At 65.8% G+C, this 56310-nt stretch carries 51 protein-coding genes, 1 tRNA gene and 3 pseudogenes (2 of these 55 cut by a window edge); 14 read left to right on the top strand and 41 right to left on the bottom strand.

Translation table 11 applies throughout. The annotated features are described in order from the left end of the window. The 11 genes and pseudogenes from truB to ACMVY4_RS16255 form a co-directional block, all read right to left on the bottom strand. Positions 1 to 47, bottom strand: partial view of a tRNA pseudouridine(55) synthase TruB gene (gene truB / locus ACMVY4_RS16305; RefSeq protein WP_416897049.1) — the beginning only. It extends 859 nt beyond the left edge of the window; the window shows 47 of its 906 coding nt (coding positions 1–47); its start codon is at positions 45 to 47; the stop codon falls past the left edge of the window. Then, on the bottom strand, positions 34 to 447 hold the full coding sequence (gene rbfA, locus ACMVY4_RS16300) for a 30S ribosome-binding factor RbfA (RefSeq protein WP_416897048.1): 414 nt from the start codon (positions 445 to 447) through the stop codon (positions 34 to 36). Before rbfA ends, truB begins: the two co-directional genes overlap by 14 nt. An 18-nt stretch (positions 448 to 465) precedes the next feature. Continuing rightward, positions 466 to 3099, bottom strand: coding sequence for a translation initiation factor IF-2 (gene infB / locus ACMVY4_RS16295; RefSeq protein ID WP_416897047.1), 2634 nt, complete (start codon positions 3097 to 3099; stop codon positions 466 to 468). Continuing rightward, a complete protein-coding gene (locus ACMVY4_RS16290) occupies positions 3092 to 3715 on the bottom strand; it encodes an RNA-binding protein (protein ID WP_416897046.1) in 624 nt (207 codons plus the stop codon). The genes infB and ACMVY4_RS16290 overlap by 8 nt, the downstream gene beginning before the upstream one ends. Before the next feature lie 22 nt (positions 3716 to 3737). Next, entirely contained in the window at positions 3738 to 5321 is a 1584-nt protein-coding gene (gene nusA, locus ACMVY4_RS16285) for a transcription termination factor NusA (protein ID WP_416897045.1), read from the bottom strand. Between the two features lie 4 nt (positions 5322 to 5325). Next, positions 5326 to 5877 (bottom strand): ribosome maturation factor RimP, encoded by a 552-nt coding sequence (gene rimP, locus ACMVY4_RS16280; protein ID WP_416897044.1) that lies wholly within the window; start codon positions 5875 to 5877, stop codon positions 5326 to 5328. Between the two features lie 161 nt (positions 5878 to 6038). After that, a complete protein-coding gene (gene trmB / locus ACMVY4_RS16275) occupies positions 6039 to 6719 on the bottom strand; it encodes a tRNA (guanosine(46)-N7)-methyltransferase TrmB (protein WP_416897043.1) in 681 nt (226 codons plus the stop codon). After that, positions 6703 to 7890, bottom strand: a complete 1188-nt coding sequence (gene metK, locus ACMVY4_RS16270) for a methionine adenosyltransferase (RefSeq protein WP_416900333.1) — start codon at positions 7888 to 7890, stop codon at positions 6703 to 6705. The genes trmB and metK overlap by 17 nt, the downstream gene beginning before the upstream one ends. 115 nt (positions 7891 to 8005) lie before the next feature. Further along, the gene (locus ACMVY4_RS16265; RefSeq protein ID WP_416900332.1) at positions 8006 to 8452 is read right to left on the bottom strand and encodes a helix-turn-helix domain-containing protein; all 447 of its coding nucleotides are present in this window, start codon (positions 8450 to 8452) and stop codon (positions 8006 to 8008) included. Between the two features lie 262 nt (positions 8453 to 8714). Next, the gene (gene lnt, locus ACMVY4_RS16260) at positions 8715 to 10262 is read right to left on the bottom strand and encodes an apolipoprotein N-acyltransferase (protein WP_416897042.1); all 1548 of its coding nucleotides are present in this window, start codon (positions 10260 to 10262) and stop codon (positions 8715 to 8717) included. 70 nt (positions 10263 to 10332) lie between these two features. Continuing rightward, a pseudogene (locus tag ACMVY4_RS16255) lies at positions 10333 to 10890 on the bottom strand (CBS domain-containing protein); the annotation flags it as partial. Here ACMVY4_RS16255 and ACMVY4_RS16250 point away from each other — a divergent pair. Then, positions 10774 to 11106 (top strand): hypothetical protein, encoded by a 333-nt coding sequence (locus ACMVY4_RS16250; RefSeq protein ID WP_416897041.1) that lies wholly within the window; start codon positions 10774 to 10776, stop codon positions 11104 to 11106. The pseudogene ACMVY4_RS16255 and the gene ACMVY4_RS16250 sit on opposite strands and share 117 nt — an antisense overlap. Before the next feature lie 62 nt (positions 11107 to 11168). Here the strand turns inward: ACMVY4_RS16250 and ybeY are convergent, their stop codons facing one another. The 15 genes and pseudogenes from ybeY to ACMVY4_RS16175 all read right to left on the bottom strand — a co-directional run bounded on the left by ybeY (position 11169) and on the right by ACMVY4_RS16175 (position 25442). Continuing rightward, positions 11169 to 11690 carry an rRNA maturation RNase YbeY gene (gene ybeY / locus ACMVY4_RS16245; RefSeq protein ID WP_416897040.1) on the bottom strand — a complete coding sequence of 174 codons (522 nt, stop codon included), beginning with the start codon at positions 11688 to 11690 and terminating at the stop codon, positions 11169 to 11171. Beyond that, a complete protein-coding gene (locus tag ACMVY4_RS16240; RefSeq protein ID WP_416900331.1) occupies positions 11687 to 12637 on the bottom strand; it encodes a PhoH family protein in 951 nt (316 codons plus the stop codon). Before ACMVY4_RS16240 ends, ybeY begins: the two co-directional genes overlap by 4 nt. A 58-nt stretch (positions 12638 to 12695) precedes the next feature. Then, entirely contained in the window at positions 12696 to 14018 is a 1323-nt protein-coding gene (miaB, locus tag ACMVY4_RS16235; protein ID WP_416900330.1) for a tRNA (N6-isopentenyl adenosine(37)-C2)-methylthiotransferase MiaB, read from the bottom strand. A gap of 135 nt (positions 14019 to 14153) precedes the next feature. Then, a complete protein-coding gene (locus tag ACMVY4_RS16230) occupies positions 14154 to 14948 on the bottom strand; it encodes a lysophospholipid acyltransferase family protein (protein WP_416897039.1) in 795 nt (264 codons plus the stop codon). Between the two features lie 2 nt (positions 14949 to 14950). After that, positions 14951 to 15391, bottom strand: a complete 441-nt coding sequence (locus ACMVY4_RS16225; protein WP_416897038.1) for a Fur family transcriptional regulator — start codon at positions 15389 to 15391, stop codon at positions 14951 to 14953. A gap of 48 nt (positions 15392 to 15439) precedes the next feature. Beyond that, positions 15440 to 15877, bottom strand: coding sequence for a ribosomal protein S18-alanine N-acetyltransferase (rimI, locus tag ACMVY4_RS16220; protein WP_416897037.1), 438 nt, complete (start codon positions 15875 to 15877; stop codon positions 15440 to 15442). Next, complete coding sequence (tsaB, locus tag ACMVY4_RS16215; protein ID WP_416897036.1) at positions 15874 to 16641, bottom strand: tRNA (adenosine(37)-N6)-threonylcarbamoyltransferase complex dimerization subunit type 1 TsaB; 768 nt, start codon at positions 16639 to 16641, stop codon at positions 15874 to 15876. Before tsaB ends, rimI begins: the two co-directional genes overlap by 4 nt. Further along, complete coding sequence (locus ACMVY4_RS16210) at positions 16557 to 17147, bottom strand: malonic semialdehyde reductase (RefSeq protein WP_416897035.1); 591 nt, start codon at positions 17145 to 17147, stop codon at positions 16557 to 16559. The genes tsaB and ACMVY4_RS16210 overlap by 85 nt, the downstream gene beginning before the upstream one ends. A 100-nt stretch (positions 17148 to 17247) precedes the next feature. Continuing rightward, positions 17248 to 17733 carry a universal stress protein gene (locus tag ACMVY4_RS16205; RefSeq protein WP_416897034.1) on the bottom strand — a complete coding sequence of 162 codons (486 nt, stop codon included), beginning with the start codon at positions 17731 to 17733 and terminating at the stop codon, positions 17248 to 17250. A gap of 53 nt (positions 17734 to 17786) precedes the next feature. Then, on the bottom strand, positions 17787 to 18794 hold the full coding sequence (locus ACMVY4_RS16200; protein WP_416897033.1) for a DUF2333 family protein: 1008 nt from the start codon (positions 18792 to 18794) through the stop codon (positions 17787 to 17789). 44 nt (positions 18795 to 18838) lie between these two features. Then, positions 18839 to 19843: a tryptophan--tRNA ligase gene (trpS, locus tag ACMVY4_RS16195; protein WP_416897032.1), complete on the bottom strand. Its 1005-nt coding sequence runs from the start codon at positions 19841 to 19843 to the stop codon at positions 18839 to 18841. 64 nt (positions 19844 to 19907) lie between these two features. Then, positions 19908 to 20330, bottom strand: coding sequence for a (deoxy)nucleoside triphosphate pyrophosphohydrolase (locus tag ACMVY4_RS16190; RefSeq protein ID WP_416897031.1), 423 nt, complete (start codon positions 20328 to 20330; stop codon positions 19908 to 19910). After that, positions 20327 to 21562, bottom strand: a complete 1236-nt coding sequence (gene argJ / locus ACMVY4_RS16185) for a bifunctional glutamate N-acetyltransferase/amino-acid acetyltransferase ArgJ (RefSeq protein ID WP_416897030.1) — start codon at positions 21560 to 21562, stop codon at positions 20327 to 20329. The genes ACMVY4_RS16190 and argJ overlap by 4 nt, the downstream gene beginning before the upstream one ends. A 36-nt stretch (positions 21563 to 21598) precedes the next feature. After that, positions 21599 to 24965 (bottom strand): annotated as a pseudogene (locus tag ACMVY4_RS16180) (carboxyl transferase domain-containing protein). Positions 24966 to 25034: 69 nt separating this feature from the next. Beyond that, positions 25035 to 25442 carry a DUF2000 family protein gene (locus ACMVY4_RS16175; protein ID WP_416897029.1) on the bottom strand — a complete coding sequence of 136 codons (408 nt, stop codon included), beginning with the start codon at positions 25440 to 25442 and terminating at the stop codon, positions 25035 to 25037. 148 nt (positions 25443 to 25590) lie between these two features. Between ACMVY4_RS16175 and ACMVY4_RS16170 the strand changes: the two genes are divergently transcribed. Together ACMVY4_RS16170 and ACMVY4_RS16165 are read left to right on the top strand one after the other, a co-directional pair. After that, entirely contained in the window at positions 25591 to 26838 is a 1248-nt protein-coding gene (locus tag ACMVY4_RS16170; protein WP_416897028.1) for an MFS transporter, read from the top strand. Positions 26839 to 26886: 48 nt separating this feature from the next. After that, positions 26887 to 27390, top strand: a complete 504-nt coding sequence (locus ACMVY4_RS16165; protein WP_416897027.1) for a molybdopterin-dependent oxidoreductase — start codon at positions 26887 to 26889, stop codon at positions 27388 to 27390. Here the strand turns inward: ACMVY4_RS16165 and ACMVY4_RS16160 are convergent. Together ACMVY4_RS16160 and ACMVY4_RS16155 are read right to left on the bottom strand one after the other, a co-directional pair. Next, entirely contained in the window at positions 27304 to 28737 is a 1434-nt protein-coding gene (locus tag ACMVY4_RS16160) for an EAL domain-containing protein (RefSeq protein WP_416897026.1), read from the bottom strand. The genes ACMVY4_RS16165 and ACMVY4_RS16160 overlap by 87 nt on opposite strands. 237 nt (positions 28738 to 28974) lie before the next feature. After that, positions 28975 to 29640: an SOS response-associated peptidase gene (locus ACMVY4_RS16155; RefSeq protein ID WP_416897025.1), complete on the bottom strand. Its 666-nt coding sequence runs from the start codon at positions 29638 to 29640 to the stop codon at positions 28975 to 28977. A 50-nt stretch (positions 29641 to 29690) separates the two neighbouring features. Between ACMVY4_RS16155 and argE the strand changes: the two genes are divergently transcribed. Continuing rightward, positions 29691 to 30854: an acetylornithine deacetylase gene (gene argE / locus ACMVY4_RS16150; RefSeq protein WP_416897024.1), complete on the top strand. Its 1164-nt coding sequence runs from the start codon at positions 29691 to 29693 to the stop codon at positions 30852 to 30854. A 6-nt stretch (positions 30855 to 30860) separates the two neighbouring features. On the opposite strand, the gene ACMVY4_RS16145 is transcribed toward argE, so the two are convergent. The 5 genes from ACMVY4_RS16145 to folE all read right to left on the bottom strand — a co-directional run bounded on the left by ACMVY4_RS16145 (position 30861) and on the right by folE (position 34572). Beyond that, a complete protein-coding gene (locus ACMVY4_RS16145; protein WP_416897023.1) occupies positions 30861 to 32072 on the bottom strand; it encodes a multidrug effflux MFS transporter in 1212 nt (403 codons plus the stop codon). Positions 32073 to 32121: 49 nt separating this feature from the next. Then, positions 32122 to 32664, bottom strand: a complete 543-nt coding sequence (locus ACMVY4_RS16140) for a GNAT family N-acetyltransferase (RefSeq protein WP_416897022.1) — start codon at positions 32662 to 32664, stop codon at positions 32122 to 32124. A 7-nt stretch (positions 32665 to 32671) separates the two neighbouring features. After that, positions 32672 to 33232, bottom strand: a complete 561-nt coding sequence (locus ACMVY4_RS16135; protein ID WP_416897021.1) for a helix-turn-helix domain-containing protein — start codon at positions 33230 to 33232, stop codon at positions 32672 to 32674. Between the two features lie 53 nt (positions 33233 to 33285). Then, complete coding sequence (locus ACMVY4_RS16130; protein ID WP_416897020.1) at positions 33286 to 33789, bottom strand: hypothetical protein; 504 nt, start codon at positions 33787 to 33789, stop codon at positions 33286 to 33288. A 144-nt stretch (positions 33790 to 33933) separates the two neighbouring features. Further along, positions 33934 to 34572, bottom strand: a complete 639-nt coding sequence (gene folE, locus ACMVY4_RS16125) for a GTP cyclohydrolase I FolE (protein WP_416897019.1) — start codon at positions 34570 to 34572, stop codon at positions 33934 to 33936. Between the two features lie 227 nt (positions 34573 to 34799). On the opposite strand from folE, the gene cysS reads away from it, so the two are divergent. Next, positions 34800 to 36158 (top strand): cysteine--tRNA ligase, encoded by a 1359-nt coding sequence (gene cysS, locus ACMVY4_RS16120; protein WP_416897018.1) that lies wholly within the window; start codon positions 34800 to 34802, stop codon positions 36156 to 36158. 76 nt (positions 36159 to 36234) lie between these two features. After that, on the top strand, positions 36235 to 37974 hold the full coding sequence (locus ACMVY4_RS16115; RefSeq protein WP_416897017.1) for a flavin-containing monooxygenase: 1740 nt from the start codon (positions 36235 to 36237) through the stop codon (positions 37972 to 37974). A 12-nt stretch (positions 37975 to 37986) separates the two neighbouring features. Here the strand turns inward: ACMVY4_RS16115 and ACMVY4_RS16110 are convergent, their stop codons facing one another. Then, positions 37987 to 39267 carry an alkyl sulfatase dimerization domain-containing protein gene (locus tag ACMVY4_RS16110; protein ID WP_416897016.1) on the bottom strand — a complete coding sequence of 427 codons (1281 nt, stop codon included), beginning with the start codon at positions 39265 to 39267 and terminating at the stop codon, positions 37987 to 37989. Between the two features lie 144 nt (positions 39268 to 39411). On the opposite strand from ACMVY4_RS16110, the gene ACMVY4_RS16105 reads away from it, so the two are divergent. Next, a complete protein-coding gene (locus tag ACMVY4_RS16105) occupies positions 39412 to 40389 on the top strand; it encodes an NADPH:quinone oxidoreductase family protein (protein WP_416897015.1) in 978 nt (325 codons plus the stop codon). A gap of 70 nt (positions 40390 to 40459) precedes the next feature. Here the strand turns inward: ACMVY4_RS16105 and ACMVY4_RS16100 are convergent, their stop codons facing one another. Further along, positions 40460 to 42979, bottom strand: a complete 2520-nt coding sequence (locus ACMVY4_RS16100; protein ID WP_416897014.1) for an Rne/Rng family ribonuclease — start codon at positions 42977 to 42979, stop codon at positions 40460 to 40462. 603 nt (positions 42980 to 43582) lie between these two features. Between ACMVY4_RS16100 and ACMVY4_RS16095 the strand changes: the two genes are divergently transcribed. The 3 genes from ACMVY4_RS16095 (at position 43583) to prfB (ending at position 48700) form a co-directional block, all read left to right on the top strand. Continuing rightward, the gene (locus ACMVY4_RS16095) at positions 43583 to 44761 is read left to right on the top strand and encodes an N-acetylmuramoyl-L-alanine amidase (protein ID WP_416897013.1); all 1179 of its coding nucleotides are present in this window, start codon (positions 43583 to 43585) and stop codon (positions 44759 to 44761) included. Between the two features lie 143 nt (positions 44762 to 44904). Then, on the top strand, positions 44905 to 47466 hold the full coding sequence (locus ACMVY4_RS16090; RefSeq protein WP_416897012.1) for a penicillin-binding protein 1A: 2562 nt from the start codon (positions 44905 to 44907) through the stop codon (positions 47464 to 47466). A gap of 114 nt (positions 47467 to 47580) precedes the next feature. Next, a protein-coding gene (prfB, locus tag ACMVY4_RS16085; protein WP_416897011.1) for a peptide chain release factor 2 occupies positions 47581 to 48700 on the top strand; the annotation gives its coding sequence in 2 pieces (ribosomal slippage) (positions 47581 to 47649 and positions 47651 to 48700; 1119 coding nt in all). Between the two features lie 9 nt (positions 48701 to 48709). On the opposite strand, the gene ACMVY4_RS16080 is transcribed toward prfB, so the two are convergent. From ACMVY4_RS16080 to ACMVY4_RS16070, 3 genes are all read right to left on the bottom strand, one after another. After that, entirely contained in the window at positions 48710 to 50272 is a 1563-nt protein-coding gene (locus ACMVY4_RS16080; RefSeq protein ID WP_416897010.1) for a hypothetical protein, read from the bottom strand. Then, the gene (locus tag ACMVY4_RS16075; protein WP_416900329.1) at positions 50269 to 50484 is read right to left on the bottom strand and encodes an acetyl-CoA carboxylase biotin carboxyl carrier protein subunit; all 216 of its coding nucleotides are present in this window, start codon (positions 50482 to 50484) and stop codon (positions 50269 to 50271) included. The genes ACMVY4_RS16080 and ACMVY4_RS16075 overlap by 4 nt, the downstream gene beginning before the upstream one ends. A 111-nt stretch (positions 50485 to 50595) precedes the next feature. After that, positions 50596 to 50883, bottom strand: coding sequence for a hypothetical protein (locus ACMVY4_RS16070; protein WP_416897009.1), 288 nt, complete (start codon positions 50881 to 50883; stop codon positions 50596 to 50598). Between the two features lie 116 nt (positions 50884 to 50999). On the opposite strand from ACMVY4_RS16070, the gene ACMVY4_RS16065 reads away from it, so the two are divergent. Together ACMVY4_RS16065 and ACMVY4_RS16060 are read left to right on the top strand one after the other, a co-directional pair. Beyond that, a complete protein-coding gene (locus tag ACMVY4_RS16065) occupies positions 51000 to 51947 on the top strand; it encodes a TauD/TfdA dioxygenase family protein (protein ID WP_416897008.1) in 948 nt (315 codons plus the stop codon). Positions 51948 to 51949: 2 nt separating this feature from the next. After that, positions 51950 to 52786 (top strand): TauD/TfdA dioxygenase family protein, encoded by an 837-nt coding sequence (locus ACMVY4_RS16060; protein ID WP_416897007.1) that lies wholly within the window; start codon positions 51950 to 51952, stop codon positions 52784 to 52786. 80 nt (positions 52787 to 52866) lie between these two features. Here ACMVY4_RS16060 and ACMVY4_RS16055 read toward each other — a convergent pair whose 3' ends face one another. Further along, positions 52867 to 53277: a hypothetical protein gene (locus ACMVY4_RS16055; protein ID WP_416897006.1), complete on the bottom strand. Its 411-nt coding sequence runs from the start codon at positions 53275 to 53277 to the stop codon at positions 52867 to 52869. A gap of 204 nt (positions 53278 to 53481) precedes the next feature. Further along, a tRNA-Arg gene (locus tag ACMVY4_RS16050) sits at positions 53482 to 53558 on the bottom strand. 136 nt (positions 53559 to 53694) lie between these two features. Here ACMVY4_RS16050 and ACMVY4_RS16045 point away from each other — a divergent pair. Both ACMVY4_RS16045 and ACMVY4_RS16040 read left to right on the top strand, forming a co-directional pair. Beyond that, positions 53695 to 54216: a response regulator gene (locus ACMVY4_RS16045; protein WP_416897005.1), complete on the top strand. Its 522-nt coding sequence runs from the start codon at positions 53695 to 53697 to the stop codon at positions 54214 to 54216. Between the two features lie 10 nt (positions 54217 to 54226). After that, on the top strand, positions 54227 to 54799 hold the full coding sequence (locus tag ACMVY4_RS16040; RefSeq protein WP_416897004.1) for a hypothetical protein: 573 nt from the start codon (positions 54227 to 54229) through the stop codon (positions 54797 to 54799). Between the two features lie 15 nt (positions 54800 to 54814). Here ACMVY4_RS16040 and trpE read toward each other — a convergent pair. Then, positions 54815 to 56310: pseudogene (trpE, locus tag ACMVY4_RS16035) on the bottom strand (anthranilate synthase component I); it runs 23 nt beyond the window's last position.

Below are 56310 nucleotides of genomic sequence, written 5' to 3'. Positions count from 1 at the left end.
AGGACAAGCCAGCCGTTGATGTCCAGCCCCTTCCTACGACGCGCCATCGTCCAGATCGGGCTTGACGGCGCCGGAGCGCAGGATGCCGTCGATGTGCTGGGCGTGATCGAAGCTGTGGTCGCGGCGGAAGGCGAGGGTGGGGGCGTATTTCAGCTTCACCGACTTAGCCACACGGCCGGCGACGAAGCGCGATGACCGGTTGAGGCCGGCCAGCACCTCTTCGACGTCACGGCCGCCCAGCGGTTCTACGAAGACGGTCGCGTTGCGCAGGTCCGGCGACAGACTGACCTCGGTCACTGTGATCGAACGCCCGGCGACCGAGGGATCCTGAATCTCCTCGCGCCTCAGGATCTCGACGATGGCGTGACGCACCAGTTCGCCGACGCGCAGCTGGCGGGTGCCCGGCCCGTCGGTCTTCTTGCGGTGGTGGCGCATGGATACTCCCATGCAGCTCGTCCGGACCCGTTACAGGGTCCGGGCGATCTGCTGCACTTCGTAGACCTCGATCTGGTCGTTCTCCTGGATGTCCTGATGGTTCTGGAAGGACATGCCGCATTCGCTGCCCTGGCGCACTTCGGCAACGTCGTCCTTGAAGTGCTTCAGGGTGGCGATGACGCCCTCGTGGAGCACGATGCCGTCGCGCAGCTGGCGGTAATGGGCGCCGCGCTTGACCACGCCGTCGGTGACGAGGCAACCGGCAACCTTGCCGACCTTGGAGACGTTGAAGACGGCGCGGACATCGGCCGTGCCCAGATTGATCTCCTTGGTCTCCGGGGCCAGTTCGCCGGACATCATCTCCCGCAGCTCGTCCGTCAGTTCGTAGATGACGTTGTAGTAGCGGATATCGACGCCGTCGCGTTCGGCGGCCTCGCGGGCCTGCTTGTTCGGGCGGGCATTGAAGCCGAGGATCACCGCGCCGGCCGATTTGGCCAGCCCGACATCTGTCTCGGTGATGCCGCCGACGCCGGCGTGCAGGACGCGCGCCTTGACCTCGTCGGTCGACAGCTTCTCGGCCGCGGCCACGATGGCCTCGACGGAACCCTGCACGTCGCCCTTCACCAGGATCGGCACCTCGGCCGCCTGGCCTTCCTTGATCGCCGAGAGCATCTGCTCCAGCGTGCCGCGGCTGCCGGCGGCGGCCAGCTGGCTCTTGTCGCGGCGGGTACGGACCTCGGCAACCTCGCGGGCGCGCGCTTCGGAATCGACGACGACGAAGTCGTCACCGGCCGACGGCGCGTCCTGGTAGCCCAGAACCTCGACCGGCATCGACGGGCCGGCCTCGTCGAGACGGTTGTTCTGGTCGTCGACCAGGGCGCGGACGCGGCCCCAGGTCGAGCCGGAAACGAAGATGTCGCCGACCTTCAGCGTGCCGCCCTGCACCAGGATGGTGGCGACGGCGCCGCGGCCCTGTTCAAGCTGGGCTTCGATGACCGTGCCGTTGGCAGCCCGGTCGGCATTGGCCTTCAGTTCCAGGATTTCCGCCTGCAGGGTGATGGCCTCGATCAGCTCGTCGAGACCGTCGCCGCGGAGCGCGGAGATCTCGACGGCGATCTGCTCGCCGCCCATTTCCTCGACCACGATGTTGTGCTGCAGCAGGTCCTGCTTCACGCGGGAGGGGTTGGCCTCCGGCTTGTCCATCTTGTTGACAGCGATGATGATCGGCACTTCGGCCGCCTGGGCGTGATTGATCGCCTCGATGGTCTGCGGCATCACCGAATCGTCGGCCGCAACGACCAGGACCACGATGTCGGTCACCTTGGCGCCGCGGGCGCGCATCGACGTAAATGCCGCATGGCCCGGCGTGTCGATGAAGGTGATCTTCGCGCCGGCCTCGGTCGTGATCTGGTAGGCGCCGATATGCTGTGTGATGCCACCGGCCTCGCCGCGGACCACATCGGTCTTGCGAAGGGCGTCGAGCACGGACGTCTTGCCGTGATCGACATGGCCCATGACGGTGACCACCGGCGGCCGGGCCGAGAGGCTGTCGTCCGCATCGCTCGGCGGCACGATCGCATCTTCGACATCGGTCTCGGAGACGCGCTTGATCCGGTGACCGAACTCCTCGATCACCAGTTCCGCGGTATCCGCGTCGATGGTCTGGTTGATGGTCGCCATGACGCCCATCTTCATCATCGCCTTGACGACGTCGCCGCCACGGACGGCCATACGGTTGGCCAGTTCGCTGACCGTGATCGCCTCGGGCACCACGACTTCGCGGATGACGCGGCCGACGGCTTCCTGGCCGCCGCCGCGGGCCTCACGCTTCTCGCGGCTGGCGCGGCGGCGCATGGCGGCCAGCGACCGCTGCTTCTCGCCGCTGTCGTCCAGCGCCTGGGAAATCGTCAGCTTGCCACTGCGACGACGGGAGCCGCCGGGCTTGCCGCGGTTGGCGCCGGGCTTGTTGGCCGGCGGGGTCCCGGGGCGTCCCTTTCGGGCCCGGTCTTCGTCCTCGGCGGTCTCGCCCTCTGCGGACTGGCGCTGCTCGCTGGCCTGCTGCGCCTTTTCAAGCACGGCCTTGCGGCGGGCAGCTTCGTCGTCGGCCTTCTTCTTGGCTTCTTCCTCGGCCTTGCGTTTGGCTTCCGCCTCTTCCTCGGCCTTCCGCTGCGCTTCCTCTTCGGCCTTGCGCAGCGCCTCTTCGTCGGCCTTGCGCTTGGTTTCGGCGGCGGCCAGGCGTTCAGCGTCTGCGCGCGCCTTGGCGCGGCGGTCCGCTTCCTCCGATTTTGCCGATTTCAGCGCCTTCAGGCGGGCGGCCTTCTCGTCGTCGGTCAGGCGCGGCAGGACCACCCGGTCCTTGCGGGCTTCCAGACGGGCGCGGCCGTCGGTTCGCTCTTCGGCAGCCGGCGTATCCTTCTTCGGACGGACGATCTTGGCGACATCCGCCCGGGGCTCTTCGGCCTGATCGCCGGCAGGGCGCACTTCCGGAGTGCCATCGCGTTTGACGCCACGCTTCTTCTTCACCTCGACCTGAACATTCCGGGCGCTCCGCCCGCTGCCCTGGCGCACGGCGCCGCCGTCGGACCGCTTCTTCAACTCGAGCCGTCCGCCACGCGGGGTTACCGTCAAGGTCTTCTTGTCGCCAGATTGTTTCTGTTCAGTCATCTACGATCCGCTTCTTCGTTACCCCATTGTCGGGCGCGCCCTCGGCTCGTCTGAGCCGTTCCGCATCCCGAACAAATTTCTCCGCAAGCCGCCCCGGCGCGACCGCAGCATGTACCACATTTTCTCGGCCCAAGGCCAAACTCAAATCCTCGCGGTCGAACAGCGAGACAACCGGTGCGTCCCACGCCATTTTTACCGCTCTCGACCGGGCCGTGTCTCCGCCGTCGGCGGCGACGATCATCACCCCGACCGGTCCCCGTTCCGAGGCTTCCCGGACCTTCTCGTAGCCCGCCGTCAGCTGCCCGGCGCCGTTTGCCAGTCCCAGCTGGTCCAGACAACGCCGCCGCAGCAGGCCGGTCAGCAGGTCCGGCAACTGGTCCGGCAGCCTCGCGGCCGTCCTGAAGGCGCGGGGGAAGGGGTTCTTCGCCACCGCCTTCGACATCACGTCGCGGTCTGCAAGCAGCCACGCGCCGCGTCCGGGCAGTCTTTCCTCCAGATCCGGCGTCACGACGCCGTCCGGATCCAGAACGAAGCGTATCATGGCGGCGGTGTCGCCGCTCGCGCCGGTTACGATGCAGCGCCGTTCCGGCGCATCCCTGTCCGCACGCTTGACCATGGTTCGCTCCGCCGGCCCGGCATCAGGCCTGTGCCTCCTCTTCCACGGCTTCGTCACCACCGCCTTCGCCTTCGCCGGCGGTCACTTCCTCTTTGTCGTCGAACCAATGCGCACGGGCGGACATGATGATCTCGTTGGCGTCGTCAAGTGTGAGATCGAACTCCCGCAGCGGCGCGTCGCTGTCCGAAATCAGTTCCTCGGACGCGAAGTCGCCGAGATCGTCCAGCGTCTTGACACCGGCCTCGCCCAGCTTGACCAGCATGTGCGGCGTCAGCTTCTCGATGGCGGCGACGTCATCCTCGACGCCCAGCTCCTTGCGCTTCTCGTCATGGGCCTGCTCGATGCGGAGCAGGTGATCCTGGGCGCGGGACTGGAGCTCCTCGGCGACCTCGGCGTCGAAGCCCTCGATCTCCTCCAGTTCCTCCAGAGGCGAGAAGGCGACTTCGTCGACGCTGTCGAAACCTTCGGCCACCAGCAGCTGCGCGATCATCTCGTCGACGTCCAGCGCCTCGATGAACATGTCGGAGCGTTCCTTGAACTCCTGCTGACGGCGCTCCGATTCCTCTTCCTCGGTCAGGATGTCGATATCCCAGCCGGAAAGCTGCGAGGCGAGGCGGACGTTCTGGCCGCGGCGGCCGATGGCCAGGCTCAGCTGGTCGTCGGGCACCACCACCTCGATCCTGTTCTGGTCCTCGTCGAGGACGACCTTCATCACGTCGGCCGGCGCGAGCGCGCTGACAATGAAGCTCGCCGGATCGGAGGTGAAGGGAATGATGTCGATCTTCTCGCCCTGCAGTTCGTTCACGACGGCCTGGACGCGGCTGCCACGCATGCCGACGCAGGCGCCGACCGGATCGATCGAGCTGTCGTGGCTGATCACGGCGATCTTGGCGCGGCTGCCCGGATCGCGGGCGACAGCGCGGATCTCGATGATGCCGTCATAGACTTCCGGCACTTCCTGGGCGAACAGCATCGCCATGAAGTTCGGATGGGTGCGCGACAGGAAGATCTGGGGGCCGCGGTTCTCGCGGCGGACGTCCAGGATGTAGGCTCGGACCCGGTCGCCGGGACGGAAGGTTTCCCGCGGCAGCAGCTCGTCGCGGCGCATCACCGCCTCGGCGCGGCCGAGGTCGACGACCACGTTGCCGTGCTCGGCGCGCTTGACCAGCCCGTTGATGATCTCGCCCTTGCGGTCCTTGTATTCCTCGAACTGGCGCTCGCGTTCGGCGTCACGGACCTTCTGGAAGATGATCTGCTTGGCCGACTGGGCCGAGACGCGACCGAAGTCGATCGGGGGCAGGGGCTCGGAGATCAGATCGCCGACCTCGACGTCCGGGTTCATCTCCTGCGCCTCGCTCAGCGGGATCTGCGTGGCCGCATCCTCGATGTCCTCGACCGCCTCGCGCAGACGCCAGAGGCTGATATCGCCGGTCTTGCGGTCGATCTGGGCGCTGATCATGTGTTCGGCGCCATAGGTGGCCTTTGCTGTCCGTTGGATGGCTTCCTCCAGCGCCTCGACCACGATCTCGGGGTCGATGGACTTCTCGCGTGCCACGGCGTCCGCGACCTGCAGCAGCTCCAGCCTGTTTGCCGTTGTCACCGCCATTTCTTTACTCCGTATCCTCGGTCTGCTCGGACCTGGCCTTCTCCCGGGCCTTGCTCTCGCGCAGGCTTGCCTCGATCAGTCGGTCCGTCAGGACCAGTTTTGCTTCGGCGATCTCGCCGAGCGGAAACCGCATCGCGGCCTCCGCCTCGGACACGCCGGCCACATCCATCGCGACCGAACCGTCCGAAAATCCCTTCAGCACACCCTTGAACCGCTTGCGGCCGTCGACCGGGTGCGACAGTTCCAGCTTCGCGTCGAAGCCGGCATAACGCTCGAAGTCCTTCGGCCGGGTCAGGGGCCGGTCGACGCCTGGCGACGAGACCTCGAGATTGTAGGCATCCGAAATCGGGTCCTCGACATCCAGGATCGCCGAGACCGCGCGGCTTACGCTTTCGCAGTCATCGATGCCCATCTGACCGTCTTCGGACCGTTCCGCCATGATCTGCAGGATCGGCCGTCCGCCGCCCGTGTAGCGGACGCGCACCAGATCGAAGCCCATCGCCTCAAGCGACGGTCCGATCAGCTCCGAAATCCGCTCCGTAAGACCCTGCGACATGCCGTCCGTAGATATCCTGCCTTGCTCACCTGCCTGTCAGAGCCGGAATCGCGAGGCGTCCGCTCCGCAGAAACAAAAAAGTGGGCCAGCGGCCCACCCATCTTGACGCTCTAACAGCGTTTGCTGGTGTGTGCCGGATAATATGGATTTCGGCCCGGCAATCAAGCCCCGCGCAGAAAATCGAAAAACAGCGGCCAGTCGCCCTTCTCTTCGGCCTTCTGCTGGTAGCGCGTCGTCACGTGATCGGCCGGGGGGCAGCGCCAGTCGTCCGCACGCTCGGCGGTCCATTCGAATGCGGGGTGGGCCAGCATGCGCGGCAGGATCCAGCGTGCATAGTCCATGTGGTCGGTGGCGATGCGGAACTGCCCGCCGGGCCTGATGACCCGCGCCAGCCGGTCCAGATTCGCCGGGTTCACGAAGCGCCGCTTGTGGTGGCGCAGCTTCGGCCATGGATCGGGGAACAGCAGGAAGCATCGCTCGATCGAGGCTTCGGGCAGCGCCTCGAGGAAGGGCCGGGCATCCTCCGCGTGCAGGCGCACATTGCCCAGTTCCTGCTCCTCCACGGTCGCCAGAGTCTTGGCGACGCCCTCGAGGAAGGGTTCGCAGCCGATCAGGGTGACGTCCGGATTTTTCGCCGCCTGGGCGCACAGGTGTTCCCCGCCGCCCGCACCGATCTCCAGCCACAGGGTACCTTCCGGCAGGCGCGCCGGATCGGGCCCCAACTGCGGCAGCAGGGATTCGAGCAGCTCTTCCTGGCGCCGGCTGGGACGCTTGCCCCGCCGGCGGCCGTAGAATCGGAAGGGCGGTCCGGCGGGCCGGTCCGTGTCAGACCTTGCAGGCATCCTTGAGCGCTTCGACCAGATCGAGCCGCTCCCAGGAGAAGCCGCCGTCGTCATTGGCGGTCCGCCCGAAATGGCCATAGGCAGCCGTCCGCTCGTAGATCGGACGCATCAGGTCGAGATGCTGGCGGATGCCGCGGGGGCTCAGATCCATGACCTGGGTAAGCGCCTTTTCCAGTTTCGCTTCCTCGACCTCGCCCGTGCCGTAGAGGTCGACATAGACAGAGAGCGGCTTGGAAACGCCGATGGCGTAGGAAAGCTGGATCGTGCAGCGTTCCGCGAGGCCTGCGCCGACGACATTCTTGGCCAGGTAGCGCGCCGCGTAGGCAGCCGAGCGGTCGACCTTGGTCGGGTCCTTGCCCGAGAAGGCGCCGCCGCCATGCGGGGCCGCGCCGCCATAGGTATCGACGATGATCTTGCGGCCGGTCAGGCCGGCGTCGCCGTCCGGGCCGCCGATGACGAACTTGCCGGTCGGATTGACGTAGAACTCGTCCTCCGGACACATCCAGCCGTCGGGCAGGGCGCCCTCGACGAAGGGGCGCACCAGCTCCCGGACATCCTCCTGGCTGAGACCGTCCGCGTGCTGGGTCGACACGACGACCGACGTCGCGCCGACAGGCTTGCCGTTCTCATAGCGCAGCGTGACCTGGCTCTTGGCGTCCGGTCCGAACTCGGCGCGTTCGCCGGAGTGACGGGCCTGGGCCATGGACTGCAGGATCCGGTGCGAGAAGTAGATCGGGGCCGGCATGAGCTCGTCGGTCTCACGGCAGGCATAGCCGAACATGATGCCCTGGTCGCCGGCGCCGAGGTCCTTGTTGCCCGAAGCGTCCACGCCCTGGGCGATGTCGACCGACTGCGGGTGCAGGTAGACATGCACATTGGCGGTCTTCCAGTGGAAGCCGTTCTGCTCGTAGCCGATGTCCTTCACGGCCCGCCTCGCCGTCTCCTCGATCAGTTCCGGCGTGATGCTCGAGGGGCCGCGCGTCTCGCCCGCCAGCACGATCAGATTCGTCGTGGTCAGAGTCTCGCAGGCGACACGTGCATCCGGTTCGGCGCCGAGGAAAAGGTCAACAACCGCATCAGAGATGCGGTCGCAGACCTTGTCCGGATGACCTTCCGAAACCGACTCCGAGGTGAAGAGATAGTTCTGACGCGGCAATGCTGCCCCTCCCATGGACAGGCGGGCTCGGCGGCCCGGATCGAAATCGAGCGTGCTTTCTGACAAGCGATTCCGGCGGGGTCAAGCGCAAGAGGGCGCTGCGCGGTTCAGGCGCAGCGACAGGAGGGGTTCAGTTCTCCGACGACTGGTTGGCGATCGCCTTCACCAGTTCGAACAGACGTTTGCGCACGGTCGGTTCGGGAATCCGGTCATAGGCGCGGACCAGTTCCAGGATCTCGCGGCGGAACAGTTGTTCGGTATCGAACGGGGCCTGACCGCCTTCGGACAGCCCTGACGCGGCGCTGCCGTCGCCAATGGCTTCGTCGGCGCCTTCGAAGAAGAAGGACGGCGGAACCTCGAGAATCTGGCTCAACTCGAAAAGTCGGCTGGCGCCAATGCGGTTGGCGCCGCGCTCATATTTCTGGACCTGCTGAAAAGTCAATCCAAGAGCCTGGGCGAGTTTCTGCTGGCTCAGTCCCTTGAGGGTGCGGCACAGGCGGACACGACTGCCGACATGTATGTCCACGGGGTGCGGGTGTTCTGCCAACGAATATTCCTTTCCGTTCTTCCGGCACAACGTTTCCCCCGCAACGTCGTGCTCACGCCCTTTCGTTCCGTAAGCGCGCCCTTCTATGCTGCCGCGGGTTTCACTGGTCAAGCTTGGAATTTCGCAGCGTCAAGAATTCGGTCGTACTGATGCAAGGATAGGGCGTCTGTCTGGACTCGTCTAATGGTTGAACCAGCGCTGAATATTGACTCTAGTTTGCTGCGAAAGACTTTATTTATTTGGTTAACGGAAAGTCTCCGCCCCGTGAAAGGGCACGACGGACCGCCAGGTTTCAGTTTCCGCGCCGCGGCAGGGCCGAAACAACCAGTAGTAGAATTGCGATTACAAGAACGGGTATCGAGCCTGTTCGACCAAAGAGAGTTTCACTAGCGGGCGGTGGCAGAATACCGTCAAGAACACCTTTGGTGCCAAGGGGTATTACGCCCTGAATCCGGCCGTAGGCGTCTATGATTCCAGATATGCCCGTCCCCGCGGCACGAATCAGGGGAAGGCCCTGCTCGACGGCTCTGAAACGGGTCATGTCGAAATGCTGATCGGGTCCGGTCAGCTCCCCGAACCATCCGTCATTCGTCAGGTTCAAAAGCCAGCCGGGACGATCGGCGCGTGCGGCGCGGGCGGGAAAGATTGCCTCGTAGCAGATGAGAAGGGCGGCCGGCGGCAGATCGCCGGCGACGAGAACCTCGTCTTCCGCGCCGATTGTGAAATCGCCCCGTCCCTGGGCTAGCTTGTCGAGCCCGATACGTTGCAGCACGGCGCGCATGGGCAGGTATTCGCCGAACGGGACCAGGTGGTGCTTGTCGGCGCTGTCGGCGATGCGGCCGTCGGATCCGATCAGAATCGCCGAATTGTAGAACCGTTCATTGCCGCCAATGTCCTCGACGCGGGGAGCGCCGGTCACGACATGGCCGCCTGGCGGGGCCACGCCGGCAATGGCCGCCAGCGGACCCGGCGCCCGGGAGAGCAGGAACGTTGCCGCGGTCTCCGGCCAGATCACAAGGTCGCCATCGAACCCGCGGCTCATCTCCAGCAGCATCCGGAAGTTCGGTTCGACCCTGTCAGGGCGCCATTTCTCCCGCTGCGGGATATTGCCCTGGACAATACGGATGGACACAGGCTCGGCACCGGGCGCATGGACGGCCGGTTCGGGCCGCAACGCCCCGGCGGCGAGTATCACGGCAACGAAGGCCAGGGCCGCCCCTGCGGCACGCGGCGACCGGTTCTGGCCCGCCAGCAATGCGGGCGCCGCGAAGCCCAGGACGGCGAGGAAGGAAAGCCCGAAGACGCCGGCCCAGGCCGCCGGCTGCATCAGAAGGTGATGCGCGCCGAGGGCGTAGCCGGCGAGGTTCCATGGAAATCCGGTCAGCACCCAGCCGCGCGCCATCTCGGCGAGCGTCCATGCGGCGGCCAGTGCCAGCAGCCGCCGCCAGCCCGTGGGCGCCACCCGCCACGCGAGTGCTGTGGCCGCGCTCGTGAACAACGCGAGCAGCGCTGGCAGGCCGAGTGTCGGAAACGGGATCATCCAGGCGAACTTTTCGGGCTCGACCAGAAAGGCTGACGCGATCCAGTAGAGCCCGGCGATGAAGTGACCCCAGCCAAAGAACCAGCCGGTCCAGAAAGCCTCGGGCGTCCGACCGCACTTGCTCAGCAGCCACAGAAGACCGGCAAAACCCAGAAAGCCGAGCGGCAGGATGTGGAAGGGCGCGAAGACAAGCGTTGTGATCGCGCCGAGCAGAAACGCCAGCGCCAGCCGGTTTCGCGGCCTGGCCCCGGCCGGGTTCGATGTCACGCCGGCCGGCTCTCGCCGTTTCCGCCACCGCATTCTGACCGTCGCGGCGGACCCTGAGCCGATGGATCCGGCGCGCATCGGCCTCGACGACCTCGAACTCCAGACCGCAGTCGTGCCGGATCACCTCGCCGCGCTTGGGCACGCGGCCGAGCGCCACGAAGACGAAGCCGCCGAGGGTGTCGATTTCCTCGTCTTCCTCGTCGGCGAGCAGATCGCAGCCGACGCGCTCCTCGAACTCTTCGAGTTCGAATCGGGCATCGACATCGATCGTGCCGTCCGCATTTTCCTTGAAGGCGGGCTCCACCTCGTTGTCGTGCTCGTCGCGGATATCGCCGACGATTTCCTCGATCAGGTCCTCGATCGTCACCAGACCGTCGACGCCGCCATACTCGTCGACGACGATCGCCATGTGACGCCGGTTGGCCCGCATTTCGACCATCAGATCGATGACCGGCTTTGAGGGGGGCACAACCAGCGGCGCGCGGAGGATGCTGCGCAGGTCGATGGCGCCGCTCTGGCCCCAGTACTTCACAAGATCCTTGATGTGCAGGATGCCCATGATGTCGTCCAGCTGGTCCTTGTAGACCGGCAGACGGCTGTGCGGCGCCTCCAGATACCGGGCGACGAGATCCGAAAGCTGCAGGCTGATATCGACCGCCACGATGTCGCCTCGTGGGACCATCACGTCATCGACCCGCTTGCTGCCGAGCGCAACGATGTTGGCGAGCATCAGGCGTTCTTCCTCGCCGAACTCGTGCTCGCCCGATTCCGCGTGTTCCTCGAGGATCTCCTCGATGCTCTCACGCCATCCGTTCTCGCCGTTTCGCTGTTTGCTGCGCGACTTCAGCAAGCCGCCGAACCAGCTGCCGAGACCTGACTGGTCGCCGGTGTCGCCATTTTCCCCGCCTTCCGCGGGGGCGCTACTCGAAGAAGGGTCGCTCATGGATGTGCATTCAATTCCTGGGTCCGGGATGACCGGTCGAGATAGGGATCGCCGATCCCGAGATCCGACAGAATGGATCTCTCGATGTCTTCCATTTCCTCTGCGTCTTCCGTGTGTTCGTGGTCGTATCCCATCAGATGAAGGATACCATGAACAAGCAGGTGAGCCACATGGTCCTCGAAGCTCTTGTTCTCAAGGGCCGAGTCACGAGAAACGGTTTCAAACGCCAGGGCGATATCGCCCAGCATGTTGTCGTCGTCGCCGGGTACGGGACTGTCATCGGCGGGAAAGGACAACACGTCGGTCGCGCTGTCCTTGCCGCGGAATTCCCGGTTGAGACGGCGCACGGAAGCGTCGTCCATCAGCGCCAGGCTGGCTTCGGCATCGCCTTCGCCGACGCGCCGCCACGCCGCCGCCGCCGCGCGCTCGAACAGGTCCGAGAGGTCCGGCCAGTCGCCGCTGTCTGAAATCACCTCCAGCCGGAGCGTTCCGGCTGCGGCAGCCGTGGATGCGTTCATTCACGGTCCTCGCCGGAGGTGTCGAACAGTTCGGGCTGCCGGGCATAGGCGTTGACGATCCGCGTCACCAGCGGATGCCGGACCACGTCACGGGCATCGAAGTGAACGAACTTGATTTCGTCAATGTCCCGAAGTACTTCCATGGCTTCCCTCAGGCCTGACTTTACCCCACGGGGCAGATCCACCTGGGACAGATCGCCGGTGATCACCATGCGGGAATTCTCGCCGATGCGGGTCAGCAGCATCTTCATCTGGACCGGCGTCGTGTTCTGCGCCTCGTCCAGGATGACGAACGCGTTGGCCAGGGTCCGGCCGCGCATGAAGGCGAGGGGCGCAACCTCGATCTCGCCGGTCTCAAGCTTCTTCGCCACCTGCTCGGCCGGCAGCATGTCGTAGAGCGCGTCGTAGAGCGGGCGCAGATAGGGATCGACCTTCTCGCGCAGATCGCCCGGCAGGAAGCCGAGCCGCTCGCCGGCCTCGACCGCTGGACGGGAGAGCACGATCCGGTCGACCTGGCGCGCCAGCATCATCGAGACCGCGGCAGCGACGGCCAGATAGGTCTTGCCGGTGCCGGCCGGACCGATGCCGAAGACCAGTTCGTGCTCCAGCAGGTTGCGGGCATAGTGGATCTGGTTCGGCGAACGGGGCTGAATTGTCCGCTTGCGTGTCTGGATGACCACGCCGCCGGCATCGATATTGTCCTCTCCGAGACGGATCGCGTCATCGATCTCGCGCCGTCCCACGTTCTGGCCCTGCACGACCCGCTGGTAGAGGCTCTGCAGGATGCCGCGGGCGCGCTGGCAGAGGTCGGGTTCGCCGCCGATCAGGATGCGGTTGCCGCGTGTGGTCAGCGACACGCCGAGCTGCTGTTCCAGACGCACAAGGTTCTGATCGTGATCGCCGAATAGGGCCGACAACAGTGTGTTGTCGTCGAAATCCACGATCATGCCGCCCTGGTCGGGCAGGCTACCGGGCCGTTCGCTCAAGACGGCGTCCGATCAGATGTCATGCAGCGTCCTCGGCATGGGTTGCGGGAATGTGCCCCGAGACGGAGTTGGCCTTGCCTTCGGCAATCGTCACGGGAACGATGCGGCCGAGCCGGTGCGCCGGCGCGGCGACGTGGACGGCCTGCATGTAAGGGCTGCGGCCGACCAGCTGACCGTCGACGCGGCCCTTGCGCTCCAGCAGCACGTCCATGGTGCGTCCGACGGAAGTCCGGTTGAACGCCAGCTGCTGGCTGTTCAGCAGATCCTGCAGCGCCTGCAGACGCGCCGATTTCACATCCTCGGGCACCTGGGCGCCGAGGGCTGCGGCCGGCGTGCCCGGCCGCGGGCTGTACTTGAACGAATAGGCCTGCGCGTAGCCGACTCGCCTGACCAGATCCATGGTCTGCTCGAAGTCCCTGTCCGTCTCCCCGGGGAAGCCGACAATGAAATCGCCGGACAGCGCCAGATCGGGGCGCGATTCCCTCAGGCGGTCAATGATACGGAAATAGGTGTCACGATCGTGACGGCGGTTCATGGCCTGCAGGATACGGTCCGACCCGGCCTGAACCGGCAGGTGCAGGTAGGGCATCAGTTCGGCCACGTCCCGGTGGGCCGCGATCAGTTCCGACGACATTTCCAGCGGATGCGAGGTGGTGTAGCGGATGCGGGCAAGCCCGGGTATCCCCGCCAGTTCGCGGATCAGGCGGCCGAGGCTCCAGTCGCCGCCGTCCGGGCCTTCGCCATGCCAGGCATTGACGTTCTGACCCAGCAGGGTGATCTCGCAGACCCCGGCGGCGGCCATCCGGCGCGCATCGTCCAGAATGTCGGCGGCCGGCCGCGAGTATTCGGCGCCGCGGGTATAGGGAACCACGCAGAAGGTGCAGAACTTGTCGCAGCCTTCCTGCACGGTCAGGAAAGCGGCCGGACCGCTGCCGGCTGGCGGCGTCTTCGGCAGCCGGTCGAACTTCTCGACCACGTCGAAATCGGTTTCCAGCACGGCTCTGCCGCTGGCGCGCGCGGCGCGGGCCACCATTTCGGGCAGCCGGTGATAGCTCTGCGGTCCGAAGACGATGTCGACGAAGGGCGCCCGGCGGACGATCTCCTCGCCCTCCGCCTGCGCCACGCAACCGGCGACGCCGATGACCATGTCCTCGCCGCCGGCGCGGCGCCGGTCCTGCATCTGGCGCACGCGGCCGAGTTCCGAGAACACCTTCTCGGCGGCCTTCTCGCGGATGTGGCAGGTGTTGAGGATGACCATGTCGGCATTGTCCGGCGTATCGACGGTTCGGTAGCCGAGCGGCGCCAGGACGTCCGCCATACGCTCGGAGTCGTAGACGTTCATCTGGCAGCCGTAGGTCTTGATGTACAGGTTCTTCGTCAAACGCGACCGTCGTTCAGCTTCGCATGACCGGCCATCGCGGTGTGCGTGCCGGCCCGCCCGGAACAAAATTCGAAACTAGAGATGCGACCCATCCTGTCAAGTCCGGGCAATTGGACTGTGCACCCCGGAGAGCGCATCCGAGTTGCCCTGGACGATCCTGTCCCGGCAATGGCGGGCGAGCTGCTTGCGGTTGCCCATCGCTTCCATGCTGACCGGCTCGAAGAAGGTCAGCGTGCATTCATAGGGGCCGCCGGTGATGAAGTCGGCGAGATGCGGGGCCAGATCCATGTCGCCGTACCATGCGACCTTGTCCATGGACCGTCGCGAAACCGGAAACCCGTCGACCTTGGTATAGGTCACCGAAAAGGGCTGCACCTTCAGCGGCTTGTCGTTGGGGCGCAGGTCCGCGAGGGAGAAGAAGGCGGTGCGGAACTCGCCGATGCGCAGACCGTCATAGGACGTGCCTTCCGGAAACAGGATCAGGCTGTCGCCGCGCTCCAGCCGCCCGGTCATCTTCTTGCGTTCCAGTTCGGCCGTCTTGCGGTCGCGGCTGACATAGATGGTGCGCTGCAGGTTGGCGAGATACTTGATGCCGGGCCAGGTGCCGACCTCGTACTTGGCGACGAAGGACGCGGGCAGGGTGGCGCCCATGGTGACGATGTCGACCCATGAGACATGATTGCTGACGAACAGCGCCGGTTCCCTGGTGACCGGACTGCCGATGACGCGGATGCGGATCCGCAGCAGACGGCGCGCCAGCCGGTGCCATATAAGTGGCACCCAGACGGCCAGACGCGAATTGGTGATGATGCCGGCAAGCTGAAACGGCACCAGCACAAGGGTCATCGCGACGATGGCCAGAATGACGGCAATGATACGGACGACGCCCAATTTCAGGCCTTGTTGGTGTCCCGGTTCCGACGGGTCCCGTAGAGTTCGAGCCTGTGGTCGACCAGATCGTAGCCGAGCTCCTGCGCGACAGCGCGCTGAAGCTCCTCGATCCGCTCGTTGCGGAACTCGATCACCTCGCCGGAATTCACGTCGATCAGATGGTCATGGTGATCGCCGGTCGCTTCCTCGTAACGGGAACGCCCGTCGCCGAAGTCGTGTCGTTCGAGGATGTTGGCTTCCTCGAACATCCGGACCGTCCTGTAAACCGTGGCAATCGAGATGTTGGGATCGACGCCGCTCGCCCGCTGGTAGACCTGCTCGACGTCCGGGTGATCCTCGGCCTCCGAGAGCACGCGCGCAATGATCCTGCGCTGATCGGTCATCCGCATGCCGATTTCGATGCACTTCTGCTCAAGCCGCGAGGGTTCGTCGTTTCCCGACATGCGCTGATCCTTTTCCAGTCCCCTGAGGCTGTATAGCTTCGGGTCCTTTCAGCCGCAAGAAATCGGGAGCGCAACGACCATGACAATCGCATCGGATCCGTCGGCGTAGTAGGCGCGGCGGCGGCCCGCTTCCTTGAACCCGGCGGACTCGTAGAATTTCCGGGCGCCGGTGTTCTTCTCCGAGACTTCGAGAAACAGGCGCGCGCACCCGATCAGGTCGTCGGCGGCGGCGCGAAGCAGCGCGCGTGCAAGCCCGAGCCGCCGCGATTCGGCACGTACCCCGATGGTTATGATCTCGGCCTCGTCGGCGGCCTGCCGCAGCAGCACGAAGCCTTCCGGCTTGTCCTCGACCGTCGCGATCCATGCGGTGGCTCCGGGCATCGCCAGCAGGTCCGCAATGGCGCTTTCCTCCCAGCCGCTCGGGAAACATTCGCCGTGCAGCGCGGCGAGAACGGCCGCCGAGCGGCAGCGTTCGATGCCGCTCACCGGCGCAGCACCGGTCTGGCGGGCACGGCGTCCGCTGCCCTGAGATAGAGAGGGGCTGGCGGCGGCGCGATGGCCGACCCGGGCGGACGGTGCGAGATAAGGCGAACCAGGTCTGCCGCATCCGGCGCGACCGTGTTGTCGGCGATAATCGCCGCACCGTCTGTTTCGGCGATCACCAGGGCAGCGCCGTTGCCGGCGATCACGCTGCCGGACCGCAGCAGATCGGCAGCGGCCGCCGCCGGGGCGGCGAACGGGGCGCTCCATGCTTCGGGCCAGGGGCCGTCCGCTCGCCGGAAGTACTGTGCGTAGACCTGACCCCGGCGGGCGTCCAGGGCGGCGAGGACCGGACGGTCCGGCCAGCGCGCGGTGGCCCGGACCGCGATGAGCTCAAGCGTCGATACGCCGGTCAGCGGTCGCTTCAGCGCCAGCCGCATGCCGCGCGCGGCGGCGAGGCCGATCCTCAGGCCGGTGAATGTGCCCGGGCCGACCGTGACGCCGATTGCAGACAGGTCTGCGGCGGCGAGGCCGGTGGCGGTCAGGGCGCGGTGGATCAGCGGGGCGAGGGCCTCGGCATGGCCCCGTCTGCGGCGCTGGAAGGCGGAGAAGGCGATCCCGCTGCCGTCGCCGATGGCGACCGACAGGGCATCGGTTGCGGTGTCGATGCCGAGGATCGGGCCTATCAGAGGATCTCGCAGGCTTCTTCGAACTCCAGACGCGGGCTGCGGTCGAACAGGCCCGCCGGATCGCCGAAGCCGATATTGCACAGGAAATTGGATTTCAGCCGGCCGTCCGGGAAGAACTCGGCGTCCAGCTTGGCATTGTCGAAGCCGCTCATGGGCCCGCAGTCGAGGCCGAGCGCACGGCAGGCGATGATCAGATAGGCGCCCTGCAGCGTGCCGTTGCGGAAGGCCGTCGTCTCACGGTTCTTCGGGTTGTCGAACCAGCTCTTCGCATCCGGTTCGTGCGGGAACAGCTGCGGCAGCAACTCGTTGAACTGCGTGTCGTAGGCGACGATGCAGCAGACCGGCGCGGCCATGGTCTTGGCCATGTTGCCGTCCGACAGCGCAGGCTTCAGGCGAATCTTGGCCTCGTCGGAGACCAGGAACTTCAGGCGGGCCGGCGAACCGTTGGCGCTGGTCGGGCCGTACCGCATCAGATGATAGACCGCCCGCAGCGTCACTTCGGGCACCGCCTTGTCCTGCCAGGCATTGTGGGTGCGGGCTTCCCGGAAGATGAGGTCCATACCGGCGTCGCTGAGGATCGAACTCACGGGGGGTCTCCTGATACTGACTGGATCTGTCGGCGGCGTGGGCTTCTCATAGCGCACCGTCCGGACGAGCGGAACCGCGCCTTCGGCAGGAGAGGTCTGCTCAGCTCAGCATGTCGACGTCGTCGCGGCTGAGTGTGCCCGGTACGACCGTCACCGGAATGCGCAGCGTGCCGGACCGTTCGCCGGCGAAACGCTTGACCAGGGGGCCGGGGCCGCCTGATTCGGCGCTGGCGCCCAGCACCAGGATGCGGATCGACTTGTCGTCGTCGATCACGGACTGCACCTGTTCGGCCAGGTCGCCCTCACGGATGACGAACTGCGGCGTCAGGGTCGTGCCTTCCAGCAGCTCCTTGGCCAGATTGGTCAGCAGCTGCTCGGCTTCCTCGCGGGCTTCCTCGCGCATCAGTTCGCCGACGCCCATCCAGTGCTGGAAGTCGGGCGGCTCCGTGACGCGCAGCAGCACGACGCCGCCGCCGCCGTCCAGACGCATCGCCCGGCGGGCCGCCCAGCGCATGGCCAGACGGCATTCGGGCGTGTCGTCGACGACGACCAGGAAATTGCGGATCTGGCCTTCGGAATCGCTCATTTGCGGACTGCCGGCAGTTGTAACGGACAGGCAGTGTGTGGTCTGGCCGCCGCCTATTTCAACAGAATGTTGGAGATCTCTTTCAGCTTGGTCCGGGCGCGAAGCAGGTAGAAGCCCTGCGTGGCCAGGTGGCTGGGGAAGATCAGACCGTCGGGCGAGCCGTTCAGGACGACGAGCGGATCCATGCCTGCGAGCGTGCGCATGACCGACAGCATCTCGTTCCAGGTGCGTGTCATGTTCTTTTCCGCCAGCACACCCTCGAAGTCGAGGCCGAGGTCGCGGAGCATCAGGTAATAGGCGTAGGACTTGCCCTTGATCCGGTAGAACTCGTCGTCGACCTGATAGTCGAACCACCAGCCGCCGGCATGCTCGCGCACGTGATCGTCGATCGCCTGGCTGGCGGAACCGAGATCGGCGGCGATCCGCTCGATGGTCACCTGCAGGTTGTCCACCCGCCGCTCGAACACGGCGTTGCCGTTGAGCAGCCGGTCATTGTAGCGGTTCAGCCGCAGCGAGGCCTCGCGGTACTCGCTCTCGGCCGGGGTGGCGGGCCAGATCGAGACCGAGGGGTTCCAGGTCCATTTCTCGCCAGAGATCTTCAGCCGGCCCGCGGCGTCCTGCAGATCCGGGTCGGCGGCCGAGGATCCGCGGACGCGGCCGATCTGGTCCAGCATCTCGACGCCGAAGCGGCTCAGCGCCTCGACGATTCCAAGTTGGAAGTTCGGCATGTTGTCCAGGCCGGCGGAGGGATAGAACCACGGATCGTTCGGCGTCCAGGCGTTCACCCGGACCTCCCGGTCGATCAGCGCCGCGGCGGTTGCGACGGCGTAGGACTGGCCCGTCTGTACGTCGGCGGGCTCGGCGCGGAAGTCGAGATTGTCGTCGATCTTGTGCACGATGAACATGCCGACCGGGTAGTAGAGGGCGGCAAAGACGACGATCGCGGCCAGCAGGGGCTTCCAGGTGGCCTTCACGACCTTCTTCGTCCGGCCGGCCCCCTTGATCTGCTGACGCGCCTCTCCGTTCAGCCGTTCTCGCCGGTCTGCGCCAATGTCGCTCATGCGGTGATTCCTTCCTTGCCCGTCCGGGACATGGGGAGGGGGACCTATTGACGCAAGAAGCCGACGATGTCCTTGACCTCGTCCAGGATCGGCCGCGCGATGGCATCGGCCCGCGCGGCGCCGTCGGCCAGAACGGCGTCGACATGGTCGGGTTCGGCCATCAGGCGGCGCATCTCGTCGGCAATTGGCGAGAGTTTCTCGACCGCCAGATCGGCCAGACGCTGCTTGAACTCGGAGAACTGACCGCCGGCAAACTCGGCGACGGCCTCGTCCTTGGTCTGTTCGGACAGAGCCGCCCAGATGCCCAGCAGGTTGTCGGCCTCGGGCCGGTCCTTCAGCCCCTCGCGGGTCTCCGGCAGAGGCTCCGGATCGGTCTTCGCACGGCGGATCTTTCTGGCGATCGTGTCGGCGTCGTCGGTGACGTTGATGCGGGAATTGTCCGACGGATCGGACTTCGACATCTTCGAAGAGCCGTCGCGCAGGCTCATGACGCGGGTCGCGGCGCCCAGGATCAGCGGCTCGGTGATCGGAAAATATTCCACGCCGAAGTCGTTGTTGAACTTCTGCGCGATGTCGCGGCACAGCTCGAGATGCTGCTTCTGATCCTCGCCGACGGGCACGTGGGTCGCCTTGTAGGCAAGGATGTCGGCCGCCATCAGGTTCGGGTAGACGAACAGCCCGACGGAGGCGTTCTCGCGGTGCTTGCCAGCCTTCTCCTTGAACTGCGTCATGCGGTTGAGCCAGCCCATCCGGGCGATGCAGTTGAAGATCCAGGCCAGCTGGGCATGGGCCGCCACCTGGGACTGGTTGAAGATGATCGACTGCTTCGGATCGATGCCGGCGGCCAGATAGGCGGCGGCCACCTCGCGGGTCGTGGATTTCAGCTCGGCCGGGTCCTGCCAGACGGTGATCGCGTGCATGTCGACGACGCAGTAGATGCATTCGTAGTCATGCTGCAGGCGGACGAAATTGCGGATCGCGCCCAGATAGTTGCCGAGATGAAGGTTGCCGGTCGGTTGGACGCCGGAGAAGATTCGGCCTGTCGCCATGTCAGGAGTTCCGTCTGGAAGGATGGTCGGTGGGGCGTTGCTGTAGGCGGAAGGAGGTCGGCGGTCAACCGGCTGCCGCTGCAGCCCGGTCCATCTCCGCGGCGATGACCTCCAGCAACGGCGCATCGGCTGGCGGCATCGGGTAGTCGGACAACCTCTCTGCCGGGGCGAAGGCGATGCGCTGTCCCTCCAGCCCCCGCGGTTCGCCCTGCCATCGGCGGCAGGCGAAGACCGGCATCAGCAGGTGAAAGTCGTCATAGCCGTGGCTGGCGAAGGTGAGCGGACTGAGATCGGCCGCGTCGATTCCGATGCCGAGTTCCTCGGCGCATTCGCGAACAAGGCAGGCTTCGGGGCTTTCGCCAGGCTCGACCTTCCCGCCGGGAAACTCCCACAGGCCGGCCATCGACTTGCCTTCCGGCCGTTCGGCCAGCAGGACGCGGCCCTGACCGTCGATCAGGGCGATGGCCGCGACGAGAACCAGCTTCACGAGCGGTAGTCGGCGTTGATGTCGATGTAGCCGTGGGTGAGATCGCAGGTCCAGACGCGCGACTTGCCGCCGCCGAGGCCGAGATCGACCTCGATATGGATGTCGCGGCCCTTCATGTGCCCGGTAATCTGTTCCTCGCGGTAGTCCGGGTCCGGCCCCCCGTCGCGGGCGATGGTGACGCCGCCGACGCGGACGGCGATCCTGTCGCGCACGGCCTTCTCGCCGGACTTGCCGACCGCCATGACGATGCGGCCCCAGTTGGCGTCCTCCCCGGCGATGGCGGTCTTCACCAGCGGCGAGTTGCCGATGGCGAGCGCAACAACGCGGGCGGCCCGGTCGTCCTCGGCGCCGGTGACGTCGATGGTGATCAGCTTCTGCGCGCCTTCGCCGTCGCGGGCGATCTGGATCGCGAGGTCGCGGAGGATCGCTTCCAGCTTCTCCGCAAAATCCGCCAGGGCCGGGTCGGTAGCGCTTTCGACCTTCGGATGCGCCGGCCCCATGCCGGTCGCGAACAGCAGGCACATGTCGGAGGTCGACATGTCGCCGTCCACGGTCACGCAGTTGAAGGTGCGGTCGGTGATCGGGACCAGCAGGTCGCGCAGCACGCCGGAAGGCAGAGCCGCGTCGGTCGCGACATAGGCCAGCATCGTCGCCATGTTCGGCGCGATCATGCCGGAGCCCTTGGCGATGCCGTTGATGGTGACCGTCGCGTTGCCGATCCGCGCCGTCGCCGTGGCGCGCTTCTCGAAGGTGTCGGTGGTGATGATGCCGCCCGCGGCCTCGGCCCAGCCGTCCTCATGGACATGCTCGGCGAGGCCCGGAACGGCGGCCAGCAGCTTGTCGATGGGCAGCAGCTGACCGATGACGCCGGTCGAGGCGACCAGGACTTCCTCGGCGGCGCAGCCGATGGCCTCGCCGACGGCTGCGGCGGTGGCCGCAACGTCCTTCATGCCCTGCTCGCCGTTGAAGACGTTGGCATTGCCGGCGTTGATGATGACCGCCCTTGCCGATCCCCCTGGCAGCCGGTCGTCGTTCCAGACCACGGGTGCGCCTGCCGTCGTGGACGTCGTCTGCACGCCGGCCACCGTGGTGCCCGGCGCGAAGGCGAACATCGTCAGGTCGGCGCGGCCCTTGTAGCGGAGACCGGCGGCAATGGCGCCGGCCCTGCATCCGGCGATCGGCGGCAGATCGGGCTGGGTTTCGGGCGCGAGAGGTGAAACGGCGTGGGGCATGGTTCAGGTCCCGTCAAGAACGTGTGCGCGGCATCCTTACCACGTATCGATCCAGGCGTGCTTCTTCCCTTCGCGCGGGGCGGGTGGGGGCGCGGCCTTCAGTGCGGCGACGATCAGGCGGCGGGTTTCGGCCGGGTCGATGACGTCGTCGATCTCGAAGTATGTCGCCGTCGAGAGCGCCTTTCCCTTCTCGTAGGAGTCGGCGACCATCTGGTCGAAGGTCTTCGCGCGCTCTTCCGGGTCCTCGATGGCCGCGAGTTCCTTGCGGTAGGCGAGCTTCACCGCGCCCTCCAGGCCCATGCCGCCGAACTCGCCCGACGGCCAGGCGACCGTGAACAGCGGCGCGTGGAAGCTGGCGCCGGCCATCCCCTGGGCGCCGAGCCCGTAGGACTTGCGCAGGATGAAGCTGAAGAAGGGCACGGTCAGGTTCGCGCCGGCCACGAACAGGCGGCTGCAGTGGCGGACCAGGGCGGTTTTCTCGACCTCGGGGCCGACCATCATGCCGGGCGTGTCGACCAGGAACATGATCGGGATGTCGTAGGCGTCGCAGAGCCGCATGAAGCGCGCGGCCTTGTCCGAACCCGGGCTGTCGATGGCGCCGGAAAGGTGGCTGGGATTATTGGCGATGACACCCAGCGGACGGCCCTCGACCCGGATGAGCGACGTCACCATGCCGAGTCCGAAGCCCTTGCGGAGTTCGAGCACCGAATCCGTGTCGGCGATGATGTCGATGACCTCCCGCATGTCATAGAGACGCTTGCGGTTCTCCGGGATCACCCGGCGCAACTTGCGCTGGTCGTCGCAGTTCCAGTGGTCGATGGGGCCTTGGAAGTAGGAGAGATATTTCTTCGCCGTGGCAACGGCTTCCGCCTCGTCCTTCACAGCGATGTCGACCACGCCGGAACGGATCTGCTCCGAGATCGGACCAACCTCCTTGGGGCTGAAGACGCCCAGGCCGCCGCCCTCGATCATCGCAGGGCCGCCCATCCCGATGTTCGAATTCTCGGTGGCGATGACGACATCGCAGCAGCCCAGCAGGGCGGCATTGCCCGCAAAGCAGTAACCGGAATTGATGCCGACGATGGGGGCGAGGCCGCTCATCTTGCCGAACATCTCGAAGGTATGGATATGCAGGCCGCCGACCTGGCCGACGTCGACGTCGCCGGGCCGTCCGCCACCGCCTTCGGTGAAGACGATCAATGGCAGCTTGTAGCGCAGCGTCTGCTGGAGAAGACGGTCCTTCTTGGCGTGGTTGACCATGCCCTGCGTGCCGGCCAGCACGGTGTAGTCGTAGCAGAGGACCGCGACGCGGCTCTTGTCCTCGGCAAACCGGTCTCCGTTCACGTGTCCCAGCCCGGCCAGCATGCCGTCCGCGGGCGTGTTGTCGATCAGGTCGTCCAGCGTCCGCCGGGTCCGCTGCGCGGCGATGGCGAGCGATCCGTACTCGACCCAGGTGCCGTCGTCGATCAGATCGGAGACGTTTTCCCGGGCGGTGCGCTGGCCCGTCTTCCGCCGGCGTTCGACCGATTTCGGCCGGTTCTCGTCAAGCGTCTTGGCCTGCCGGTTCAATGTTTCGATTAGGTCCGCGCGCAGTTCGTCGAGATCGATCTCTTCGACTTCGCCCGCATCGTCCGCCGCGACCTCGGCCGGTTCCACATAGGCCAGCGGGTCGCCTTCGTAGACGGTGTCCTGCGCGGCGACCGCGAGTTGCCGGACGATGCCGCTGAACGGCGCCTCGATGACGTGCTCCATCTTCATCGAATCCATGACCAGCAGCGGCTTGCCGGCCTGGACTTCAGAGCCTTCCTCGACGGCGATGGAAATGATCGTGCCCTGCATCGGTGCAGGGACCGTTGTCGCGCCCTCGGGCGCATCGTCCTGTGTTGCAGCCGCTGCCGATGACGGCGTGACCTTGCCGAAGTCGAGAACGGCAAGAGGATCGCTCGACTGCAGCCGTGCGCCGGCGCCGCGCCGTTCGGCCTTCGGCAGTTCGCGGTAGAGCTTCGGATGATCGCCGGGTTCGGTCAGCGCCGCCATGCGCGCTTCCAGAAAGCCGGTATCGACCTTGTTGGCGCGGAAGTCGCCGTCTTTCAGAAGATTCTGCAGGAACCCCGCATTGGTCTCGACGCCCTCGATGCGGAACGCCGAGAGCGCGCGGTAGGCACGGTCGACCGCATCCTCATAGGCCGCGGAGGGGCTGTGCACGATGACCTTGGCCAGCAGGGAATCGAAGGCCGGGCTGGTCCGGTAGCCGGCATAGCCGAAGGTATCGACACGCACGCCACGCCCGATGGGCGGATCGAAGGCGGCCAGCGTGCCGCCCGAAGGCATGACATCGCCGGTCTTCGTCATCCGCTCCATGTTGACGCGCAACTGGACCGCATGGCCGCGCGGTGCGCCGCGGTCGCCATCGACGCCCAGATCGGCGAGTGATCTGCCTTCGCACACCGCGAGTTGCAGCGCCACGAGGTCGGTGTCGAAGACTTCCTCCGTGACGGTATGCTCGACCTGGATACGGGCATTGGCCTCGATGAAGGCATAGCCGGGGGCGGGGGCGCCCTTCGCCAGATCGACCAGAAACTCGAAGGTGCCGAGACCACGGTAGTTCACGGCCTGCGCCAGCTTCTGGGCGTCCGCGATCATTGCGTCCTGGATTGCCGGATCCAGACCGGGCGCCGGCGCGATCTCGACGATCTTCTGGTTGCGCCGCTGGATCGAGCATTCGCGGACGCCGAAATGCGTTACGCGGCCGGCGCCGTCGCCCAGGACCTGCACCTCGATATGCCGCGCCGGGCGCATCAGCCGTTCGGCATAGATGCCGGCCGTCGCCGAAAGCCTGCTTCGCCTCGGAACAGCATCGCTCGGCAGCCGATGCGACATCCTCGCCTGCGCGGACGATCCGCATGCCGCGTCCGCCGCCGCCCGCGACGGCCTTGATCATCACCGCGCCTTCGGGGCCGAAGCTGTCCAGCAGTGCCGCTATCGCCGCCGCGTCGGCGGGGCCGTCGGTGCCGGGGACAGTCGGGACGCCGTGTTCGTCGGCAAGCGCGCGGGCCCGGGCCTTGTCGCCGAAGAGCGACAGGGTCGCCGGATCGGGACCGATGAAGGTCATGCCGGCATCGCCGACCGCCTTCGCGAAATCCGCGTTCTCCGCCAGGAAGCCGTAGCCCGGATGCACTGCATCGGCGCCGGCGTCGCTGGCAGCCTTCACCACGCGCTGGATGTCGAGATAGGGCGCGACGCCCTTCGCCCCCAGCGCCACGGCTTCGTCCGCGCGCAGGACATGCAGGTTCTCGGCGTCATCGTCGGAATGAATGGCGATCGTGGACCAGCCCTGTTCGGCGGCGGTCTGCATGATGCGCACGGCAATTTCGCCGCGATTGGCGATCAGAAGTTTCTTCATGGTGTCAGCGTCTCCCCTGGGCCGGAGTGTCGCGAACCCGGCCGGAAGACGCAATGGGCTCAGCGCCTGTCAGCCATGCAGCTTCAGGCCCTTCGTGATCTTGTCGACGGCTTTCCTGTCTTCCCGGAAAGCCAGCCCGACGATGGACATGGTCTCCGGGTCGGCGGCCTTCACGGCGGCGCGGTTGGCGGTGTCATCGCCGGTGGCGAACATCTCCTTGATGTAGATCGAGATCTGCGCTCCGCGGTCCATGGCGCGGCGGTAGACGGTCGCCATCTTCTCGGCCGGGGCCGCGTAGATCATCATCGGCTGGACGATCAGCGGGTTGTAGCGGTTGCCCGCGGCGTCCTCGTAGACCTCGCCGATGATGCCGTCATGCGCGCCGACGATGCCGCTGGTCAGGAAGGCGGTGACGTTGAGCTTCTGCCAGACGGCGAGATCCTCGCGGATGACGATCGCGATTTTCGTGTCGAACATGTCGTGCCTTTCCAAGCCATGCGCGGGGCTCAAGGGTCCCTTCCGGCGGGGCAAGAGGACTTGAACCGGCGGTGCGCGCTGTCGTTGATTGTCGGAACGCGGCGGGCCGGATCGTCCGCCACCCGGGAGGAGATCAGAGTTAGACGATATGGCCGTCCCGGACCAGATACCCGAACGCGTGACCTCGGCAACCCTCTGGGCGCTGCTTGCGGCGTTTCTGACGCAGAGCGCCGCGGCCTTCGGCTTCATCGGCTTCACGCTGCTGGCGCCCGGCCTGGCCGACGAGACCGGGCTGGACGAGCGCGATTTCGGTCTGGCCTTCTCCTTCATCTTCCTCGGCACCAGCATCGCCAGCCCGTTCTGTGGCGCGATGATGCGGCGGCTGGGCAGCGTGACCGCGATGATGCTCTGCCTGATCGGGATGGGCCTGTCGGCAATGATCACGCTCGCGGGCACCTGGTCGGCGGTCATGTTCGCCGCTTTCGCATATGGTGTCTTCTACGGCCCCTACGGACCGGCCAATGTCACCATGGTCTCGGCCAAGACGCCACGGCGGCGGGTCGGTCTGTTCATGGCGATCCGCCAGTCCGGCGTCTCGCTGGCCGGGATGACGGCAGGCTACCTGCTGCCCGCGGCGATGCTGACCGTCGGCTGGCAGGCCGGCGTGTACACCATGGTCATTGTCGTTGCCGTGGCCGCTCTGGCGACGGTGCTGTTCGCGCCGGTCTTCCGGATACGCCCTGACGACCGGCCGGCGCCCTCGGGCCGGCCCTTCGGGCTGCGCCGCATGGCAGAGCGTTTCATGCTCCCGCCGCACCTCAGGCTTCTCGGCTGGACAGCCATTGCCTTCGCGGTCTCGCACACGTCGCTTTTCACCTTCACCTACATCTACCTGCTGGAAGGTGTCGGGCTGGGGCCGGTCGAGGCGGGGGTCTTCTTCGCCATCGTGCAGCTGACCGCCATCGCGGGGCTGCCGCTGGCAGGGTTCTTCTCCGACATGATCGACTCGCCCGAGACCACGCTGGCGATCCTGGCCGTCGGCGCATCCTGTGCCATCGGCGGCGCGCTGACGCTGACGCCCGAAACGCCGGTCTGGATCATGTACGCCATCGCCATTCTGGCTGGCCTGTCAGGCAACAGCTGGTCGCCGATCTTCATGACCGCGGTCTCGCTCAGGGCGCCGGCAGGGCAGGTGGGGGAGATGAACGGCCGGGCCTACGCCTTCGCCTCGCTGGGCTGGATGACGGCGCCTCCGCTGATCTGGGGACTGATCGAACTCTCAGGCGACTACACGGTGCCGTTCGGCGTCGTGATCGCCGGAAATCTCATTGGCGGCAGCTTCCTGCTGGCCCAGGTCAGAAAGGCCCGGCTGCGGCCATCTGATGTGGCGTCCTGACGCAGGCTGTCGTAAAATGGCGTGGGGAACGGGATTGGGAGCAGCCGGATGAACATGTCGCGACTTGTGCCGCTTGTGGTATGCGCATCCCTGATCGTTCTGGCTGCTGTCGCCATGGCCGACGGGCTGTCCGCGCCGACGGGAAAGGTGATCCTGACCGTCGCTGGCAAGGATGTCGTCGCGAACACATCCAACGGTCTCGAACTGGACGCGGCGCAGTTTGCGGCACTGCCCCGGACAAGTCTGATCACCGTGACGCCTTTCATGGACGGGGAGCAGGACTTCGAGGGCGTGCTGCTTTCGGATCTGATGGGCGCCGCGGGCATTGCCTTCGCCCGCGACATCCGTGCCACGGCGCTGGACGACTACGCCGTGACCATTCCGGCCATCGATATGGCAGGCGTCGGTATTCTGGTCGCAGACAGGCAGAACGGCGCCCCCCTCGATCCCGACGGCATGGGGCCGCTATGGATCATCTATCCCGCCGATGCCGGTGTGCCTGACGCCCAGGACAAGATGATCTGGCAGTTGCGGTCGCTGACGGTCCAGTAGACCGGTCAGCAGCGCCCCGGGGACGATGCGCGGCCGGGTGTTCTCTCCCGTCCGCTGCGGCCCGCCATTCGGCGCCGCCAGGGAAAAGGCGCCGTCGATCCGTCCCAGAATCCTGTCCGCCGCATCCGGGCGACCCATCAGATAGCCCTGCATGTGCCGCACCCCGAGGTCGCGCAGGACATTGAATTCCTTCTCGGTCTCGACGCCTTCGGCAACGATGCTGGTGCCTGTCTCCTGGCAGAAGCGCACCATGGCGACCGCCAGCGCCTGCCGCATGGCGTCCCGGTCGATGCTGCGTATCAGCGCCGTATCCAGCTTGATGATGTCGGGCTCCATCTCCAGCACATGCTTGAGGCTTGCATAGCCCGCGCCGGCGTCGTCGATCGCAACCCGCAGCCCGCGGTTTCGCAGAGGGCGCAGCCGGCGCTTGATGAGGCGGTAGTCCTCGACCGTTTCGTGTTCGGTGATCTCGACGACGAACCGCCCGGGGTCCTCATCCTCGAAGATCTTCTGGAAGCGGGGATCGGCCAGCGTGCTGGGTGAGGCGTTCACCGACAGGTAGACGTCCGGCGGCAGCCGATCGAGGATTCTGCAGCCGTTCCGGACGGTCGCGAGTTCGAGTTGTCCGGAAAGACCGACCTCGCCGGCTTCGGCGAACCACTGGTCGGGCGGGCGCGCCGGTTCAAGCGTCACTCGCGTCAGGGCTTCCACCCCGGCGACCACGCCACGCTCGACGTTCCAGATCGGCTGGTAGACGGTGTCGAACAATTCGCCGTCCAGGACTGCCCTTATCCGGTCGCGTTTGTTCAGATAGTCTTGGCGGCTCTCCCTGTGGCGCTCGATCTCGGTCGCAGAGAGGTCGGCGAAGGCTTGCAGCAGATGGACATCGCTGGGACGGAGCGCCGGGTTCGGCATCACGCCGAAACTCGACATCATGCCGAAGACGCTGCCATCGGCTGTCCGGATCGGGACGGCGATATGGGAGCCGACGGGAATGGCCTGCGCCCGGGGCGACAGTTCGACATTCCGGATTGCTGACATGTCCGCGATCATTTCGGGCAGGTGACCGGCATGGACGTGATAGCAATACGCATCCGTCAGCGGCATCGACTCGCCCTCATCGGGGAAGTCCGGGTGGCCGGGACCGCTGATCACGCGGATCACGGCGCGGTCGCCGACGAATTCCGAGACCAGGGCGGCGTCCATGTCGAGGCAGTTGCGGACGACATTGAGAACCCGGCGAACGAAGCTCCATGCGCTGGCCGGTTCGCGCTTGTCTACGGCGAAGAGGTTCAGAAGGCCGCCCGACCTGTTCATCGCCTCCAGAATTTGCCGCGCGTCGCTCATGGCGCCTCACTCCGGTCCCTTTCAGACCAATCCGATGCCTCCGTCGTTCTGACTTCGTGGCGGGGACGCGCCTTGTTGTCGTACCCGATTACCTCAGTGTGGGGCGTCAGGCGTCGATCTTCCAGCGTAAACGGTTGGCAGTCCCGGAATATTCAGTACAGGCGGCCCGATAGTGGCAATAATGTCGGGAATTCAATCATGAGTGGCAGTCGCGCCCGCCATGCGGGTCTTCATGTGTCAGGCGTCGATGTCGGCGAGCAGTTCCACATCGTCGTTTTTGACGTTCCCGACACGCTTCGAGACCCGGTACCCGGTGGCTCTCGCATTCGGTTTCAGCAGCGGCAGCAGGTCGTCCGCGCCGGCCTCCGCGTCGAGCCATGATGCGTGGTCCGCTTCTGCGAGGATTACCGGCATGCGGTGGTGGATGTTCGCGATCGAGGGCGCGGCTTCCGTGGTGATGATCGTGTAGCTGTCGATCCGGCCTTCGTCGGGATGCTCCCAGCGCTCCCACAGGCCCGCGAAGGCGAAGGGTTCGCTGTCGCCGATCACGATACGCCAGGGCTGCTTCTCGCCGCCTTCAAGCTTCTCCCACTCGTAGAAGCCGTCTGCCGGCACCAGGCAGCGCCGGCGGGCAAAGGCGGCACGGAAGGCGGGCTTCTCGGCGACTGTCTCGGCGCGGGCGTTGATCATCCGCGCCGCGCCGCTCATGTCCTTCGACCAGGACGGGATCAGGCCCCAGCGCAGCGGATGACAGAGCAGCCTTCCGTCCGGATGACGGCGGAAGACCGGTGCCTCCTGCGTCGGCGCGATGTTGTAGCGTGGCTGGAGGTTGGGCGAGCCCTCGAAGGCAAAGACCCGGCGCAGCGCCTCCAGCGGCGTGGTCAGGCTGTATCGTCCGCACATCCGCTCGTTCCCGCTTTCTGCATTGCCGCGCCGATGCTACATCCCGTGGCATGAACGCACCAAGGACGCAGACCGTCGAACTGCTCGAACGCCTGATCGGCTTCGACACCACCAGCCGCAATTCCAACCTCGAACTCATCCACTGGGCCGAGGACTATCTGAAGGCGCGCGGCGTGGCCTCGGAACTGATGTTCGACGAGACCGGAACCAAGGCCAATCTCTGGGCCACCATCGGTCCGGCTGACGTTCCCGGCGTGATGCTGTCGGGTCATTCGGATGTGGTGCCGGTGGACGGGCAGGACTGGCAGAGCGATCCCTTCCGCATGGAAGAGCGCGACGGTTTGCTCTACGGCCGAGGCACGGCGGACATGAAGGGCTTCATCGCCATCTGCCTCAGTCATGTGGACGACTTCCTGGCTGCCGACCTGAAGACGCCCGTGCATCTGGCGTTTTCGTATGACGAGGAAGTCGGCTGCCTCGGCGGGCGTCAGCTTGCGGGCATGCTCAAGGGTCTGGATGTGAAGCCGCGGCTATGCGTGGTGGGCGAGCCGACCATGATGGGCGTCGTCATCGGCCACAAGGGCAAGGCGTCCTGGCGCTGCACCGTCCGCGGCCACGAGGTCCACTCGTCGCTCACCAACAAGGGTGTGAACGCGGTCGAGTATGCCGCCGAACTGATCGCCGCGATCCGGGCGCTGGCGCACGAGAAGCGGGACCGGGGACCGTTCGACACGGCTTTCGATCCGCCCTACACGACGGTGCATACCGGTGTGGTCCAGGGCGGCACGGCGCTGAACATCGTGCCGAAGGCCTGCGAGTTTCTCTGGGAAATCCGGAACCTGCCGGCTGACGATCTCGACACCATGTATGCCGGCGTCGAGGCGAAGGCGGCGGAACTGGAAGCCGAGATGCAGAAGATCCGGCCCGACGCCGGCATCGAGATGGAGCGCATTTCCTGGTTTGCCGGTCTCGGCACCGCCGAGGACGATGACGCGGTCGGTCTGGGCAAGGCCTTCGCGCAGTCCAACACCATCGCGAAGGTCAGCTTTGGCACCGAAGCCGGGCATTATCACGACGCCGGTGTGCCGACCATCGTCTGCGGGCCGGGTGATATCGAGCAGGCCCACAAGCCGGACGAGTTCGTCGCGCTGGACCAGATCGCCAAGTGCGAGGATTTCTTCGGCCGGCTGATCGCCTGGGCCGAACAGAACTGAGCCGGTTCAGCCCCGCGAGGGCCTGAGCAGCATGAACAGCACCGCGGAACCGATGCACGCCGCCAGCATGATGGTTGCGTAGGCGAAGATCGGAAACTGCTCCTGAAAGGCAGCGACCATCGCGCTGCCCAGCACGCCGCCCGCCATCTGCAGGAAACCCAGCATGGCCGACGCGGTGCCGGCGCGTTCGGGGAATAGTTGCAGCGCGGCCGCCATGGCTGTCGGCAGGAAGATGCCCAGGCTGGCGACGAAGACGATCACCGAGACGATGAAGGCGGCCTTGTGGACCCATCCGGCCAGTGGCAGGACGACGCCGATGGCGCAGGCGGCGATGGCGACCACCAGACCGACACCGCAGATCCCGATGGTGCTCATGCGGCCGGTGAGCCGGCGCACGACGATGCCGCCGATGACGAAGCCGGTCGATGCGAGCGGCGGGTAGAATCCGTACTCGGTGGCCGAGACATCCAGGAATTCGATGAAGGTGTACGGCGAGCCGCCGAAGAAGGCGAACATGGCCGTGAAGATCAGGCTCATCGGCAAGGCGAAGCGCAGGAAGTCGCGGCGGGCCAGCACGATGGCGTATCCACGGACTAGCTCGGTCGGGTTCAGCTTCGGCAGCCGGTAGGCGAGGGTCTCGGGCAGGCGGGTGACCATCATCAGGGCGACCACGGCGCCGACGCCGCCGGTGACGATGAAGATGGTCCGCCATCCGGCGAGTTCCTGCAGCAGCGCCCCGAACAGCGGAGACAGTCCGGGCACCAGGGCGAACAGGATTGCGATCAGCGCCATGACCTTCTGCAGCGCCGGGCCTTCGAAACTGTCGCGCACCACCGCCCGCGCTGCGACCGTGCAGCCGCCGCCGCCGACCGCCTGCAGGATCCGTCCGGCGATGAGCACATCGATATCCTGCGCGATGGTGCACACGACGCTGCCTGCAATGAAGATCGCAAGACCCGACATCAGGATGATCCGCCGCCCGAACCGGTCGGACAGGGGTCCGTAGAGCAGCTGCGTGAAGGCGAATGCCGCAAGATAGAGCGTCAGCGTCAGCTGCGCCTGGGACGGCGAGGCGCTGAGTTCCGCCGAGATCACCGGCAGCGAAGGCAGGTAGATGTTGGTCGCGAACTGACCGATCGCGGAAAGCGCGGCCAGCAATCCGATCATGAAGGCTGTCGCCTGGACCTTGCTGACCGGCCCGTCCGTCGTCGTTGTCATGGAACCCCTCGGGAATGCCTTCCCGTAGATGATGCGGTTGCCGCTTCCGTCAAGCGGCGGGCATCTGCTTGTACATCAGGGTTGTGGCGTCGAGAACATCCGTGAAGGGATCGCGCGAGAAGCCGGGGATCTGTCCGGCGACCTGATATCCCATCGAGAGGTAGAGGGGCTCGGCGTCGTCCCCTGTGCGGGTATCGAGGGTCAGCAGGGAGCGGTGCAGTGCGGCGGCTTCCGTTTCCAGCGCGGCCATCAGCTGCCGGGCGATGCCGCGGCGGCGGAAGTCGGGATGCACCAGCAGCTTCGTGACATCGGCGCGGTGGGTCTGGTTCGGGGGCGTGTCCCAGTCCAGTTGCACCGTCCCGGCGATGCGGCCGGCGGCTTCGGCGATCAGGACCAGCCGGACGCCGTTCCGGACCGGCCCGGTGACCTTGTTCCGCCAGAAACGCTCGGCGTCGGCCTGTTCGAACGGCAGGATGAAGTTCACGCTGGCGCCGGCCTGGACGCAATCACGGAGCAGCTTGGCCAGGTCGGGAAGCCGCTGTTCGAGTTCGTCAGCGTCCAGCTTGCGGATGGCGGGAAGGTGTCGGGTCATCTGCGTCTCACAACATGACGAGGAGATAGCGGGCGCCGGTTTCCGGCGGCGTCTCGAAGGTGTTCGGGCCAGACAGGCGGTAACGCAGGCAGTCGCCGGGCGTGAGCTTGTGGCTGACACCGTCGATCGTCATCGACAGCGCGCCCTCAAGCAGCAGCAGGTGATGATCCAGTCCCTGATGCGAACTGCCGTCGTAGTCGATGCGGGTGCCGGGTTCGAGTGTGCCCTCGATGATCTCGCCGTTCAGATTTCCGGCCGGCGGCGAGACCGAGCGGCGGGTGTAGCCGGCCGCCCGGTCACGATGCACGGCCTGATCGCCGTGGCGGACCAGCGGTTCGAAGTCGTCCTCGACGAGATACATCAGGCGAGTGAGGGTGAGGCCATAGGCGGCGCACAGGCGGGAAAGAACCTGAGCCGTGGGGCTGACCTCGCCCTTTTCCAGCCGGGAAAGACTGGCCCGGCTGACGCCGCTCCGGTCCGCAAGTTGCTCCAGGGACCATGCGCGTTCATTCCGCAGCAGCTTCAGGCGGGCGGAGAGCCTCTGATCGATGAGAGCGATTTCGTTCATATTCGGGATAATTTCCCGAATATGAACTTACGTCAAGCGGGGCGGCGAACCGGTCAGCCGCAGTCGGGCATCTCGACACGTCTGGTGCTGCCGTTCGGGGTATCGAACAGAACGTCCATGAGCCGAGGCGCCAGAACGGCGCGATTGCCGCAGATGCCTTCGGTCTGCGCCCGGCTGACATGCACCGGATCGTCGGATCCGTCGCTGCGTGTCACGGTCAGCGTCGCCGACGCCGCATAGACGGTCTCGACAAAGGTCTCGGTGAAGTAGCCGACGAAACGCTCTTCGTTGAAGGTCACGAACTCGCCATTGATGACCTCGACCCGCTCGACGCGTTCGAACTCCGGGATCTTGCGCTCGAACGTCCGTTCATGCGGCTGGCCCACATCGATCGCGAACCGAGCGACCAGTTCCGCTGTCGAGGGATCGCCGCTGACCCTGTAGCCGGCTGCAACCAGGCGGCGGGCGAGGGCATTACGGTCCACCGCTTCGGCTTCGGCGATCGAGATCGTTGCGCCCTTTGCGGTGGCGTTCAGCGGCGCGCCGTCGCGCGACAACTCCACGTCCTGCCTCGGCGTACAGGCCGCCACTCCAAGGACGACGCCCAAAAGGGCGATTTTCAGCAAGGTCCTCATGTGAGGTATATGGGTATGAATTGACGCTAGGGAAGCAGTATTCCTGGCGAGGGGCGAGCGGTCGGCTCAAACCCCGCGGCAGAGCTCCAGGAACCGCCGTTCCATGTCCCGGTCTTCCTTGAACACGCCGGTGAAGCGGGTGGTGATGCAGGATACCCCCGGCTTCTTCACGCCACGCGTCGTCATGCACTGGTGCGCCGCATCGATCAGGATGGCGACTCCCTTCGGCTTCAGCACCTTTTCCAGCGTCGTGGCGATCTGCGCCGTCATCGTCTCCTGGGTCTGCAGCCGCTTCGCGTAGATATCGATCACGCGCGCCAGCTTGGAGATGCCGACGACCTTGCCATCGGGGAAGTAGGCGACATGCGCCTTGCCGATGATCGGCACCATGTGGTGCTCGCAATGGGTCTCCAGCCGCACGTCGCGCAGCATGACGATGTCGTCGTAGCCCTCGACTTCCTCGAAGGTCCGGCCGAGCACCTCCTCGGGGTCCTCGTCGTAGCCGGCGAAGAATTCCTCATAGGCGCGGACGACGCGCTTCGGTGTGTCCAGAAGGCCTTCGCGGCCCGGGTCGTCGCCCGCCCATTCGATCAGGGTGCGAACCGCCGCTTCCGCTTCCTCGCGGCTGGGCCGTGTCTTGCCGGTCGCCGGGTCGTATTCCCGGCCCCGTGCGGCCTCGGTCGGTTCCTTCACCAGTGCATCCATGTCGCGTCGCCGCTCCTATTTCGTTGCCGCTACTGCAGCCTCACATCCCGCACGCTACGCAATCCGTGCCGGGGCGGATCATACATGGTGCAGACCAAGCCTGCGGCAATCCGCAATCCCCGACCTTATCATATGAGTTCGGGCTGGCCATCCGTGGCGCACTTGTCCCTTGCATGCGTCTGACGCTGCACTAGAACACGCCCATCGAACCAACCGGGACAGGACCGATGACGCTGCAGATCTACAACACGTTGACCCGCCGAAAGGAGGCCTTCGAACCGGCCGATCCGGACAGGGTGACGATGTATGTCTGCGGGCCGACGGTCTACAACCACCCGCATATCGGCAACGCCCGTCCCGCCGTCATCTTCGACGTCATGCACCGGCTGCTGAAGCGGCTCTATCCGAACGTGATCTATGCCAGCAACATCACCGACGTCGAGGACAAGATCATCGCCGCGGCGAAGGCCGAGGGCGTCCCGATCGACGTCATCACCAACCGTTATGCGGACATCTACCGCGAGGATGTGCGGGCGCTGGGCGTGATCGATCCCGATCTGATCCCGAGGGTCACCGAGACGATCCCGGAGATCGTCGACATGATCGGGCGGCTGATCGAGGCCGGCAACGCCTACGAGGCCGAGGGGCATGTGCTGTTCAACGTGCCCTCCGACGGCAATTACGGGGCGCTCTCCAACCGCAGCCGCGACGAGATGATCGCCGGCGCGCGCGTCGATGTGGCGCCCTACAAGAAGGACCCGGCGGACTTCGTGCTCTGGAAGCCGTCCGACGACACCATGCCTGGCTGGGACAGCCCGTGGGGCAGGGGGCGGCCCGGCTGGCATATCGAATGCTCGGCCATGGTCGAGAAGCATCTCGGTGAGACCATCGACATCCATGGCGGTGGGCAGGACCTGATCTTCCCGCACCACGAGAACGAGCTGGCGCAGTCGACCTGCGCTCATGGCGGCAAACCCTTCGCGCGCTACTGGATGCACAACGGCATGCTGCGGGTCGAAGGCCAGAAGATGTCCAAGTCGGTCGGCAATGTGTTGCTGATCCACGACCTGCTGGAACACGAGCCGGCGGAAGCCGTGCGCCTGCTTCTGCTGACGGGCCATTACCGGCATCCGCTGGACTTCTCCGAGGCCGGGCTGGAACAGGCGAAGAAGAACCTCGACCGCATCTACGGCCTGCTGGAAGCGGATACGGGCATTGCGGATGACGATCACCCCGATGTCGCGGCCGTCCGGGCGGCGCTGATGGACGATCTCAACACGCCCAAGGCGCTGGCCGAGATCTTCCGCATCGCCAAGGATGTCGATCAGGGCGAGACCGATCCGTCGGTGCTGAAGGCCGCATGCTGGTATCTCGGCGTCGGCCAGCAGGACCCGGCGGCCTGGCTGCAGACGGCGGGCGGGTCGGCCGAGATCGATCCGGACGTTGTCGAGGAACTGATCCAGGACCGTCAGTTCGCGCGCAAGCGGAAGGACTTCGCCGAGGCCGACCGGATCCGGGATGAACTGACCGCGATGGGCGTCGTTCTGGAAGACGGACCCGGCGGGACCACCTGGCGCGCCGCCTGACGCAGCGTCAGCGCCCGATTGCACCCGGTGGTCCGCGTCCCTAGGCTCTGAAGTCTCTCGGGAGGAGCAATGCATCATGCCGGATACGGGTGGACAGAATCTCGATCATCTTGTGCAGAACTGGTTGCAAGCCTTTGATGCAGCGCTGGAAAGCGGTTCAGGACTGGGCGACTTGTTCCTCGATGAGTGCTTCTGGCGGGACGTGCTGGCCTCGTCCTGGACGATGCAGACGATGTCAGGACAGCAGTCGATTGCCGAGGCGCTTCTCGTCGGCAACCGGATGCGAAACTTCCGCCTGGCCGACGGCCGGACCCCGCCCCGGGCGGTCGCGCGGGCGGGCGAGGACTGCATCGAGGCGCTGATCGAGTTCGACGCGGCGGCCGGACCTGGCGCCGGTGTCGTACGCCTCAAGCCCGGCCCGGACGGCGCGCCGGGCTGCTGGACGCTGCTCACCGCGCTGGACGGGCTCGAGGACCATCCCGAACGTGTCGGCCGCGACCGCCCGACCGGCCAGTCGCACTCGCGGGATTTCCGCGGACCGAACTGGCTGGACCAGCGTCAGGCGGCAATGGCCTATGAGGACCGCGATCCGGCGGTGCTGATCGTCGGCGGCGGACAGGCCGGGCTGGATATCGCGGCGCGTCTGGGCGCGCTCGGCGTCGATGCCCTGGTCGTCGACAGCCACGAACGCATCGGTGACAACTGGCGCAAGCGCTACCACGCGCTGACCCTGCACAATCAGGTGCAGGTCAATCACATGCCCTACATGCCGTTCCCGCCCGGCTGGCCGACCTACATCCCGAAGGACAAGCTGGCCAACTGGTTCGAGGCCTATGTCGATGCCATGGAGATCAACTACTGGCCGTCGACCACCTTCCACGGTGCAGAGCGCGACGTGGCGGCCGGCTGCTGGACGGCCAGGGTCGAGCGGGACGGGGCGGCGCGGACCCTGCGGCCCCGGCACATCGTCATGGCGACAGGGGTGAGCGGCATTCCGAACCGTCCGGAGATCCCGGCGCTGGCAGATTTCGAGGGTCCGGTCCTGCACTCCAGCGCCTATCAGGACGGCGAGGACTGGGCCGGCAGGAGCGCCGTCGTAATCGGTACGGGCAACAGCGGTCACGACATCTCGCATGATCTCGCTTCGAGCGGCGCTGAGGTGACGCTGGTCCAGCGCAGCCCGACGCTGATCGTGAATATCGAGCCGTCGGCGCAGCTGCCCTATGCGCTCTATGACGAAGGGCCGCCGCTCGAGGATTGCGACCTGATCGTGCTGTCGACGCCGACGGCGCTGTCGAAGCGTACGCACCGGATGCTGACGAAGAAGGCCAGGGAACTTGACCGCGAACTGCTCGATGGTCTGACCGCGAAGGGCTTCAGGCTGGACGACGGCCCGGACGGCACTGGCTGGCAGTTCAAGTATCTGACCCGGGGCGGGGGCTATTACTTCAACGTCGGCGCCTCGGACATGATCGTCCGCGACGAGATTGGCCTCGCGCAGTTCGGGGACATCGAGGGCTTCGGGCCGCGCTCGGTCCGCATCGGCGGCGAGGAGCGGGACTGTGATCTGGTGGTGCTGGCCACCGGCTACCAGCCCCAGGAAATGCTGGTCGAACGGCTCTTCGGGGCCGAGGTCACCGAGCGGGTCGGCCCGATCTGGGGCTTCGGCGATGGCGAGGAACTCAGGAACATGTATGTCCGCACGCCGCAGCCGGGCCTGTTCTTCATCGCCGGCAGCCTGGCGCAGTGCCGGATCAACTCGAAATATCTCGCGCTGCAGATCCAGGCGGTCGAGGCGGGGATGATTCCCGCCTGATCCTGCCCGCGGCTACTCTGCCGCGGCCTGAAGCTCCTCGCGCTCCGACCAGCGCCGCTTGCCCTTCTCCAGCAGCCGTGCCGAGCTTTCGTAGAGCGCCTTGGAGACATAGGGCGCGACCTCGCCGGCGCGGGTCCGGCAGATTTCCGCCTTCAGCTTCTGCGCCTCGACGACGGCCGGATCGCTGCCCGGCGCCAGCGCCAGCAGGTCGATCACGTGCAGGGCGAGCTGCGCGTCGCCGGCTTCGGCAAGCGACCGTGCCTTGGCGAGAACGGTCTGCGGATCGCCGATGGCTTCCAGCACCGCCCGCCCGGCATCGTCGGGATGCGCCGGGTGCAGGGTGGTCGGATTGCGGTCCCACCAGCCGTTCTCCTCGCGGAACATGTCGCGGACGATGTAGTCGCGCGCGCCGTAACGCTCCCGCATCCAGCTCTGGTCGAACAGGTGATCGGGGTAGTCGATGTCGTGGATGATCTCGAGATCGCTCATGCCCCGGTTCATCCGCTCGACCACCTCGCGGCGGATCCAGCGCAGCGCCTCGGCCGAGCCGAGGAGGCGGTCGGCGACGGCCTGCTCGCCCTCGATGACGCGCCCGAATTCCTGGATCAGGACCGCAGGCTTAAGCGCCGCCAGCTTCTCCAGCGTCTCGGCCCAGCGGATCGTCAGCCGCAGGGTACGAAGCGGCGTGCCGACATTCGGGATCGTCGTGCCGGGGAAAGCCGCGCCGGCGTAGAGGATCCGGTCCTCGGGCAGCCAGAGCGAAAGCACGTCATCGGTCTCGGATGGCGCGGCGATCAGTTCGATCCGCGGCGAACCGGTATCGAGCACCATGTGCTCGCGGAAGGTCACTGTCGGGTTGACGATCAGCGCCCGGGAATCGGCCATGTCGAACTGCGGGAACTGCATGGTGTTCAGCGCGTGCTGCAGCCCGCCGGTCTCGCGGTAGCGGTTGTAGCGACGGATGCAGTTTTCCTGCGCAATCAGCATCGGCGCGGCCTCGCCGCGCTCGGCCGCCGCATCGACCCACATGCGGACGCCGTCATTGTAGCCGACATGGCCGTGGCTGTAGCAGATGGCGCGGACGGGCAGGTCGCTCCATTCCCGAAGCGCCGCCATCATCTTCTTCGTCGCGCCGCGGCCCGGTCCCGAATCCACCAGCACCAGACCCTCGCGCGCCTTCACGGCCAGCGCATTGCCCTGGGCCGGCAGGATCAGGACATGGTCATTGACTTCCTTGATCCCCTCGGCGCCCGAAAGGATGTTCTTGGTCGTGGCGTCGGCATCGTCGCGCATGTTGAGTTCCTCCCCGTGATGCTGCGATTTAATTCTAATGCATTAATTTTCGCAAGCACCGAAACCCGCATGCCTGCATCGCGTTTGACCGGGGTTCGGCGCCGCGCTATCGAAGCCGCACGGAGCAATCAGGGGAGAGATGCTGTGAAAGCAATGCTGTGCAAGGCGTGGGGCGGGCCGGACGATCTGGTCTTCGAGGAAACCGACGATCCGAAGGCGGGGCCGGGCGAGGTCGTGATCGACATCCACGCCAGCGGCGTCAATTTCCCGGACATCCTGCTGATCGGCGGCAAGTACCAGTTCAAGCCGGATTTCCCCTTCTCGCCGGGCATGGAAGTGGGCGGCGTCGTCTCGGAAGTCGGCGAGGGCGTGAGCCTGTTCAAGGTCGGCGACCGGGTGATGTCGACCTGCGGCGATGGCGGTTTTGCCGAGAAGGTGGCCGCACCCGAGCGCAAGGTCTTCAAGTTGCCTGACGGCGTCAGCTTCGAACAGGCGGCCGGCTTTCCGGTCACCTATGGCACGACCTATCACGCGCTGAAGGACCGCGGCGAGCTGAAGCCCGGCGAAGTCCTGCTTGTGCACGGCGCCTCGGGGGGCGTCGGCCTGAACGCCGTCGAACTCGGCAAGCAGATGGGCGCGACGGTAATCGGCACGGTCGGGTCCGATTCCAAGATGGACATCGTCAAGGAATACGGCGCGGACCACGTCTTCAACTATTCGACCCAGTCGATCCGCGAGACGGTCAAGGAACTGACCGGCGGGCAAGGGGCGGACGTGATCTACGATCCCGTCGGCGGCGACGCCTTCGACGAGTCGCTCCGCTGCATCAACTGGGGCGGGCGGCTGCTGGTGATCGGCTTCGCCTCGGGCCGCATTCCGGAGGCCAAGGCCAATCTTGTGCTGCTGAAGCAGTGCCAGATCGTCGGCGTCTTCTGGGGTGCCTGGACCGAGCGGAACCCGGATCTGTGCCGTGAACAGTTCGACACGCTGCTCAACTGGTGCGCCGAAGGCAAGCTGCGCCCGCATATCTCGATGCGGTTCTCGCTGGAGAACTCGCCCGACGCGCTGAAGGCGCTGGCCGCGCGCAAGGCGACCGGCAAGGTGATCGTCAACATCCGCTAGGCTGCAGCCGACAGGCGCAGACGTCAAAAAAGGCCGGGAGCGATCCCGGCCTTTTCCGTTTGGGTCTGTCTCAGCCCGCCTTGGAGCGGCGACGCCACCAGCCGCGCTTGGGCGGGCCGGTGTCTTCCTCTTCCGCCTCGGCTTCGGCCGATTCAGGCTCGGATTCCTCGTCGGTTTCCTCGGCCGTTGCTTCTTCGGCTGCGCCAACGTCGTCATTGGCCGGCTCGGTTGCCGCTGACGGTTCCTCAGCAGGGTCCTCGACAGCCTCGGGCTCCGGTGTTTCGGCTTCCGCTGTGGGCTCGTCCGAAACGGCCTCGGCTTCTGCAGCAGGTTTGGCCTCGGGGGCCGCTTCCACTTCTGCCGGTCCCACAGCCTCGGCGGTCACTTCGGGCTCCGGCTTCTCTGCCTCGGCGGCCGCGGGCTGCGCCTCCGCCTCCGGCTGCCGATCGCTGTCGCTGCCATCGTCACCGCTGTCGTCGCCGGAGCCCTGCTGCGCGCCCTGATCGTTTGGCGCAGCTGCGGCGGCGGCGAAGGGGCTGGGCGGGTTCTCCGGATCGTTCTGGTCGTTGCGGCGTCCACCCCGGCGGCGGCGGCCACCACGGCGGCCCCGGCGCTTGCGCTGGTTGTCATCGCCGCTGCCGCTGTCGTCGTCATCCTCGTCATTGTCCGAGGCGTCGTCGCTCTGGTCGTTCTGCTCGTCCTGGCTTTCCGACGCATTGGCGTTGTCGTCGTTCTGACGCCCACCGCGACGCCGACGCCGGCGGCGACGGCCGCCCTGTTCGTTGTCGTCACTGTCGTCGGACTCGTCGTCCGAGCTGCTTTCCGGTTCCGGAAGGGGCTGCGGCGGCTGCGACGGCTGCCCGTCGCCGCTCCGCGCTTCCAGACGCTCGATGCGGAAGTCCGGCGCGATCAGTTCCTCGTCCGCCGCGATCTCGACGCGGAAACCGTAGCGGGCCTCGATGTCGGCCAGCACGGCGCGCTTGTGGTTGACCATGTAGATTGCGATGGCCGTCGGCATGTGCACCGCGATGGCGTCGGAACGCTCGCGGATGCCCTCTTCCTCGATCGCGCGGATGACATGCAGCGCCGCCGAATCGATCGACCGCACCTTGCCCGAGCCGCCGCAGGCGTCGCAGACATGCATGTTGATGTCCTGCACGCCCGGCCGGAGACGCTGGCGCGACATCTCGAGCAGACCGAAATGGCTGATCCGGCCGACCTGGATGCGGGCCCGGTCGACGCGCAGGCAGTCCTTCAGCTTGCGTTCGACCGACCGGTTGTTGCGCTGATCGTCCATGTCGATGAAGTCGATGACGATCAGGCCGGCAAGGTCGCGCAGGCGCAGCTGCCGTGCGACTTCCTCGGCGGCTTCCATGTTGGTCTTGAAGGCGGTTTCCTCGACCGAGCGGCCGCGTGTCGACTTGCCCGAGTTCACGTCGACCGCGACCAACGCCTCGGCGGAATCGATGACGATGTAGCCGCCGGAGGGCAGGGTGACCTCGCTGGAATACATCGTGTCGAGCTGCTGCTCGATCTGGAAGCGGTGCAGCAGCGGAATCCGGTCCTTGTAGGGCTGCACCTTCTTGGCGTGGGACGGCATGATCCGCTTCATGAAGTCCTTCGCGGTGCGGTAGCCGTCATCGCCCTCGACCAGAACCTCGTCGATGTCCTTGGAATAGAGATCGCGGATCGCCCGGGTGATCAGGGAGGCTTCCTCGTAGACCAGCGCCGGGGCGGTCGACTGCAGCGTCAGGTCCCGGATGTCGTCCCAGAGGCGGAGCAGATACTCGAAGTCCCGCTTGATCTCGGCCTTGGTCCGGGCCGCGCCCGCGGTGCGGACGATGACGCCGGTGCCCTGGGGTACGTCCAGCTCGCCGACGATCTTCTTCAGCTTGCGCCGGTCGGCAGTGTTGGAAATCTTCCGGCTGATGCCGCCGCCGCGCGCGGTGTTAGGCATCAGCACGCAGTAGCGGCCGGGGAGCGACAGGTAGGTGGTCAGCGCGGCGCCCTTGTTGCCGCGCTCCTCCTTCACGACCTGCACCAGCAGAATCTGCCGGCGCTTGATCACTTCCTGGATCTTGTAGGGGCGTGAGGTGGAGATGCGCCGCGGCGCGACCTCGTCCTCGATCTCGTCGCCGCCGACACTCTCGACGGTCATGTCCTGCTCGTCTTCCGGCGAGCCGCGCCGGGAACGGCGGTTGCGGCGGCGGTTGTTGCGACGGGGCTTTTCCTCGCCGGTCTCGCCCTCGCTCTCGTCGCCGTCGTCGATCTCGGCCTCTTCCTCCTCGGCGGCGCGCGTCACTTCCTTCTGCTGTTCGGCCAGCAGGGCTTCGCGATCGGCGATCGGGATCTGGTAGTAGTCCGGATGGATTTCGTTGAAGGCGAGGAAGCCGTGGCGGTTGCCGCCGAACTCGACGAACGCCGCCTGAAGCGAGGGTTCGACCCGGGTAACCTTGGCAAGATAGATGTTGCCCTTGAGGGGCTTGCGGCTCTCGACCTCGAAGTCGAACTCCTCGAGGCGGTTGCCCTTCATGATGACGACCCGGGTCTCTTCCTTGTGGGCCGCATCAACCAGCATACGCGTGGCCATTAGCCAGTACTCCTGGGCGGCGTGCGTTCCGGCGAGCAACGGAGCGGGCAGGCCGCCATTGTTGCGTAAGGCCCCGACGGGTGGATCGCGGTCGGTTTGAAGCCGGCGCCCTGTTTCAGGCGTCCGGTGCCGCGATGGCCGGCGTTATCGCCGGATCGATCCGGCGGAAGGCCTCATGTCCAATGTCTGATTCAATTACCCGACGGAGACCGGCCGTTTGCAAGCCGGTTCAGTCATCCCGCAGGTCAGCAATCTTGGGTCGGGAACAATCGCGCAAAGATAAACGCTGACGACGCCCTGTTCCTGTGATCTTCCTTCTGCTTCAACCCGTAACGATTGTCATCTCTTGGCCGGGAGTAACCCGAAACCGTCGCCCGCCGCACCGGATTTTTCCGCTGCCGGAGGGGCGGCAATTGAAACTCGCGACTCAAGATTAGCAAATCGGCTGTTGCAACAGCAAGCATTCAGAATGGCATGGCACCGCGCGCTGCATGCAGGGCGGAACGGATGCGCTTCCGGCCGGTCCGGAATGCGTGTCGGGTGGCCACGATCTTGCCGGAAAAGCCGCGTATAGTCCGTCCGATGATTCGCAGAATTCTCCTCATGATCGCCGTGATTCTGCTGCCGGTCGCGAGTCTGGCCGAGACCGCCATCCAGGGCGTCCGGACGGGCGAGAATGTCGGGCTGACGCGAGTTGTCGTCGATCTCGACGGCAGCCCCGACTGGAAGCTGTTCGTGCTCGACGACCCCTATCGTGTGGTTATCGACATCGAGAACGCCGCCTGGAAGCTGCAGGCGAAGCCGGACCCGGCCCGCGGCCTGATCTCGTCCCTGCGCTACGGCCGCTTCGCCGCAGACACGGGCCGGCTGGTGCTGGAAACCGAAGTCCCGGCTTTGGCGGCGCGTCAGTTCGTGCTGCCGCCGCAGGCCGGGCAGGGGTACCGTCTGGTGATCGACCTGAGGCCGGCCGACGATACCGAGTTCCGGCACGCCCGGGAGGCCGCCGTCGCGCAGCTGACGCGGCCGCCGCCGGCCGCAACTCCGGCGGTCACGACCTTTCCGGGCAACATCCCGCCCCTGCCGCCGCCGCGCCCCGGCCGTGTCTTCACCGTCGTCGTCGATCCCGGCCATGGCGGCCAGGATCCGGGTGCCCTGGGCGCCAGCCGCACGCGCGAGAAGGACGTCGTGCTTTCCGTCGGGCTGCTGCTGCGGGAGGAACTGCGCAGGACAGGCCGGTACCGCGTCGTGATGACCCGCGACCGGGACGTGTTCGTGCCGCTGCGGGAGCGCGTGCGGATCGCTCGCCGTGCGCGGGCCGATCTGTTCATTTCCCTGCATGCGGATGCGGCGCCGCGGTCCAGTGTGCACGGGGCGGGGATCTACACCCTGTCGGAGACCGCGTCGGACAAGGAAGCGGCGGCGCTGGCCCACCGCGAAAACCAGGCCGACATCATCGCAGGCGTCGATCTCAGTCAGAGCGCCGACGAGGTGACCAACCTGATCCTGATCGATCTGGTGCAGCGGGAGACGATGAACGATTCCGCCCGGTTCGCCCGCGTTGCGGTCGATGCCGTCAGCGAGACCATCGAGTTCCGGCGCAATCCCCACCGCTTCGCCGGTTTCCGCGTGCTCAGGGCGCCCGATGTGCCCTCGGTGCTCGTCGAACTGGGCTTCCTCTCCAATCCGGCAGAGGAGCAGAAGCTCCGGTCGGCGCGCTGGCGTGAGAGGGTGGCCGGGGCTTTGCGGGCGGCGGTCGACCGCTTTTTCGAGAAACGCACCTGAAACGCCCGAAAACGGGCCTTGTTGCCGCATTCCCGACAAATTGCCATTGTGATGTCCAATTCGGCCTTTATGTCAGGCTCAGGGTGCAGGCCCTTGATGGACAAGATCCCGGCAAATGGGGCGGACGGAGAGCGGACTGACATATGCGCGTATTGTTCAAGATTTTCGGGTGGCTGACGATCCTGGGGCTGATCGGCGTGATCGCCGTGGCCGGCTTCGCCTATCTGGTGTTCTGGCACTATGGCCGCGGGCTCGACGACGTCGACCGCCTGGCCGAGTACAAGCCACCGGTGGCGACTCGCGTCTATGCCGGCGACGGCAGGCTGATGGCCGAGTACGCGCTCCAGAACCGCCTCTACGTGCCGATCGAGGCGATTCCGCCGCGGGTCATCGGCGCATTCCTGGCCGCTGAGGATTCCGAATTCTACCAGCACATGGGCATCGACCCGATGGCCATCGCCCGCGCCGCGATCAACAACCTGAAGAACTACGGGACGAACCGCCGGCCGGAAGGCGCCTCCACCATCACGCAGCAGGTCGCCAAGAATTTCCTGCTGACGAACGAGGTTTCCTACGAACGCAAGATCAAGGAAGCCATCCTCGCCTTCCGCATCGAGAAGGCCTTCGACAAGGATCATATCCTCGAGCTTTACCTGAACGAGATCTACCTGGGTCAGGGCGCATACGGCGTCGCGTCGGCCGCGCTGACCTATTTCGACAAGCCACTGGATGAATTGACCGTCGATGAGGCGGCCTTCCTGGCGGCGCTGCCCAAGGCGCCGAACAACTACAACCCCTACCGCGTGCCGGAGAAGGCGAAGGCGCGCCGCGACTGGGTGGTCGACCGCATGGTGACCACGGGACGGATTTCGCCGCAGGCCGGCGAAGAGGCGCAGTCGCAGCCGTTGACGACGACGCGCCAGCGTGCCGTCGAGATGGTCCGGGCTGACTGGTTCGCGGAGGAAGTCCGCCGCGAAATCAAGGAACTCTATGGCGACAAGGGTCTCTACGAGGAGGGCTATTCGGTCCAGACGACGGTCGATCCCGAGATGCAGCGCATCGCCCAGAACCGGTTGCGCGAAGGCCTGATCCTTTATGACCGCCGCCATGGCTATCGCGGACCGGCCGGCAGTATTCCGGCCGAGGAAATGAGCAACTGGCAGCAGGCGCTCGCCGCTCTGGAACGCCCCGTCGGTGTGCTGCCGGAATGGCAGATGGGCGTCGTCCTCGAATCGGGCCGCGCGTCGGCGAATGTGGGCTTCGCCGATGACACCAGGGTTGAACTGACGCTCGATCAGCTGAAATGGGCCACCGAGGCCCTCGACGAGGGCAAGACCGGCCGTGTGCCGACGGCGGCCAGCGACGTTCTGGAAGCCGGCGATGTCGTGCTGCTGGGGCCGGACACCGAGGATCCGGATGTCTGGCAATTGCGGCAGGTACCGAAGATCGACGGCGCAGTGGTCGCGATGGACCCGCATACGGGACGCGTTCTCGCGCTGGTGGGTGGCTTTTCCAACGAACGCTCCGAGTTCAACCGCGCCACCCAGGCCGCGCGCCAGCCGGGCTCGGCCTTCAAGCCGTTCGTCTACGCCGCCGCGCTGGAAAACGGCTACACGCCGGCCAGCATCATTCTCGACGCGCCGTTCGTCATTGATCAGGGGCCGGGGCTGGGCAAGTGGAAGCCGTCCAACTACTCGAACCGCTTCTATGGCCCCAGCACACTCCGGCTCGGAATCGAGAAGTCGCGGAACCTGATGACCGTGCGGTTGGCCCAGAATATCGGCATGCCGACCGTGATCGACTATTCGCAGCGTTTCGGCATCTATGACGACATGCCGAACGCGCTGTCCTACGCCCTGGGGGCAGGCGAAACGACGTTGCTCAAGTTGACATCGGCCTATGCGATGCTGGTGAACGGCGGCAAGAAGATCCGCCCGGTCATCATCGACCGCATCCAGGACCGCAATGGCGAGACGGTGCTGCGCCATGACATCTATGGCTGCGGCGACTGCGGCGTCGGTGAATGGAACGGCGGCGCCGAACCGGTGCTGACCGACAACCGTCCCCAGGTCGTCAGCCCGGGCACGGCCTATCAGGTCGTCTCGATGCTGGAGGGCGTGGTGCAGCGCGGCACCGGGGTTCGGATCGCCGCGGTCGGCAAGCCGCTGGCCGGCAAGACCGGCACCACCAACGAAAGCCGGGATACCTGGTTCGTCGGCTTCTCGCCGGACCTCGCGGTGGGCGTCTTCGCAGGTTTCGACAACCCGGCGCCGCTGGGCGACAAGGAAACGGGCTCCAGCGTGTCTGCGCCGATCTTCCGCGACATCATGGCGGCCTATCTGAAGGACCAGCCGGCAACCCCGTTCCGCATTCCGCCGGATATCCGTCTGGTGCGCGTGGATGCGAAGACGGGCCGGCGGGCGACCAGCTACAGCGACAAGGTCATTCTGGAGGCCTTCAAGCCCGGTACCGAACCCGGCACCGGACCGGCAATCTCGCAGCAGCTTCCCGCAGGCGCCGCCAGCATCGTCCGTCACGAGGACGGTTCGATCGACCTCAATGCCGTCGACGAGCCCTCCGAAGCGGTGACGGGCGCCAGCGCCCGGACTCCGGCGCCCGGCGGCGTCACGGCGCCCGGTGCGCGCGAGCCCGGCGCCCCGGCGTCCTCGCGGGGTGTCCGCCGCGTCACCGACGGGCTCTACTGACGCGACTTTCCGCAATCGACCCGGCCCGAAACCGGACGGTGTTCACTCCCGCCGGTTCCTGGTCTATTTTCCGCCGCCGAATCCTTCGCCCAAGAAATGGAGGCCTTGTCCGCCATGCGCGCCGAGACCGAGAATCTGATCCAGGAAATCAAGCAGTCGCTGGAACTGCTGAGGAGGCGTCTTTGACTGGGATGCAGCCCTCCGCCGTCTCGATGAACTGAACGCCCTCGCCGAAGCTCCCGATCTCTGGGACGACCCGGAACGCGCACAGAAGCTGATGCGCGAACGCACGGGTCTGGAACAGTCGATCGAGACCCAGCGGTCGATGGAACAGGAACTGGACGACGCCAACGAACTCATCGCCCTGGGCGAGGAGGAAGGCGACGACGATGTGGTCAGGGAAGCCGAAGGCGGGCTCGCACGGCTGAAGGAGGCGGTCGCCAAGCGTGAACTCGAGGCGCTGCTTTCGGGCGAGGCCGACCCCAATGACAGCTATCTCGAGGTCCATGCCGGGGCCGGCGGCACCGAGAGCCAGGACTGGGCCGAGATGCTGCTCAGGATGTATGTCCGCTGGGCCGAGGCGCACCGCTACAAGGTCGAATGGATCGAGGAGAGCGCCGGCGACGAGGCCGGCATCAAGTCGGCCACGATCCGGGTGACCGGCCCCAACGCCTTCGGCTGGCTCAAGTCGGAGAGCGGCGTGCACCGGCTGGTCCGCATCTCGCCCTTCGATTCGCAGAACCGGCGGCACACCAGCTTCGCCTCGGTCGGCGCCTATCCGGTCATCGATGACGATATCGAGGTCGAGATCGAGGAGAAGGACTTGCGCGTCGACACCTACCGCGCGTCAGGCGCGGGCGGTCAGCACGTCAACCGGACCGACTCCGCCGTGCGCATCACGCATCAGCCGACCGGGATCGTGGTCCAGTGCCAGAACGACCGCAGCCAGCACAAGAATCGGGCCGCGGCGATGAGCATGCTGAAGGCGCGCCTCTACGAGCTGGAACTGCAGAAGCGGGACGCCGAGAAGCAGGCGATGCACGATGCCAAGGGCGATATCGGCTGGGGTCACCAGATCCGCTCCTACGTGCTGCATCCGTACCAGATGGTGAAGGATCTGCGCACGAACGAGGAGACGGCAGACACCCAAGGCGTGCTGAACGGCGATCTGGACCGGTTCATGGAAGCGGCGCTGGCGCACCGTGTGGGTGGCGGCGAAGAGGCCGAGGCGTAGGAACGGCGGTCAGCCGCCGTCCAGCTTGCCTTCCCAGTCTCCCGGCTGGAAGCTGAGCCCGAGCGTCGGGTTGCTGGTCTCCGTCCGGGCGATCACGGCCAGGCCGTCGGGCGCGACAAGCCCGACCTTGCCGTCGGGCATGCGGTAGACGTCGTAGCAGTAGAAATTGCTGTTCTGGCGTGGTGAATCGATGATGCAGAAGGCGTCGCCGTCGATGCGCCAGTGGGATTCGAGGGTGTTGCCGGTCAGATAGCGGCCGGGGAACCACTGCAGGATCGAGCCGTCGGTCCGCGCATGGAAGCCCCACCAGCCCGGCGTGCCGATCGCGGGAAAGACGGCGCGATTGTCCATGTAGAGATCGAGTTCCTTGCCCTTCAGGCGCATGCCGCCGAGCTCGAGTATGTGCGCTTCGGTCGAGGCGTCGAGCTCGTCGTTCAGTGCGAACGGGGTTCGGCAGGTGTCGAAATCGACCTCCTCGCCCTCAAGGAACCGGCTCAGGCACGTGCCGTACTGTCGGTAGAAGGCGATGCGGCCGGCCGCGCCGTGTCCGGCGAGGTTGTCCGGTCCGTCGAGCACCGCGATCTTCGATCCGATATCGTTGGCGCGGATCTGCATCAGCGTCTCCGCGCGCCCGCCGGGGTCGTATTCGTCGCCGCGGAAAAATGCGAACAGGAACCGCTCACGGCCTGCGGCGGCGATCAACTGCCTGAAATCCTGCGCGCTCTGACGGAAACGCCGGCTCGGGCTGCCGTCCCAGCTCTCGGCACGGCCGTGGGCGGCGGGTACGAAGAGCATCGCGCCGTCGATGCCGAGATCTTCGCTGCTGGCCGCCAGGATCTCCCACGCGCCGCGCGACTGCCCGTTCAGAAAGACCTTGCGGTAGCCCTCGCGGCGGAGCTGACGGACTGTCGACTTGAGTGTGCGGTTCAGTTCCGGCCGGTCGGTCCGGCTGTAGTCGTAGTGGGCGATGTTGAGCCGGAAGGTGTCATAGCCTTCCTTGTTCAGCTGGCTGAGGTGGAACGGCGTCAACGGATGGTCCATCGCGGTCGGGAATCTGTGACCGGCGAACCCCGGAACATGCACGATGGCGCCCTTGGCCTGCTCCGGGCCGAACTTCTGATGGTGCCAAGGCGTGATCAGCCGGGCCCGGATGTCGGCTTCGTAGACGACGGGCACCGGCCAGACCTGCTTGTGGCGGATCGAGTGGACCAGGCATTCGCCGATATGGGCGCGTTCGCGGCAGGCCTTCAGGGCCTTCTGGACGTAGACCTGATCGTCCAGGCTGCAATGGGCGTCGCTGCACCGCCAGTAGGTGGCGTATCCACCGTCCGGCGCCACGACCAGCGCCAGCGGGAAGGGTTCCTGCTTGTAGCGTTCGATGGTGTAGCGCGCATGAATGGAGAGCTTCTGCGGGTAGTCGCTCTCGGCGCGGATCCATTCGCCCGGCGGCGTGATGGCAGCGCGGCTCCACGCCAGTTCGTCGTCCGCATGGGTCGTGCCGAAAAGCAGCGCCGGCAGCGTTGCCAGCGCCGAGGCAACCGTCAGCCCGAATGTGCGGACGACGTCCTTCACGTCTCCATTCGGGCGACCGTCTGTCCTTCGGCGACAGCGTCGTCCTTCTGCACCAGAATCTCCGTGATCTTGCCGTCCTTCGGCGCGGGCACCGGGATCTCCATCTTCATGGATTCCAGAATGATGACGGCGTCGTCTTCCTCGACGTCCTGACCGGTCTCGGCCTCGATCATCCAGACTTTCCCCGCGATCTCAGACTTGATGTCAATCACCGCCAAATTTCCGCCCTCCCAGAAGCACCGCGCGCGAGACTAGTAGACCGAGCAAACATTTCAACAAGGTTATCAGGTGTCCGGGCCGCAACCGTGACGGGAACCACACGGTCAGCCGTCATCGCCGATCCAGCCAGGAAAATCGCCCGTCTTGTCATCCAGTAAACGGTTCATCCGTCTCAACTGCTCCAGCGGCGCCAGCGTGGCGGCGACGAGGCGATCCTCGGGCGTCGCCCTGGCCAGTTTCGAGTTCCGGACGTCGTCGCCGACCCGGGCCAGCGCGCCGTCGATCTCCTGCTCGTCCATCAGCCCCTTGCGCCGCAACTCGCCCATCAGCGCGGCCACACCAAGCAGCAGTCCGGCAATCTGGGCATCTGTCACATCGATATCGCTGGTCATGTCGGTCCTGTCGGTCGCTGTCGTGATTTGCGCCGAGCATATAGTCGGCCCGCGTCCAATGGCAGATGAAACCCTGCCTTTCGACCTTTATGATGCGCCCAACAGGGGAGGAAGACATGCAGCAAGCCGAAATCCGAGCGCCGGAGGCATCGGAGATCATCGTCAGGCCGCTGACCCGGACCATCGGCGCCGAAATCTCGGGAATCGACCTTGGAAACGCCTTGAGCGCGGCGGACCGTGACGCCATCCGCGCCGCGTTGCTGGCGTGGAAGGTCGTGTTCTTCCGGGACCAGGACATCACGACGGCTGAGCATGTCGCATTCGCGAGAAACTTCGGCGAACTGGAGGTGCATCCCTTCGCGCCGAAGCATCCGGAATTCCCGGAGATCCTGCCGATCACCCACGACGCCGATCGGCCGGGCCGGGAGAATCGCTGGCATTCCGACGTCACCTGGCGCCAGGAGCCCTCGCTGGGTTCGATCCTGCGCTGCATCGAGGCCCCGGAGATCGGCGGCGACACGCTGTTCGCCGACATGTACGCGGCCTATGACGGTCTGCCCGACGCCATCAAGGAAAAGATCGACGGCAAGGTCGCAATCCATGATTTCGCCGGGTTCCGGACATTGATGAAGGCCCGCGGCGTATCTGCCGAACGGATCGAGGCGTTCATCGAGCAGTACCCGAACCCGGAGCATCCGGTCGTGCGCACGCATCCCGAGACCGGCCGACGCGGGATCTACGTCAACGGCGCCTTCACCACCCGCATCGTGGGCATGGAGCCGGAGGAAGGCGCGAAGCTGCTGGAGTATCTCTACGCGCAGGCGGCGACGCCGGAATACCAGGTCCGTTTTAGCTGGCGCGACAATTCCATCGCCTTCTGGGACAACCGCGCCTGCCAGCACTACGCGGTGTCGGACTACTGGCCGGCCGTCCGCCGCATGGAGCGCGCGACGGTCATCGGCGACCGTCCGTACTTCGATCCGGCGCGGCAGCCCGCACCGTCGGAGTGGATCTATGGCGGCCATGTCGACCGTCGCCGCAAGGGCGACTTCCTGCCGGTCTGATCATGAGCAGCAATCTGGACATACGCCCCGTCGCAGGCGCGCTGGGCGCCGAGATCCACGGCGTCGACCTGTCGAAGGGGCTCGATACCGGCATGGCGGCGGCGGTCCGGCAGGCGCTGCTGGATCATCTCGTCATCTTCTTCCGGGACCAGTCGCTGGAAGCGCCACAGTTCCTGGCTTTCGCCGAGGCCTTCGGCGAACCGGTGGAATACCCGTTCGTGAAGGGCATCGACGCATGCCCGCAGATCATCGAGGTCGCCAAGCTGGAGCACGAGAAGACCAATTTCGGCGGCATCTGGCACTCCGACACGGTCTACCTGCAGGAACCGCCCATGGGGTCCATGCTGCTGGCGCGTGAACTGCCGCCCTATGGCGGCGATACGCTGTTCGCCAATCAGTATCTGGCCTACGAGAGCCTCTCCGAGACCTTCCGCAAGCTGCTCGACGGGCTGACGGCGGTGCACAGCTCGGCCAAGGCCGACGTCTCCAAGACCCGCGAGGACCGGATCAGTTCATCCGGCACCGCGGAGGCGGGGAAGGAGTATCTGTCCTTTCACCCGGCCGTCCGGACCCATCCCGAGACCGGACGCAAGGCGCTGTTCGTGAACACGGCCCACACCGTCCGTTTCGACGGCATGACGGAAGCCGAGAGCGAACCGATCCTGAAATATCTCTACCAGCACCAGATCCGGCCGGAATTCACCTGCCGCTTCGTCTGGCAACCGGGATCGCTGGCCTTCTGGGACAACCGCTGCGCCCAGCACAATCCGGTCAACGACTATCATGGCTTCCGGCGCATCATGCACCGCATCACCCTGAAGGGTGACAAGCCGGCATAGTGTTATTCGTCCGAAAGGGAATGTTGGTGCTTTTGCATCTGCGCGCTGGTGAAGAATATGCCGACATGAAGTGCTGGGGATTATTCGGCCCCCTCGGACCTTCTTGCAATAGTTGAACACCACCCGGCAATGGTCATGACGCAGCAGTCGCCTCGATAGTCGTAGCCGACGATTGTATCGTTTTCGTTGACTTCCAAGATCCGTGTGCATTGTGAGGAGACAGGCGTCGTCTTCTGTGTCTCCACTGTAACCAGCTGCCCGTTCACTAGTGCAGTCGAAGTTGATGTCGTCGGCAAGGCGACGGTTGTGGTGTGTCCCCAGAGATAAAGATGCCGACCGGCGATCTCGCTTTCAGAATCAGGGTAGCCCCACTGTGCTACCGCGGCATCCAATGATTGTCCTTTCCACGTTGACATGGCCGCATCCATAGAAGCGGTTGAGCAGCCGACCAGGGCGCACAGTAACGTCAGCGCCATCAATGCGGTTCTCATAGGTATCTCCCACTATTACGACTGAGCAACGTAGGAAACTGAATAATTCCCGGACAACCCCTAGCAGTCGGATGCGACGAGATACCCGAACAACTGTCACCATAATCGACCTGGTCGTTGACAACCGGTTTGCAAATTCCTGGAAGTCCGCGTCATCGGCGACGGGTAGCCTGCTGGTTTTCGGGGCACTTTAAATGAGTTGGGTGGCGACCCCTGCAGGACTCGAACCTGCGACCTACAGATTAGGAATTTGTCGCTCTATCCGGCTGAGCTAAGGGGCCGTGCGGTTGCCTATACCAGCAGTGGCGGCGTTTCGGAACCGCGTCCTGCATGCGGATGCCAGCAGGCGGCCGTTTCATTTTGATTAACCTGTCGCGGCTAGATTGGGCCTGGTTCCAGTTCGATCCGGTGACAGACATGGCCCAACGGGACATCAATCTCGAGAACATCACATTCCTGATTGCCGATCCGCATGACGGCAGCCGCAAGCTGATGGGCGACATCCTGTTGGCGATCGGTGCGCGCGACGTGATCCAGCTCAGCACTCCGGAGACGGCATCCGCCTGCCTGAAGGCGGATCCGGTCGACTTCCTGTTCTGCGACTTCAACCTCGGCAAGGGGCAGGGGGCCCAGTTGGTCCGGGATCTCCGGGCCGACCGCGATCATCCCGCGCGCTATATCCCCGTCATCATGACCTGCAGCCATACGCGGCTGATCGACCTCCAGCGGGTCCGCGATTGCGGCGCCAACATGCTGCTTGCCAAGCCCTACAGCGTCTCGGCGCTCTACGACCGGCTGTCCTGGGTGGCGCATCAGCCCCGGGCCTTTGTCAGCTCCAGGGGCTATTGCGGACCTGATCGCCGGGTGAAGCTGGAGGACGTGGAGCACGAGGACCGCCGCAGCGACGAGATGCCGAAGAAGGCCGCGGCGGCGGGGTGAGGGCGGAATGATGAACGACAAGAGCAAGGCCGGTGTGAAGATCGAGAAGGTGCCGACCCGCTTCGTGGAAGAAGCGGCGGGTCCGGCGCCGATTTCCCGCGGCGCCGCGCTCGGGCGCGCCGAATCCGCGGTGGCCAAGCTGGCGAAGAAGAGCGACCAGTGGCTGAAGCGCGATTTCGAGGCGCTGAACCTCGCGGTCCAGGATCTCATCGCAGCGGATGCGGCGGCGCAGGACGCGCAGATCGACGTCGCCTACCAGCACGCTTCGGCGCTGCGCGACATCAGCGGCATGTTCGAGAAGCAGGCGCTGTCCGTCGTCGCCGACAGCTTTTGCGAGCTCTTGTCCCGGATGCGCCATGCGGGACGGACGCACCGCAGCGCGCTTGCCACCCACATGGACGCGCTGAAGCTTGCCTATCGTGACGGTTTCGACGGCAGCAACTCGGCAGAGGTCAACAGGCTCGCGGAGCATCTCGCGTCGCTGATCGATATTTTCCCGGATCCAGACGCGATCCTGCGTCAGGATCAGGCCCGCAAGCGCGCAGCGTACGAGAAGAAGAAGAAAGCCGCCGCGGCCGGCTGAACCATCGCCTGCCGGTCAGCGCAGATTGCCGCTCCGGCTGGCGAAGCGCACCGCTTCCTCGGCGGCCCGCATCAGGGCCTTCGCCTTGTTCACCGTCTCCTGATACTCGGCTTCCGGATCGCTGTCGGCGACGACGCCGCCGCCGGCCTGGACATGCATCACGCCATCTTTGACCACGGCCGTGCGGAGCACGATGGCTGTGTCCATCGCGCCACCCGCCGAGAAGTAGCCGATGCCGCCGGCGTAGAGATGGCGCTTGTCCTTCTCCAGTTCCTCGATGATTTCCATCGCCCGGACTTTCGGCGCGCCGGACACGGTGCCGGCCGGGAAACCGCCGATCAGCGCATCAAGCGCGTCGTGCTTGCCGTCCAGTTCGCCCTCGACGTTCGATACGATGTGCATGACATGGCTGTAGCGCTCGATGACGAACTTCTCGGTGACCTTGACGGAACCGATCTTCGAGACGCGCCCCACATCGTTGCGGCCGAGATCGAGCAGCATCAGGTGCTCGGCCAACTCCTTGGGATCCGATAGCAGGTCCTCGGCCAGCGAAGCGTCCTCGGCCGAATTCGCGCCGCGCGGGCGGGTGCCGGCGAGCGGCCGCAGCGTGATCTTCCCGTCGCGCACCCGGACCAGGATCTCGGGGCTCGATCCGACGACGGAGAAGCCGTCGAAATCGAGGAAATACATGAAGGGCGAGGGATTGGTCCGGCGCAGCGCGCGGTAAAGCGCCAGCGGCGGCAGCGCAAACGGCACCTCGAAGCGCTGGGACGGCACGATCTGGAAGATGTCGCCGGCGCGGATGTACTCCTTCGCCTTCTCCACCATCCGGTGATACTCGTCCTTTGTCGTGTTCGAGGTCGCCTTCGGCAGTTCGCCGACATCTTCCGGCGCGGTGCGGTTGTGGGGCAGGGCGCGGTCGAAATCCGCGACGCTGTCGGCCAGCCGCTCGCAGGCGCGGGCGTAGGCCTGTCGGGCGCTGACGCCGGGCTCCGGCCAGACCGGGGTGACGATGGTGACCATGTCGCGGACCGAATCGAAGATCGCGATCACCGTCGGCCGGCACGAACAGGGCGTCCGGCACGCCCAGGGCGTCGCGGTTGCCAGACGGCAGCCGCTCCATCAACTTGACCATGTCATAGGCCATGTAGCCGAACAGGCCGGCCGACATCGGCGGCAGCTCCTGGGGCAGATCGATGTGGATCTCGGCCAGCAGCTGCCGGAAGCTCTCCAGCGTCGGCTCGGCGCAGGGCTCGAAGGCATCCGGATCGAAGCGGGCCGAGCGGTTGATTTCGGCGCGGTTGCCGTGCGCGCGCCAGATCAGGTCCGGCTTCATGCCGATGAAGGAGTAGCGGCCGCGGATTGCGCCGCCCTCGACCGATTCCAGCAGGAAGCAGTTGGGCCGGCCGTCGGTCAGCTTCATGAAGGCGGAGACCGGCGTTTCCAGATCGGCGACGATCTCGGTGTGGACGACCTGCCCTTCGCCGGCATCGTAGCGGGCCTGGAAGGCG

The organism is Minwuia sp. (assembly GCF_048007105.1).
Classification (GTDB): domain Bacteria; phylum Pseudomonadota; class Alphaproteobacteria; order Minwuiales; family Minwuiaceae; genus Minwuia.
The sequence above is the reverse complement of the archived record's forward strand: the minus strand, read 5'-3'. Positions and strand labels throughout refer to the sequence as shown.

Bases quoted from the DNA above. Each gene is read 5' to 3' on its own strand.
- ACMVY4_RS16095 (WP_416897013.1), top strand. From the start codon at position 43,583: ATGATCGCCGTGATTCTGCTGCCGGTCGCGAGTCTGGCCGAGACCGCC.
- ACMVY4_RS16240 (WP_416900331.1), bottom strand. From the start codon at position 12,637: ATGATCGTGGATTTCGACGACAACACACTGTTGTCGGCCCTATTCGGC.
- ACMVY4_RS16135 (WP_416897021.1), bottom strand. From the start codon at position 33,232: ATGAACGAAATCGCTCTCATCGATCAGAGGCTCTCCGCCCGCCTGAAG.
- argJ (WP_416897030.1), bottom strand. From the start codon at position 21,562: ATGCCCCACGCCGTTTCACCTCTCGCGCCCGAAACCCAGCCCGATCTG.
- ACMVY4_RS16055 (WP_416897006.1), bottom strand. From the start codon at position 53,277: ATGAGAACCGCATTGATGGCGCTGACGTTACTGTGCGCCCTGGTCGGC.
- ACMVY4_RS16140 (WP_416897022.1), bottom strand. From the start codon at position 32,664: ATGACCCGACACCTTCCCGCCATCCGCAAGCTGGACGCTGACGAACTC.
- rimP (WP_416897044.1), bottom strand. From the start codon at position 5,877: ATGTCGCAGGGTCTTACGGAGCGGATTTCGGAGCTGATCGGACCGTCG.
- ACMVY4_RS16225 (WP_416897038.1), bottom strand. From the start codon at position 15,391: ATGTCGGGAAACGACGAACCCTCGCGGCTTGAGCAGAAGTGCATCGAA.
- infB (WP_416897047.1), bottom strand. From the start codon at position 3,099: ATGACTGAACAGAAACAATCTGGCGACAAGAAGACCTTGACGGTAACC.
- ACMVY4_RS16200 (WP_416897033.1), bottom strand. From the start codon at position 18,794: ATGAGCGACATTGGCGCAGACCGGCGAGAACGGCTGAACGGAGAGGCG.
- ACMVY4_RS16070 (WP_416897009.1), bottom strand. From the start codon at position 50,883: ATGACCAGCGATATCGATGTGACAGATGCCCAGATTGCCGGACTGCTG.
- rbfA (WP_416897048.1), bottom strand. From the start codon at position 447: ATGGGAGTATCCATGCGCCACCACCGCAAGAAGACCGACGGGCCGGGC.
- cysS (WP_416897018.1), top strand. From the start codon at position 34,800: ATGACGCTGCAGATCTACAACACGTTGACCCGCCGAAAGGAGGCCTTC.
- trmB (WP_416897043.1), bottom strand. From the start codon at position 6,719: ATGCCTGCAAGGTCTGACACGGACCGGCCCGCCGGACCGCCCTTCCGA.
- ACMVY4_RS16045 (WP_416897005.1), top strand. From the start codon at position 53,695: ATGGCCCAACGGGACATCAATCTCGAGAACATCACATTCCTGATTGCC.
- ACMVY4_RS16175 (WP_416897029.1), bottom strand. From the start codon at position 25,442: ATGTTCGACACGAAAATCGCGATCGTCATCCGCGAGGATCTCGCCGTC.
- nusA (WP_416897045.1), bottom strand. From the start codon at position 5,321: ATGGCGGTGACAACGGCAAACAGGCTGGAGCTGCTGCAGGTCGCGGAC.
- lnt (WP_416897042.1), bottom strand. From the start codon at position 10,262: ATGCGGTGGCGGAAACGGCGAGAGCCGGCCGGCGTGACATCGAACCCG.
- ACMVY4_RS16155 (WP_416897025.1), bottom strand. From the start codon at position 29,640: ATGTGCGGACGATACAGCCTGACCACGCCGCTGGAGGCGCTGCGCCGG.
- ybeY (WP_416897040.1), bottom strand. From the start codon at position 11,690: ATGAACGCATCCACGGCTGCCGCAGCCGGAACGCTCCGGCTGGAGGTG.
- ACMVY4_RS16090 (WP_416897012.1), top strand. From the start codon at position 44,905: ATGCGCGTATTGTTCAAGATTTTCGGGTGGCTGACGATCCTGGGGCTG.
- ACMVY4_RS16115 (WP_416897017.1), top strand. From the start codon at position 36,235: ATGCCGGATACGGGTGGACAGAATCTCGATCATCTTGTGCAGAACTGG.
- ACMVY4_RS16100 (WP_416897014.1), bottom strand. From the start codon at position 42,979: ATGGCCACGCGTATGCTGGTTGATGCGGCCCACAAGGAAGAGACCCGG.
- metK (WP_416900333.1), bottom strand. From the start codon at position 7,890: ATGGGAGGGGCAGCATTGCCGCGTCAGAACTATCTCTTCACCTCGGAG.
- argE (WP_416897024.1), top strand. From the start codon at position 29,691: ATGAACGCACCAAGGACGCAGACCGTCGAACTGCTCGAACGCCTGATC.
- ACMVY4_RS16290 (WP_416897046.1), bottom strand. From the start codon at position 3,715: ATGGTCAAGCGTGCGGACAGGGATGCGCCGGAACGGCGCTGCATCGTA.
- ACMVY4_RS16145 (WP_416897023.1), bottom strand. From the start codon at position 32,072: ATGACAACGACGACGGACGGGCCGGTCAGCAAGGTCCAGGCGACAGCC.
- ACMVY4_RS16165 (WP_416897027.1), top strand. From the start codon at position 26,887: ATGAACATGTCGCGACTTGTGCCGCTTGTGGTATGCGCATCCCTGATC.
- ACMVY4_RS16110 (WP_416897016.1), bottom strand. From the start codon at position 39,267: ATGCGCGACGATGCCGACGCCACGACCAAGAACATCCTTTCGGGCGCC.
- miaB (WP_416900330.1), bottom strand. From the start codon at position 14,018: ATGAACGTCTACGACTCCGAGCGTATGGCGGACGTCCTGGCGCCGCTC.
- ACMVY4_RS16065 (WP_416897008.1), top strand. From the start codon at position 51,000: ATGCAGCAAGCCGAAATCCGAGCGCCGGAGGCATCGGAGATCATCGTC.
- trpS (WP_416897032.1), bottom strand. From the start codon at position 19,843: ATGGCGACAGGCCGAATCTTCTCCGGCGTCCAACCGACCGGCAACCTT.
- ACMVY4_RS16060 (WP_416897007.1), top strand. From the start codon at position 51,950: ATGAGCAGCAATCTGGACATACGCCCCGTCGCAGGCGCGCTGGGCGCC.
- ACMVY4_RS16160 (WP_416897026.1), bottom strand. From the start codon at position 28,737: ATGAGCGACGCGCGGCAAATTCTGGAGGCGATGAACAGGTCGGGCGGC.
- ACMVY4_RS16205 (WP_416897034.1), bottom strand. From the start codon at position 17,733: ATGAGCGATTCCGAAGGCCAGATCCGCAATTTCCTGGTCGTCGTCGAC.
- ACMVY4_RS16040 (WP_416897004.1), top strand. From the start codon at position 54,227: ATGAACGACAAGAGCAAGGCCGGTGTGAAGATCGAGAAGGTGCCGACC.
- ACMVY4_RS16170 (WP_416897028.1), top strand. From the start codon at position 25,591: ATGGCCGTCCCGGACCAGATACCCGAACGCGTGACCTCGGCAACCCTC.
- folE (WP_416897019.1), bottom strand. From the start codon at position 34,572: ATGGATGCACTGGTGAAGGAACCGACCGAGGCCGCACGGGGCCGGGAA.